This is a genomic window from Micromonospora pallida (assembly GCF_900090325.1).
Taxonomy (GTDB): Bacteria; Actinomycetota; Actinomycetes; order Mycobacteriales; family Micromonosporaceae; genus Micromonospora; species Micromonospora pallida.
The window spans coordinates 2,590,558-2,648,228 of the sequence record NZ_FMHW01000002.1 but is presented as its reverse complement, the minus strand read 5'-3'; the positions used below and the strand labels follow the sequence as shown (position 1 = coordinate 2,648,228).

15 protein-coding genes and 1 pseudogene (2 of these 16 only partly in view) are annotated in these 57,671 nt (G+C 74.2%); 10 read left to right on the top strand and 6 right to left on the bottom strand.

Features of this window, described 5'->3' with window-relative positions; all coding sequences use genetic code 11:
• The 3 genes from GA0074692_RS10690 to GA0074692_RS10680 all read right to left on the bottom strand — a co-directional run.
• Positions 1 to 429: the beginning of an ROK family protein gene (locus GA0074692_RS10690; RefSeq protein ID WP_091653216.1), read on the bottom strand. 510 nt of this gene lie to the left of the window's left edge; 429 of the gene's 939 nt are visible here — the first part of the coding sequence; it begins with the start codon at positions 427 to 429; its stop codon lies off the left edge, out of view.
• A 35-nt stretch (positions 430 to 464) separates the two neighbouring features.
• On the bottom strand, positions 465 to 818 hold the full coding sequence (locus GA0074692_RS10685) for a DoxX family protein (RefSeq protein WP_091642648.1): 354 nt from the start codon (positions 816 to 818) through the stop codon (positions 465 to 467).
• Positions 819 to 884: 66 nt separating this feature from the next.
• A complete protein-coding gene (locus tag GA0074692_RS10680; protein WP_091642645.1) occupies positions 885 to 1,316 on the bottom strand; it encodes a type II 3-dehydroquinate dehydratase in 432 nt (143 codons plus the stop codon).
• A gap of 335 nt (positions 1,317 to 1,651) precedes the next feature.
• Between GA0074692_RS10680 and GA0074692_RS10675 the strand changes: the two genes are divergently transcribed.
• From GA0074692_RS10675 to GA0074692_RS10665, 3 genes are read left to right on the top strand one after another with little or no spacing between them, the layout of a single operon-like run.
• Positions 1,652 to 2,815, top strand: coding sequence for a DegT/DnrJ/EryC1/StrS family aminotransferase (locus GA0074692_RS10675; RefSeq protein ID WP_091642641.1), 1,164 nt, complete (start codon positions 1,652 to 1,654; stop codon positions 2,813 to 2,815).
• A complete protein-coding gene (locus GA0074692_RS10670; RefSeq protein WP_091642638.1) occupies positions 2,812 to 3,936 on the top strand; it encodes a Gfo/Idh/MocA family protein in 1,125 nt (374 codons plus the stop codon). The genes GA0074692_RS10675 and GA0074692_RS10670 overlap by 4 nt, the downstream gene beginning before the upstream one ends.
• 31 nt (positions 3,937 to 3,967) lie before the next feature.
• Positions 3,968 to 4,663 (top strand): HAD-IA family hydrolase, encoded by a 696-nt coding sequence (locus GA0074692_RS10665; protein WP_091642634.1) that lies wholly within the window; start codon positions 3,968 to 3,970, stop codon positions 4,661 to 4,663.
• A 140-nt stretch (positions 4,664 to 4,803) separates the two neighbouring features.
• Here the strand turns inward: GA0074692_RS10665 and GA0074692_RS10660 are convergent, their stop codons facing one another.
• Both GA0074692_RS10660 and GA0074692_RS10655 read right to left on the bottom strand, forming a co-directional pair.
• Positions 4,804 to 5,865 (bottom strand): 3-dehydroquinate synthase family protein, encoded by a 1,062-nt coding sequence (locus GA0074692_RS10660; protein ID WP_091642631.1) that lies wholly within the window; start codon positions 5,863 to 5,865, stop codon positions 4,804 to 4,806.
• Positions 5,862 to 6,719: a hypothetical protein gene (locus GA0074692_RS10655; RefSeq protein WP_091642628.1), complete on the bottom strand. Its 858-nt coding sequence runs from the start codon at positions 6,717 to 6,719 to the stop codon at positions 5,862 to 5,864. The genes GA0074692_RS10660 and GA0074692_RS10655 overlap by 4 nt, the downstream gene beginning before the upstream one ends.
• Positions 6,720 to 6,908: 189 nt before the next feature.
• Here GA0074692_RS10655 and GA0074692_RS10650 point away from each other — a divergent pair, with 189 nt between their 5' ends.
• From GA0074692_RS10650 to GA0074692_RS10640, 3 genes are all read left to right on the top strand, one after another.
• Positions 6,909 to 21,791: a type I polyketide synthase gene (locus tag GA0074692_RS10650; protein WP_091642623.1), complete on the top strand. Its 14,883-nt coding sequence runs from the start codon at positions 6,909 to 6,911 to the stop codon at positions 21,789 to 21,791.
• Between the two features lie 85 nt (positions 21,792 to 21,876).
• Positions 21,877 to 23,445, top strand: coding sequence for a bifunctional 3-(3-hydroxy-phenyl)propionate/3-hydroxycinnamic acid hydroxylase MhpA (gene mhpA / locus GA0074692_RS10645; RefSeq protein WP_245730262.1), 1,569 nt, complete (start codon positions 21,877 to 21,879; stop codon positions 23,443 to 23,445).
• Positions 23,446 to 23,476: 31 nt separating this feature from the next.
• A complete protein-coding gene (locus GA0074692_RS10640; protein WP_091642614.1) occupies positions 23,477 to 24,364 on the top strand; it encodes a class I SAM-dependent methyltransferase in 888 nt (295 codons plus the stop codon).
• A 69-nt stretch (positions 24,365 to 24,433) separates the two neighbouring features.
• Here the strand turns inward: GA0074692_RS10640 and GA0074692_RS10635 are convergent, their stop codons facing one another.
• The gene (locus tag GA0074692_RS10635) at positions 24,434 to 25,195 is read right to left on the bottom strand and encodes a thioesterase II family protein (RefSeq protein ID WP_091642610.1); all 762 of its coding nucleotides are present in this window, start codon (positions 25,193 to 25,195) and stop codon (positions 24,434 to 24,436) included.
• A 283-nt stretch (positions 25,196 to 25,478) separates the two neighbouring features.
• Between GA0074692_RS10635 and GA0074692_RS10630 the strand changes: the two genes are divergently transcribed.
• From GA0074692_RS10630 to GA0074692_RS10615, 4 genes and pseudogenes are all read left to right on the top strand, one after another.
• Entirely contained in the window at positions 25,479 to 31,055 is a 5,577-nt protein-coding gene (locus GA0074692_RS10630; protein ID WP_091642607.1) for an SDR family NAD(P)-dependent oxidoreductase, read from the top strand.
• A gap of 44 nt (positions 31,056 to 31,099) precedes the next feature.
• Entirely contained in the window at positions 31,100 to 50,497 is a 19,398-nt protein-coding gene (locus GA0074692_RS10625; RefSeq protein ID WP_091653209.1) for a type I polyketide synthase, read from the top strand.
• A gap of 221 nt (positions 50,498 to 50,718) precedes the next feature.
• Positions 50,719 to 51,579 carry a metallophosphoesterase family protein gene (locus GA0074692_RS10620; protein ID WP_091642604.1) on the top strand — a complete coding sequence of 287 codons (861 nt, stop codon included), beginning with the start codon at positions 50,719 to 50,721 and terminating at the stop codon, positions 51,577 to 51,579.
• Between the two features lie 325 nt (positions 51,580 to 51,904).
• Positions 51,905 to 57,671 (top strand): annotated as a pseudogene (locus GA0074692_RS10615) (type I polyketide synthase) (it continues 16,831 nt past the right edge of the window).

The following is a 57,671-nucleotide window of genomic DNA, read 5'->3' as shown; positions in this document are numbered from 1 at the left end:
CCCGCCGCCGACTCCGGTGCCCACCCCGAGATACACCAGGTCGTCGTGGCCGGCGTGCCGGGCCTCGGCCAGCGCGGCGAGGTCGCCGTCGTCGGCGTACGCGGTGGGGCTGTCAGGGAAGAGCCGCCGCAGCGCGCCGGCGAGGTCGAGTCCGGTCCAGCTCGGCCGACCCGGCCAGGTCAGGACCCTGCCGTCGGGGTCGGTGATGGCCGGCATCGCCACCCCGACCGCGCCGACCGGCCCCCAGGCTGCCCGCAGCGCGACCACCTCCGCGTCGAGCGCGGCCAGATCGTCGGCCGGGTCGCCGCCGGCCGGCCACGCGAAGGTCCGTTCGTACGCGGGACGGCCGGTCGCCTCGGCGCGCAGCGCCACCTTGGTGCCCCCGACGTCGACGCCCAGCACGTCGACGTCCGGCCCACCGACGCCCAGCGCGAAGAGGTCCGGCCCGCCCGTCACGTCGGTGGTCAGTTGGCGAGGACGTGAAGGACGGCGAGCGCGGCCGCCGACACGGCGAACACCACCGGCACCACCGCCATCGGTACGGGATCCTTGGCGCGGAGGTGGTAGCCGGCCGCGCCGATCAGCAGCAGGGTCAGCCCGACGGCCGCCGCGACGCCCAGCGGCCACCAGAACAGGCCGACCAGCAGCCCGGCGATCCCGGCGAGCTCCAGGGCGCCGATCACCCGGGTGAGGCCGGCCGAGACGCCGAGATGGGTCATCCGGTCCCGCATCTGTCCCTGGCCGAGGAGCTTCGGCAGGGCCACGGAGATCAGGATGGAGGAGATGATGACGGTCAGGGCGACGATGGGGATACGCACGGGGCTGTCCTCGGGTCGGGCGGAAGGGACGGACGATTACGCTGTGCCGGCCGTCGATGTGGACGGTCAGGAAACGGTGGCGACGAGGGCGCGGGCGGCCAGCCGGTAGCCCAGCGACCCGAGCCCGACGATCACTCCACTGGCGAGCGGGGCGAGCACCGAGTCGTGCCGGAAGGTCTCCCGGGCCCACACGTTGGACAGGTGGACCTCCAGCCACGGGCGTGGGTAGTTGGCCAGGGCGTCCCGCAGGCTCCAGCCGGCGATCATCAGCGCGCCGGGATTGACGATCGCGCCGACCGTGTCGTAGCTGTCCTGGATGGCGCGGATCAGGGCGCCCTCACAGTCGTGCTGCTGCGCCGTCACCTGCCAGCCGCGTGGCGCGATCTCCTCGGCGACCGCCCGCTCGATGTCGGCCAGGGTGTCCGTGCCGTAGATCTCCGGTTCCCGCCGACCGAGAATGCCCAGGTTGGGGCCGTTGAGCAGGAGCACGTTGGACACGGTTCACCTCGCGGAGCGGTCGGCGTCCCGACGGGTTCGACGACGGGTCCCCGGCAGTATCGCCTCGCCCGACGGTGGTGGCCGGCACCGCCCGCGCGAACTAAGGGGTGGGTAGGGGCGGTTAGGGGCCGTTAGGGGAGTTGAGCCGCCGGTCAGGTCGGTTAGCGTCCACCGCGAGCCAAGGTGCGTCGCCGCGATCGCCGGTGGCGTCCGCCCCGAGAACCGACCGGGCGGTACGGGTCGTGCCCGGTGTCCTGGTCGCGGGGTGGTCCGCCGCCCGTCGGGCGAACGGCCAGCGAACCGCCGTTCCATCTGGATTGGGAAGTGGGACATCAATGAGTGGTCTGTCGGCGAGCGTGCCGGAGTTCCCCGAGTGGCCGCAGTTCGGTGACGAGGAGCGGGCCGGCCTGGTCCGCGCCCTGGAGCAGGGCCAGTGGTGGCGGGTCGGTGGAAGCGAGGTCGACACCTTCGAGGCGGAGTTCGGGGCGTACCACGGCACGCCCCACGCGCTCGCCGTCACCAACGGCACCCACGCCCTCGAGGTGGCCCTGGAGGTGCTCGGCGTCGGGCCGGGCACCGAGGTGATCGTGCCGGCGTTCACGTTCATCTCGTCGTCGCTGGCCGCGCAGCGGCTCGGCGCGGTGGCCGTACCGGTCGACGTCGACCTCGACACGTACTGCATCCAGCCGGAGGCCGTCGCCGCCGCGATCACCGACCGGACCCGGGTGATCATGCCGGTCCACATGGCCGGGCAGATGGCCGACATGGACGCCCTCGACAAGATCGCCGCCGACGCCGGGGTCGCGATCCTCCAGGACGCCGCGCACGCCCACGGCGCGCAGTGGCAGGGCCGGCGCGTCGGCGAGCTGGGGTCGGTGGCCGCGTTCAGCTTCCAGAACGGCAAGCTGATGACCGCTGGTGAGGGCGGCGCGGTGCTCTTCCCCGACCAGGAGCTGTACGAGCGGGCGTTCCTCGTGCACAGCTGCGGCCGTCCGCGCACCGACCGCGACTACCTCCACCGCACCACCGGCTCGAACTACCGGATGAACGAGTTCAGCGCCGCCGTCCTGCGGGCCCAGCTGTCCCGGCTCGACAGCCAGATCGAACTGCGTGAGCAGCGTTGGCCGCTGCTGGCGAACCTGCTCGCCCAGATCCCCGGCGTGGTGCCGCAGGGCCGCGACGACCGGGGCGACCGCAACCCGCACTACATGGCCATGTTCCGGGTGCCCGGCATCGGGGAGCAGCGCCGCCGGGTCGTGGTGGACGAGCTGATCGCCCGGGGCATCCCCGCCTTCGTCGCCTTCCGCGCGATCTACCGGTGCGAGGGCTTCTGGCTGGCCGGCGCCCCGGACGAGACGGTCGACCAGATCGCCGCCCGCTGCCCGAACGTCGAGCAGATCCACGCCGACTGCATCTGGCTGCACCACCGCACGCTGCTCGGCACCGAGGAGCAGATGCACCAGATCGCCGCCGTGCTCGCCGACGTCCTCGGCGAATGACCGCGTCGCCGTCGCCCGCCACACCGGGGCGGGTCCGGGTCGCCGTGGCCGGCCTGGGCTGGGCGGGACGGGAGATCTGGCTGCCCCGGCTCGCCGGGCACCCGCGGTTCTCGGTGGCCGCCGTGATCGACCCCGACCCGGCCGCGCGGGAGCGGGCCCGCGCCGCCCACCAGGTCCCGACCGGGTACGCCGACGTCGACGACATCCCCGCCGGGGCGGTCGACCTGGTGGTCGTCGCCGTGCCCAACCACCTGCACGCAGACGTGGCGGCCCGGCTGCTGCGCCGGGGCGTACCGGTGTTCCTGGAGAAGCCGGTCTGCCTGACCTCCGCCGAGGCCGAGCAGTTGGCCGAGGCCGAACGGACCGGCGGGGCGGTGCTGCTCGCCGGCAGCGCCGCCCGCTACCGGGCGGATGTCCGCGCGCTGGTCGGGGCGACCGACGACCTCGGTGCCGTCCGGCACGTCGACGTGGCCTGGGTACGGGCGCGTGGGGTGCCCGACGCCGGCGGGTGGTTCACCCGCCGTGAGCTCTCCGGCGGCGGCGCGCTGGTCGACCTCGGCTGGCACCTGCTCGACACCGTGTTGCCGCTGCTCGGCCCGTCCCCGGTGGTCCACGCCGTGGGCAGCGTCTCCGACGACTTCGTCAACGACGACGCCGCCGCGGCGGCGTGGCGCGGCACGGCCACCGACGCCGACCGGGCCCGTGGCGACGTCGAGGACACCGCCCGCGCGTTCCTGCTCACCGCCGACGGCGCCTCCGCCGGCCTGCATGCCTGCTGGGCGTCGCACGAGGCACTCGACCGGACCACCATCACCGTGCACGGCACCGCCGGCCAGGCGACCCTGAACTGCACGTTCGGGTTCAGCCCCAACCGGGCGCCGACACCGGTGCTGACCCGGACGCGCGACGGACAGACCGTCCACCTGCCGCTGCCCGTCGAACCCGTCGGCACCGAGTACGACCGTCAGCTCGACGCCCTGCCCGAGCTGCTCGCCGCGCCGACCAGCCGGGGCGTGGCGGCGGCCGAGGCCCGCCGGACCATCGACGTCATCGAACGAATCTACCGCTGCGCCCGGCCCACCGCGCCGACGTACGCGCTGGCGGGAACCCTCGACCGGTGAGAACCACCGGCGAACCCACTCGGGAGCAGCCATGAGCCATCCGCCGTCCACCCTCGAGGTCGACACAGTCCCCGCGCGGCCGGGCCCGATCCGGGCGGTCGTCTTCGACCTCGACGGGGTCGTGGTCGACAGTTCGGCCGTGATGCGTGCGGCGTTCAGCGTCGCCTACGCCGAGGCGGTCGGGCCGGGGCCGGCGCCGTTCGAGGAGTACAACAAGCACATGGGCCGGTACTTCCCGGACATCATGCGGCTGATGGGCCTGCCCCTGGAGATGGAGGAGCCCTTCGTCCGGGAGAGCTACCGACTCGCCCACCAGGTGCCCCTGTTCCCGGGGGTCCGCGAGACGCTGGAGGAGTTGCGCGAACGGGGCATCCGGATGGCGATCGCCACCGGCAAGAGCGGCCCCCGGGCCCGCTCGCTGCTCGACCTGCTCGGCGTGCTCCACCTGTTCGACCACGTCATCGGCTCCGACGAGGTGCCCCGTCCGAAGCCGGCGCCGGACATCGTGCTGCGGGCGCTGGACCTGCTCGGCGTGCCCCCGTACCAGGCGATGATGGTCGGTGACGCGATCACCGACCTGACCAGCGGACGGGACGCCGGGGTGACTACGGTCGCCACCACCTGGCACGGCGGGGACGTCGAGGCTCTGCTCGCCGCCGCTCCTGACCTGGTCGCGCACAAGCCGGAGGAACTGCTCGCCCACTGCCCGGCCGGGTCCGTCGCCTGACTGATCCCGCCGCCCGCTGCTGCCGTGGGCGGCTGAACGGCTGAACGGCTGGGTGGTTGCGGTGGTAGCAGGGGTCCCCTGCTCATCGAAAAGCGGTAACAGGGGACCCCTGCTACCAAGCAACCCCAGGGCGTGGGCGGTCACATGTCGGCGAGGGCGGCCCGGACGGCGGCCTCGTCGACGTCGGCGACCAGTTCCGGGCCGGTCGGTCCGTCGAGGACGAAGGACAGCCCCGAGGTGGACTTCTTGTCCCGGCGCATGAACGCCAGCAGGTCGTCGTGGTCCACCCCGTCGGGCAGGAGCGTGTCGAGGCCGTAGCCGGCGACCACGTCGTGGTGCTCGTCGACCCGGTCGGCGGGGATCCGACCCAGCAGTCCGGCCAACCGACCGGCGAACACCGTCCCGACGCCGACCGCCTCGCCATGGCGCAGCCGGAAGTCGGTGGCTCGTTCCAGCGCGTGCCCCAGGGTGTGGCCGTAGTTCAGGATGTGCCGTAAGCCGGCGTCGCGCTCGTCGGCGGCGACCACCCTCGCCTTGAGCGCCACGCACTTGGTGATCTGCTCGGTCAGCGGTCGACCCCGCAGCTCCTCGGCCCCGATGAAGTGCGCCCGGGCGATCTCCCCGTAGCCGTTGCGCCACTCCACGGCGGGCAGGGTGTCGAGCTGCTCGGTGTCGCAGAGCACCGCCCGGGGCTGCCAGTACACGCCGACGAGGTTCTTGCCCTCCGGAAGGTTCACCGCGGTCTTGCCGCCGACACTGGCGTCCACCTGGGCCAGCAGCGAGGTCGGCAGGTGGATCACCGCGATCCCCCGGTGGTAGAGGCCGGCGGCCAGGCCGACCACGTCCGTCGTGGTGCCGCCGCCGCAGGAGACGACCGCGTCGGCGCGGGTCAGCCCGAAGTCGGCGAACGCCCGGCAGAGCTGCTCCACCGTGGCCAGTGTCTTGTCGTGCTCGCCGTCGCGGGCTGGCACGACCCGGTGCGGCACCCCCGGGTCCGGGGTCCACTCCGGAGGCCGGGTCGAGACCACCACGACCCGGCGTGCGCCGATCCGCGCCACCTCCTCCGGCAGCCGGTGCCGGACCCCGGGCCCGACGAGCACCGGGTACGCCCGGTCGCCGAGGGGGACGTCGACGCGGGCCGGCTCGGCCGGACCCGGGGAAGCGCTGGCCGTGTCAGGCCCGGCGGCACGGGTGCTGGTCATGCGGGTTCGGGTCTCCTCGTCGGCGCGGCGGGTGGGGTGGTCGGTGCCGGCGGTGGGGGCTTTTTCCCCGAGCGCGGCACGGATGGGGGCGCGTCCGGCCGCGGGGACAGGCGCAGCACCAGCGCGGCCAGCGAGTCGACGGCGGCGTCGATGCCCCACCGGGCGTGGGTGAGCTGGGCGTGCTCGGCCAGCAGGAAACCGCGCGGCGTGGCCGCGTGGTCCTCGCCCATCACCTCGGTCACCCGGTCCAGATAGTGCCGCCAGGCCGCCGCCACAGTCCCGGTCGACGGCAGGTCCCCGGCGGCCAGGACGATCTTCTCGGCCTCCGTGCCCGCCTGGGCGGCGAGTTCGCGACGGTGTGCGGCGGTCAGTGACCGGCTGCGGTCCTGCCAGTGCAGGAAGAGGAAGGCCGGCCGGTCGGTGACCGGCATGAGGTCGCACAGGTGCCGCAGGTGGGCCACGGCCAGGGGCAGCTCCAGGCCGGCCAGCCAGGGCACCTCGCCACCCAGCAGGGGCAGGGCCAGCTCGCTGCCGGCCTGCGCCAACGGCCCGCCGCGCGCGGCGTCGCGGACGGCGTACGGGTCGGGGGCGAGCGGTGTCGCCGAGTCGCCGGCCAGTCGGCACCGTGCCGTGTCGAGGGCGGCCGGAGTCGCGTATAGGCCGAGGCGTAGTCGCGGCCCGGTGCGGGAGTCGCGCCGGTCGTAGAACCAGCGCGACCGCGGGTCCACGGCGCGTACGGCCGCGACGGTCCCCGCCACGACGGTGCCGACCAACTCGGCCGCGCGGGCGTCGGGACACCCCCCGCCGGGCACGGCGAGGTGGGTGGACATCCAGGAGCGTTCCAACGACGGCACCTCGACTGGTGGGCGGGGCGGGCACGGGTGCGACGGTCCTCGGGCCACCCCATCATCAGCCGCCGGCGCGCCTGGTCACCGGCTCGGCGGGTGGATCTGGGGAGCACTTAGGGGGTGACAGGGGTAGGTCACCGGGAGGTCGCTGGGAAGACTTGGGCCGTTACGGCGAGGGACGGATGTGGTGACGACATGCTTCGGAGCGACCTGGTCCAGCCGTTGCCCGATCTGCTGAGGGCCCACGCCGCCCGACTGGGGGACAGGGTCGCGTTCCGTGACGAGCACCGCTCGGTCGGGTACGCCGCGCTCGCCGAGCGGACCCGCCGGCTGGCCGGGCACCTCGTCGCGACCGGGGTGGCCCGGGGCGACCGGGTCGCCTTCTGCCTGGGCAACCGGGTGGAGACCGTGGAGACGTGGCTGGCCGTCACCCGGGCGGCGGCGGTCGGCGTGCCGGTGAATCCGCGCAGCACGGACGCCGAGCTGGCGCACCTGCTGGACGACTCCGGTGCGGTACTGGTGGTCACCGACCCGCAGCACCTCGACCAACTGCTCCGGCTCCGCCAGGACCGCCCCGACCTGCGGGTGTGGGTCACCGGCACCGGCCCGCTCCCGGCGGGCGTCACCGCCTGGTCCGAGCTGGTCGACGCCGAACCGGCCGTGGCCGCCCGCGACGACCTCGGCCTCGACGAGGTCGCCTGGATGCTCTACACCTCCGGGACCACCGGCCGGCCCAAGGGCGTGCTCTCCACCCAGCGCACCTGCCTGTGGTCGGTCGCCTCCTGCTACGTGCCGATCCCCGACCTCACCTCCGACGACCGGGTCGTCTGGCCGCTGCCGCTGTTCCACAGCCTCTCCCACATCGGCTGCGTGCTCAGTGTGACCGCGGTCGGCGCGACCGCCCGACTCGTTGACGGCTTCTCCGCCGAGGACGTCCTGCGCGCGGTCGAGCAGGACGACGCCACGGTGCTGGCCGGGGTGCCGGCCATGTACCACCACCTGGTCACCGCCGCGCGGGAGACCGGCTTCCGGGCCCCCGCCCTGCGGGTCTGCCTGGTCGGCGGCGCGATCACCACCGGCCCGCTGCGCCGGGCCTTCGAGGAGGTCTTCGACGCGCCGCTGCTCGACGCGTACGGCAGCACGGAGACCTGCGGCTCGATCGCCGTCACCCGCCCCGACGAGCCCCGGGTCGAGGGATCCTGCGGACGTCCGGTGCCCGGCGTCGACGTCCGCCTGGTCGACCCGGAGACCGGCCGGGACGTGCCCGTCGGGGCGGAGGGCGAGGTGTGGGTACGCGGACCGAGCCTCATGCTCGGCTACCACGGTCGGCGCGCCGACACCGACGCGGTGCTGCGCGACGGCTGGTACCGCACCGGTGACCTGGCCCGTCGGGACGCCGACGGGAACCTCTTCGTCACCGGACGGCACCGGGAGTTGATCATTCGGGGTGGCGAGAAGATCCACCCGGCCGAGGTCGAGGAGGTGCTGCGCGCCGTTCCCGGCGTCGCCGACGTGGCGGTGACCGGCCGGCCGCACGAGGTGCTCGGCGAGGTGCCGGTGGCGTACGTGGTGGCCGCGCCGGAGGGCTTCGCGCCCCGGGCCGCCCTGGCCGCCTGCCGGGAACGACTGGCGTACCACAAGGTTCCGCAGGAGCTGTACGAGATCACCGCCGTACCGCGCACCGCCTCCGGGAAGGTCACCCGTCGGCTGCTGCCCGACCAGCCGGCCCGGCTGCGCGCGGTCAACGGCAGCCACCACGACGAAATGGCCCGGATCACCTGGTCGCCCCTGGACCTGGCCGGCGTACCGGTGCCGTGGCGGCGGTGGACGGTCGACGGCGACGACGCGCTGCACGCGGCGCTGGACACCGGCGACCCCACCGCCCCGGGCGGTGACCGGTCGGCCCCCGACGCGCTGGTGCTGCCGGTCGGGTCGGACGCCGACCCGGTGGCGCTCGCCGATCGGCTGCGTGCCCGGCTCACCGCCGATGCCGCCGGCGACGGCCGGCTGGTGCTGCTGACCACCGGCGCGGTGGACGCCTCCGGTCCGGATCGGGCCGACGACCCGGACCTGGATCCGGCGGCGGTGGCGGTGTGGGCGGTGACCCGCGCCCTCCAGGCCGCGCATCCGGACCGGATCGTGTTGGTCGACCGGGACACCGACGCGGATCCGGCCGCCCTGCTCCCGGCCGTCGTGGCCAGCGGTGCCGCGCAGGTCGCCCTCCGGGGCGGCGAGGCCCGGTACGCCCACCTCGGGCCGGTTCCCGTCCCGGCGGCGGAGCGCGCCGCGACGGTCGCCGAACCGGTGGTGCTGGCCGGCGCGGACACCCCGCTCGGGGCGGCGCTGGCCCGACACCTGGCCACCGCGTACGGCGTCCGGCGACTGCGGCTGCTCCACGACGGACCGGCCGACGCCCCCGCCCTGGCCGACCTGGTCACCGAACTGACCGGCGCCGGTGCCGAGGCCACCCTGCTGCCCCTCGCGCCCGGCCCGGACCTCGTCGCGTCCCTCGGGGACGAGGAGCCCGGCGCGGCCGTGCTCTGTCTCGCCACCGCCGACCTCGCCCCGGCGTGCCGTACCGGCCGGCACCGGGCCGACGACGCCCACGCCGACCGGGCCGACGACGCCGACGACCGGGCCGCCCATGCCCACGCCGACCGGGCCAACGTCGATGACCACGCCGGCCGGCACCGCACTCCTGACGGCGACGACCCCGTCGCACGGCTGCTCGCTCTCGTCGACGCGTTGGACCGGCGGACCCGGCACGCCGACGTCACCGCCTTCACCGTGCTCGTCCCGGCCGAACCGCTGCTCGGGGCGGCCGACGAACCCGGTACGGCGCTGGCCGTCGGTGCCCTGCACGCGCTGCTCGCCCGACGGCGCGCGGCCGGGCTCCCGGCCCAACTGGTCGGTACCCTGACCGGCGGGCCGCACCGGGCGGCCGACGCCGTCCGCCGGGATCTCGCCGCGTTCGACGTCGCCCACGACGGCGACGACCTCGTACTGTTCGCCCGCCCCGGCGACGGATCCACCATCGACCACCCGGCCTGGCGGGGACCCGTCCGTCCGTCGGACGACAGTGCCGAGGCCGCCGCGCGGTTGCGTCGCCGGCTCGCCGTAATGACCGCCGCGGTGGCCGACCGGGTCCTGCTGGACCTGGTCCGGGCGGCCACCGCGGAGGTCGCCGGCCTGCCCGACCCGGCCACGGTCCGCCCCGGGCGGGCCTTCAAGGAACTCGGGTTCACCTCGGTCGGCGCGGTCGCGCTGCGCGATCGGCTCAGCCGGGCCACCGGTGCCCGACTCTCCGCCACGGCCACCTTCGACCACCCGACGCCGGAGGCACTCGCCCGGCACCTCGCCGCCCGGCTGCGCGGCACCACCCCGGCGGCGACGGCCGACGCGACCGGCACCCCGGCGGCGACGGCCGACGCGACCGGCACCCCGGCCGACGCGACCGGCGCCCTTGCCACCGACGAGCCGGTGGCGATCGTCGCGATGGCCTGCCGGCTCCCCGGCGGCGTCACCGCGCCCGAGGAGCTGTGGGAGCTGCTGGCCCAGGGCCGGGAGGGGCTGACCGGGTTCCCCACCGACCGCGGCTGGGACCTCGCCCACCTGTTCTCCGACGACCCCGACCAGCCGGGCACCTCGTACGCGCGGGTCGGTGGCTTCCTCGCCGACGCGGCCGACTTCGACGCCACCCTCTTCGCGATCAGCCCCCGCGAGGCGCTGGCCATGGACCCCCAGCAGCGGCTGCTGCTGGAGACCTCCTGGGAACTGTTCGAACGCGCCGGCATCGACCCCACCACGCTGCGGGGCAGCGCCACCGGCGTCTTCGCCGGCGTCATGCACCACGACTACGCCGCGAACCTGCGCCAGGTGCCGCCCGGCGTCGAGGGCTACCTCGGCGTCGGCACCGCCGGCAGCGTCGTCTCCGGCCGGGTCGCGTACACCCTCGGGCTGGAGGGGCCGGCGGTCACCGTGGACACCGCCTGCTCGTCGTCACTGGTGGCGTTGCACCTCGCCGCGCAGGCGCTGCGCGCCGGGGACTGCTCCCTCGCGGTCGCCGGCGGGGTGGCGGTAATGGGCACCCCGCAGGCGTTCGTCGAGTTCAGCCGGCAACGCGGGCTCGCCCCGGACGGCCGGTGCAAGGCGTTCGCCGAGGCCGCCGACGGCACCGGCTGGTCCGAGGGCGTCGCCGTGCTGCTGTTGGAACGGCTCTCCGACGCCCATCGCAACGGCCACCCGGTCCTCGCCGTGCTGCGCGCCACCGCCGTCAACCAGGACGGCGCGTCAAACGGGCTCACCGCCCCCAACGGGCCCGCCCAGGAACGGGTGATCCGCCGGGCGTTGGCCGCCGCCGGCCTGCGACCCGCCGACGTGGACGCCGTCGAGGCGCACGGCACCGGTACCCGGCTCGGTGACCCGATCGAGGCGCAGGCCCTGCTCGCCACGTACGGGCAGGACCGCCCGGCGGACCGGCCGCTGCTGCTCGGCTCCCTGAAGTCGAACCTCGGGCACACCCAGGCCGCCGCCGGCGCCGCCGGGGTGATGAAGATGGTCCTGGCGATGCGGCACGGCACGCTGCCCCGCACCCTGCACGTCGACGCCCCGACGTCCGAGGTGGACTGGTCGGCCGGGGCAGTGAAACTGCTCACCGAGGCCCGCGAGTGGCCGGTGGTCGACCGGACCCGGCGGGCCGGTGTCTCGTCGTTCGGCATCAGCGGCACCAACGCCCACGTCATCGTCGAGGCCCCCGACAGCACGGACTCCGGCACCGCGACTCCCCGCACGACGGCCCCTGGCACCACGACTCCCGGCACCGCCACCGACCCGCAGCCGGCCGGGGACCTCGCCCCGCAGCCCGCTGAGGTTGGGGTCCGTTCGACCCCGGTCGTACCGTGGCTGCTCTCCGCCGCCAGCCGGGAGGGCCTGCGGGACCAGGCCGCCCGCCTGCTCGGCTGGCTCGACGGGTCGGACGCCGACCCGGGCGACGTCGCGCACGCCCTGGCGACCACCCGCGCCGCGCTGGACCACCGGGCCGTCCTGCTGGTCGCCGACCCGGCCGGCGCCCGGGCCGGGCTGACCGCCCTCACCCGGGGCGACGCCGACCTGCCCACCGTCGTCACCGGACGGGTCGGCGACGGGCAACTCGGCGTGCTCTTCGGTGGCCAGGGCGGCCAGCGTCCCGGCATGGGGGCAGGGCTGAGGGCCGCGTACCCCGTCTTCGCCGAGGCGTTCGACGCCGCCTGCGCCGAACTCGACCGCCACCTCACCGGACACGCCCCGCACCCGGTCGCCGACGTCGTCGGCGCCCCCGAAGGCGACGAACGCGCCGCCCTGCTCGACCAGACCCTCTACACCCAGCCGGCCCTGTTCGCCGTCGAGGTGGCGCTGTACCGGCTGGTCGAGTCCTGGGGCGTCCGCCCCGACCTGCTGCTGGGCCACTCCGTCGGCGAACTGGCCGCCGCCCACGTGGCCGGGGTGTTCCCGCTCGCCGACGCGGCGGCCCTGGTGGCCGCCCGGGCCCGGCTGATGCAGCAGCTCCCGGCCGGGGGCGCGATGGTCGCCGTCGAGGCGGCCGAGGCCGAGGTGGCCGCCCACCTCACCGACCGGGTCGGGCTCGCCGCCGTCAACGGCCCCACCAGCGTGGTCCTCTCCGGGGATGCCGAGGCGGTGCTGGCCGTCGCGGCGGCCCTGCGCGCCGCGGGCCGGCGCACAAGCCGGCTGCGGGTGTCGCACGCCTTCCACTCGGCGCGCATGGAGCCGATGCTCGACGCGTTCGGCCAGGTCGCCGCCGGGCTGACCTACCGCACTCCCCGGCTGCCGGTGGTGTCCAACCTGACCGGCGAACTGGTCGACCCGGCCCGGCTCTGCTCGCCCGACTACTGGGTCGCCCATGTCCGGGGCACCGTCCGCTTCCTCGACGGGGTACGTGCCCTGCACCGGCACGGCGTCCGCACCTTCCTCGAGATCGGGCCGGCCGGGGTGCTCACCGCCACGGCCCAGGACTGCCTCGCCGACGTCGCCGACGGGCTGGCGTTCGTGCCCACCCTGCGCACCGGCGAACCGGAGCCGGACGCGCTGCTCACCGCCCTCGCCCGGCTGCACGTACGCGGCGTCGGAATGGACCGGGCCGCCGTCGCCGGCCCCGGCCCGCACCGCCGGGTGAACCTGCCCACCTACGCCTTCCAGCGCCGGCACTACTGGCTGCCCGCAGGTAACGCCGGCTCCGGCGGGCTCGCCGACACCGGACACCCCCTGCTCGACAGCGTGCTGCCGGTCGCCGGCACCGGCCAGGTGATCGCCACCGGACGGATCACCGCCGGGGCGAGCATCGACGACGTCGCCCCGCTGCTGCCCGCCACCACCCTGCTGGACGTCCTCGGCCACCTCGGCGAACGACTCGGCGCGCCCACCGTGGCCCGGTTGCGGGTGCCCGAGCCGGTGCCGTTCCCGGCCGACCTGACCGTCGACGTGCAGGTCGACGTCACCGGCCCCGACTCCGCCGGACACCGCACCGCCCGCTGCCACGTCCGCACCGGGCCGGAACAGCCCTGGCGGGAGGTGGCCCAGGCGCTGCTCGTGCCGGCCGACCCGGCCGTCGCCCTGCCCGCGGCCGTTGCGCCGTGGCCACCCGCCGGGGCCCGACCGGTGGACCTGAGCGTCCCCGCGCACCGGGCCCTCGCCGGTGACCTGGCCCGGGCCGCCTGGGTCGCCGGGGACCGGCTCTTCGTCGACGTCCGGCTGCCCGACGACACCGACGACCCCGACGCCGAGCGGTACGGCGTACACCCGCAGGTGCTCGACGCCGCTCTGCGTCTGCTCCCGCTCGCCGGGTTCGCCCCGCACCCCGGCGACGGCCGGCGGTCGGTGCCCGGCGAGTGGACCGGGGTCCGCCGGCACGCCACCGGCGCGTACGCGCTGCGGGTCAGCCTCGCCCCGGCCGGAGCCGACGCGGTGACGCTCGGTGCCGTCGACGACGCCGGTGCCCCGGTGCTCGACGTGGACCGCGTGCTGCTGTGTGACGTGGCGGTGCCGTCCGCCGACGCGGTGGCCCCGGCCGCCCAGGCCGGCCCCGCCGGCCTGTACGCGGTCGACTGGCTGCCGGCCGCCACCCCGGCCGCGCCGGTGCCCGCGTGGACCGTCGCCGACGGTGTGCCGCCGGCCGGTCCGCTGCCCCCGCTGCTCGTGCTCCGTGTCGGGGACGGCGACCCCGGTACGCCGGTGCCCGACCGGGCCCACGCGGTCGGCCTCGACCTGCTCACCGTGCTCCAGCGCTGGCTCGACGACCCCCGCGCCGGGGGCACCCGGCTCGCCGTGGCCGTCCGCGCCGACGATCCGGTGCACGCGCCGGTCGTCGGGCTGCTCCGGGTCGCCCGCGCCGAGCACCCCGACCGGTTCCTGCTGCTCCACCTCGACGCCACCGACGACGCCTCCGTCCGGGCGGCGCTGACCGCCGCCACCGCCGACGAACCGGAGGTGGCCGTCCGCGACGGCCGGGCCCTGGTGCCCCGGCTGCGTCCCGCCGACCCCGGCGCCGGCGTCCCGGCGCTCACCGGCGGGACCGTGCTGGTCACCGGCGGCACCGGCGGCGTCGGCCGACACGTCGCGGCCCACCTCGCCACCGTGCACGGCGTCGCCGAGCTGGTGCTGCTCAGCCGGACCGGCCGGCTGGCCCCCTGGACGGCCGCGCTCGCCGAGGCCGGGGTCGACGTGCGGGTGGTCGCCGTCGACGTCGCCGACCGGGCGGCCCTCGCTGCGGTCGTCGCCCCCATCGCCGACCGGCTCGTCGCCGTGGTGCACGCCGCCGGCGTCACCGACGACGCGCTGCTGACCGACCTCGACCCGGTCCGGTGGGAGAACACCCTGCGGGCCAAGGTGCACGGCGCCTGGCACCTGCACGAGCTGACCGCCGGCCTCGACCTGGCCGCCTTCGTGCTCTTCTCCTCCGGCTCGGCGGTGTTCGGCAGCCCAGGCCAGGGCAACTACGCCGCCGGCAACGCCTTCCTCGACGCGCTCGCTACCCACCGCCGTGCCCACGGCCTGCCGGCCACCGCGCTGGCCTGGGGACTCTGGGCCGAACAGGACGGCATGGCCGGCCGCCTCACCGCCGCCAACCTGGCCCGCCTCGCCCGGGGCGGCACCCGTCCGCTCGACACCGCCGCCGGACTGGCCCTGTTCGACGCCGCCCTGACCGCCGACCAGGCCACCCTGGTGCCGATCGGTCTGGACCTGGCCGCCGTGCGGGCCGCCGGGGAGGTGCCCGCCCTGCTGCGGGCAATGCTGCCCCCACCACCCCGCCGGGCGGTCAACGGCGACCCCACGCCGCCCACCGCCGCCGGGTTCGCCGACCGCCTCGCCGGTCTCGCCGAACCCGAGCGGGCCACCCTGCTGCTGGACCTGGTCCGCAGCCGGTGCGCGACCGTGGTCGGACACCCCGACCCCGCCGCCGTCGAGCCGAACCGCCCGTTCAAGGAACTCGGCTTCGACTCGCTCATGGCGGTGGAGCTGAGCAACCGGCTCTCCACCGTCACCGGCGTCCGGCTGGCCCCGCACGCGGTGTTCAACCACCCCACCCCGGAACTGCTCGCGGCGCACCTGCACGCCCGGCTGCTCGGCACCGCTGCCACCGAGGTCGCCGATGCGGCCACCGTCGCCCTGGACGAGCCGGTGGCGATCGTCGCCATGGCCTGCCGCTTCCCCGGGGACATCGGCTCTCCCGACGAGCTGTGGCGGCTGCTCGACGCCGGCGGCGACGTCATCGGCGACCTGCCCACCGACCGGGGCTGGCCCCTCGCGGACCTGTACGACCCCGCCCCCGGCACACCGGGCCGGACGTACGTGCGCGCCGGCGGGTTCCTCACCGGGATCGCCGACTTCGACGCCGCGTTCTTCGGCATCAGCCCCCGTGAGGCCCTCGCCATGGACCCGCAGCACCGGCTGCTGCTGGAGACCTCCTGGGAGGCGCTGGAACGCGCCGGCATCGATCCGCAGACGCTGCGCGGCAGCCGTACCGGCGTCTTCGCCGGCACCCACGGCCAGGACTACGCCGACCACATCGCCCCCGGGGCGTCCTCCGACGACGGGGAGACCACCGCCGACGAGGGACACCTGCTCACCGGCACCGCCGGCAGCGTCCTCTCCGGACGGGTGGCGTACACGCTCGGGTTGGAGGGCCCGGCGGTCACCGTGGACACCGCCTGCTCGGCCTCCCTCGTCGCCCTGCACCTGGCGGTGCAGGCCCTGCGCCAGGGCGATTGCGACCTGGCGCTGGCCGGTGGGGTGTCGGTGATGTCCACCCCGGCCGGCCTCACCGGGTTCAGCCGGCAGCGTGGCCTCGCCGCCGACGGCCGGTGCAAGGCGTTTGCCGAGGAGGCCGACGGGTTCGGCATGTCCGAGGGCGTCGGGTTGCTCGTCGTGGAGCGGCTCTCCGACGCTCGGCGGCGTGGCCACCCCGTCCTCGCCCTGGTCCGTGGCACGGCGGTCAACCAGGACGGCGCGTCCAACGGGCTCACCGCCCCGAACGGGCCCTCCCAGGAACGCGTCATCCGGGCCGCTCTGGGCGCCGCCGGACTCACCCCGGCCGACGTGGACGTCGTCGAGGCGCACGGCACCGGCACCCCGCTCGGCGACCCGATCGAGGCCGAGGCGATCCTCGCCACCTACGGGCAGCGCCCCGCCGACACCCCGCCGCTGCTGCTCGGCTCGGTCAAGTCCAACCTCGGGCACACCCAGGCCGCCGCCGGTGTCGCCGGGGTGCTGAAGGTCGTCCTCGCCATGCGGCACGGCCGGCTGCCCCGCACCCTGCACGCCGAGCAGCCCACCTCCCGCGTCGACTGGGCCGCCGGGTCGGTGGACCTGCTCACCGAGGCCCGCCCCTGGCCGCGTACGGACCGACCGGCCCGGGCCGGCGTCTCCTCGTTCGGCATCAGCGGCACCAACGCGCACGTCGTCGTCGAGGCGGTGCCCGAGACCGAGCCGGCTGACGCCAGCCTGGCCCCCGACCCGGCGGGTGGCGCGCTGCCGTGGCTGCTGTCGGCACGTACCCCCGAGACTCTGGCCGGGCAGGCCCGCCGGCTCCGCGCCCATCTCACCGAACGACCCGACCAGCGGTCCCTCGACGTGGCCTGGTCGCTCGCCACCAGCCGGGCCACCTTCGACACCCGGGCGGTGCTCGTCGGCGCCGACCCGGACCGGATCGCCGCCGCGCTCGACGCGCTCGCCGACGGCCGGTCCGCCCCCGAGCTGGTACGCGGCGACGCCGGCCCGGCCCGCCGCTGCGTGTTCGTCTTCCCCGGGCAGGGTTCCCAGTGGGACGGCATGGCGCTGGACCTGCTCGACCAGGCCCCCGTCTTCGCCGAGCGGATGGCCGCCTGCGACGCCGCGCTCCGGCCGTACCTGGACTGGTCCCTGCTGGACGTGCTGCGCCGGACTCCCGGCGCGCCCACCCTGGACCGGGTCGACGTGGTGCAGCCCGTCCTGTTCGCGGTGATGGTCTCCCTGGCCGAACTGTGGCGCTCGTACGGCGTCCAGCCAGCCGCCGTGGTCGGCCACTCGCAGGGCGAGATCGCCGCCGCCTGCGTCGCCGGGGTGCTCTCCCTGCCCGACGCCGCCCGGGTGGTGGCGCTGCGCAGCCGCGCGATCCGCGCGCTGGCCGGGCAGGGGGCGATGGCCTCCGTGGCGCTCCCCGCCGACGTGGTCCGGGACCGGATCAGCCGGTTCGGCGACCGGGTCGCCGTGGCCGCCGTCAACGGTCCGGCCGCCGTGGTGGTCTCCGGGGAGGAGGCCGCCGTTGAGGAACTCCTCGCCGAACTGGCCGCCGAGCAGGCCCGGGTACGCCGGATCGCGGTCGACTACGCCTCCCACTCCGCCCAGGTGGAGCGGATCCGCGACGAGCTGGCCGAGGCGCTGGCCGGCATCACGCCAGGCCCGGCCGCCGTGCCGCTGTTCTCCACCACCGACCTGTGCTGGCTCGACGGCATCGAGATGGGCCCCGAATACTGGTACCGCAACCTGCGCCAGCCGGTCGAGCTGGAGGGGGCGGTCCGCGCGCTGGCCGCCGAGGGCCACCACACGTACGTCGAGTGCAGCCCCCACCCGGTGCTCACCGTCGGGATCGAACAGACCCTCTCCGACCACGACACCGAGGCGGTGACCGTCGGGTCGGTCCAGCGCGACCAGGGCGGCCTGGACCGATTCCTGCTCTCCCTCGCCCAACTGCACGTGCGCGGCGTCCCGGTCGACTGGCGCCCCGCCCTGGCCGGCGGGCGGCGGGTGGACCTGCCCACGTACGCCTTCGCCCACCGCCGCTACTGGCCCCGGCAGCTCACCGGCCGCGGCGACGTCGGCGCGGTCGGCCTGGCCGCCGCCGGGCATCCGATGCTGGGCGCGTCCGTGCCGTTGGCCGAGGCGCGTGGGCACCTGTTCACCGGCCGGCTCTGCGTCGGTGACCAGCCGTGGCTGGCCGACCACCAGGTCGCCGGGACCGTGCTGGTGCCCGGCACCGGCCTGGTGGAGCTGTGCCTGCGCGCCGGTGACGAGGTCGGCTGCCCGGTCCTCGACGAGCTGGTCATCGAGGCCCCGCTGGCTCTCGCGCCCGACGGGGCGACCCAGGTGCAGGTGGCCGTCGGCCCGGCCGGTGAGGACTGCCGCCGCCTGGTGACCCTGCACTCCCGTCCCGCCGACGGCCCGCCCGGGGCACCGTGGACCCGGCACGCGACCGCCACCCTCTCCATCGGGGAACCCACCCCGCCGCCGGGGCCCACCGCCTGGCCACCGCGCGACGCCCGGCCGGTCGACCTGACCGACTTCTACGCCCGACTGGCCGACGACGGGTACGCCTACGGGCCGACGTTCCAGGGACTGCGGGCGGTGTGGACCACCGGTGACGAGGTCTACGCGGAGGTGGAGCTGCCCGCCGGGCTGCGCGCCGACGCCGACCGGTACGGCCTGCACCCGGCCCTGTTCGACGCCGCCCTGCACGCCGCACACTTCGGTGGTCTCGCCGACGCGGGAGCCGACCGGCTGCTGCTGCCGTTCGCCTGGAACGGCGTCACCCTGCACGCCACCGGTGCGACTGCCCTGCGGGTGCGACTCACCCAGGTCGGGCCGTACGCCATCGCGTTGACCGCCGCCGATCCGACCGGCGCCCCGGTCGCCGAGGTGACCGCCCTGACGATGCGGCCGATCTCCGCTGCGGAGCTGACCGTCACCGACGACCGCGCCACCCGGGACGCCCTGTTCCGCATCGACTGGACGCCGCTGCCGCCGGTCGACGCGGCCACCCCGGTCGACGCCGTGGCCGTCGCCCCCGGCCTGGACGGGTTCCCGCTTCACCCCGGGCTGGACGGGCTCGCCGACGCCGTCGACGCGGGACTGGCCCTGCCCGGGGCGGTGGTCGCGCCGCTCGACGCGGAAACCGCACAGCCCACCCCCGGCGCGGCGCGTCACGCCGCCGTCCGCGCCCTCCGCCTCGTCCGGCGCTGGCTCACCGAGCCCCGCTGGGCGGCGTCGCGGCTGCTGCTGGTGACCCGGGGCGCGGTGGCCGTGCACCACGCCGGCGAGGTGACCGACCCGGCCGCCGCGGCGGCGTGGGGGCTGGTCCGCTCCGCCCAGTCGGAGAACCCGGGCCAGGTGGTCATCGTCGACGTCGACGGCGACGGGATCGGCCCCGACCAGGTCGCCGCGCTGCTGGCGGCGGCCGAACCCCAGGCGGCGGTCCGGGGCGGCGCGGCGTACGTGCCGCGGCTGGCGCGGGCCGGGTCGGCGGGCGAACTCAGCGCCCCGCCCGCCGCCGGGTGGCGGCTGCACGCGCCGGTGCGGGGCAGCCTGGAGAACCTGACCCTGAGCCCGACCGACGCCGCCGACGTCGCTCTCAGCCCCCGCGAGGTCCGGGTACGCGTCCGCGCCGCCGGCCTGAACTTCCGCGACGTGCTCAACGCGCTCGGCCTCTATCCCGGCGACGCGGGGCCGCTCGGCGGCGAGGGTGCCGGCGAGGTCGTCGAGGTGGGCGCCGAGGTGACCGACCTGCGACCCGGCGACCGGGTGTTCGGGGTGTTCGTGGGCTGTTTCGGGCCCGTCGCGGTCACCGACCGCCGGTTGCTCGCCCCGATGCCGGCCGGCTGGTCGTTCGTCGAGGCCGCCTCCGTGCCGGTGGTCTTCCTGACCGCGTACCACGGTCTGGTCAACCTGGCCGGGCTCACCCGGGGCGAGTCGGTGCTGGTGCACGCGGCCGCCGGCGGCGTCGGAATGGCCGCCGTGCAGCTCGCCCGGCACCTCGGCGCCGAGGTGTACGCCACCGCCAGCCGCGCCAAGTGGGACGCACTGCGGTCGATGGGCCTCGACGAGGAGCGCCTGGCCTCGTCGCGGACGCTCGACTTCGAGAGCCGGTTCGCCGAGGTCACCGGCGGCCGGGGCGTTGACGTGGTGCTGGACTCGCTGGCCCGCGAGTTCGTCGACGCCTCGCTGCGGCTGCTGCCGCGCGGCGGACGGTTCATCGAGATGGGCAAGACGGACATCCGCGACGCCGCCCGGGTCGCGGCCGACCACCCGGGGGTGGCCTACACCGCCTTCGACCTGACCCTGGAGGATCCCGACGAGGTGCAGCGCATGCTCGTCGTGCTGCTGGGTCTCTTCGAACGCGGCGAGCTGACTCCGCTGCCCACCCAGGTGTGGGACGTCCGCCAGGCGCCGGAGGCGTTCCGGCACGTCAGTCAGGCCCGGCACGTCGGCAAGGTGGTGCTCACCATGCCCCGGGCGTGGGACCCCGACGGCACGGTGCTGCTGACCGGCGGCACCGGGACCCTGGGCAGGCTGGTCGCCCGGCGACTGGCCGAGACGCACGGCGTACGGCGGCTGCTGCTGGTCAGCCGCCGCGGCGAGCGGGCCCCCGGCGCGGCCGAGGCCGTCGCCGAACTGCGCTCCCTGGGGGCCGAGGCCACGGTGGTGGCGGCCGACGTGGCCGACCGGGACAGCCTGGCCCGGGTCCTGGACGAGGTACCGGCGCGGCACCCGCTGACCGCGGTCGTGCACCTCGCCGGGGTGCTCGACGACGGCGTGGTCACCGCCCTGACCCCGCAGCGCATCGACACGGTGTTCGCGCCGAAGCTCGACGCCGCGTGGCACCTGCACGAGCTGACCCGGCACCTCGACCTGGCCGGGTTCGTGCTGTTCTCCTCCGGCGCGGGCGTCTTCGGCGTGCCCGGTCAGGCGAACTACGCGGCGGCCAACGCGTTCCTCGACGCGCTCGCGCTGGCGCGCCGGGCCGAGGGCCTGCCGGGCCGGTCGTTCGCCTGGGGGCTGTGGGAGCAGGCCAGCGAGATGACCGCGAAGCTGGACCGGTCCGATCCCCGGATCACCGCCCGGGACGGGCAGCTCGCGATTCCGTCCGACCTGGGCATGGCCCTGTTCGACGCGGGCCTGCGGCTGGCCGAGCCGGTGCTGGTGCCGACCAGGATCGACGTCGCCGCGCTCGGCGAGGTCGACCGGCCCCCGGCCCTGCTGCGCGGCCTGACCCGGCGGGAACGGCCCAGCGCCCGGTCGGCGGCCCCGACCGCCGGCGGGCGTACCCTCGCCGACGAGCTGGCGGCGCTGGCCGGTCCGGACCGGCACACCCTGCTGGTCGACCTGGTACGCGAACAGGCGGCGGCCGTGCTCGGCCACGGCAGCCGTGCGGCGGTCGCCCCCGGCCGGGCGTTCAGCCAGATCGGCTTCGACTCGTTGACCGCCGTCGAGCTGCGCAACCGGCTTACCACGGCGACCGGTCTGCGCCTGCCGGCCACGCTGATCTTCGACTACCCGGATCCGAACGAGCTGGGCACCTTCCTGGTGTCCCAGCTGGCGCCGGACACCGGCCCGGTGGTTCCGCCGGTCCTCGCGGACCTGGAGAACCTGGAACGGTCGCTGACCGAGGCCAGCGTCGAACCGGAGCTGCACGAACAGATCGGGTCCCGGTTGGAGGTGCTGATCGCCAAGTGGCGGACGATGGGTGCCGGATCGGGCGGCGATCCCGACCTCGACCTGGAACAGGCCAGCGACGACGACCTCTTCGACCTCATCGACTCCGAACTCGGTCTCTGATGGCCGTCCGGGCGCCCCGCACGGCGCGAGCCGTCCCTCCGACACCGTGTCCGACCGACCCAGCGAGGAAACGATACCGATGCTGATGACCGACGTCCTGATCGTGGGCTACGGCCCCGTCGGTGAGATGCTCACGATCCTGCTGGCGCAGCGAGGGCTCACCGTCACGGCGGTCGAGCGCTGGGCCACCCCGTACAACTTCCCGCGTGCCGTGTCGTACGACGGGGAGGCGAGCCGCATCCTGGCCGCCGCCGGCGTCGCCGACCGGCTCGGCCCGGTGGTGGAGTCGTCGGGCGAGTACACCTTCAAGAACGGCTTCGGCCGGACCCTGCTGCACGTCAAGGTGACCGGCGACGGCCCCATGGGCTGGCCCGACTCGGTCTCCTTCTACCAGCCCGGCCTGGAGGCGCTGCTCGCCGAGCGGGGAGCGGAACTGCCGGGCGTCACGGTGCTGCGCCCGTACCAGGTGACCGGCCTGGTCGAGCACGACGACCGGGTCGAGGTCACCATCGCCGGGCCGGAGGGCGAGGAGGTCCGCGCGGCCCGCTGGGTCGTCGGCTGCGACGGGGCCAACAGCTTCGTCCGGGAGCATCTGGGCAGCGGCGTCACCGACCTCGGCTTCACGTACGACTGGCTGGTCTGCGACGTGGTACCGCACGAAGCCCGCGAGTTCAAGCCGAACAACCTCCAGGTCTGCGACCCGGCGCGCCCGCGCACGGCCGTGTCGGCCGGCCCGGGGCACCGGCGGTGGGAGTTCATGCGGGTGCCGGGGGAGAGCTGGGAGGAGTTCGAGAGCGTCGAGAGCGTGTGGCGGCTGCTCGGCCTCTTCGACATCACACCCGGGAACGCGACCCTGGAGCGGTACGGCGTCTACACCACCCAGGCGTGCTCGGCCGACCGCTGGCGGTCCGGCCGGATCCTGATCGCCGGTGACGCGGCGCACGTGATGCCGCCGTTCATGGGGCAGGGCATGAGCTCGGGTTTTCGGGACGCCCTCAACCTCGCCTGGAAGCTCGACCTGGTGCACCGCGGCCTGGCCGACGAGGCCCTGCTGGACACCTACCAGGAGGAGCGCTGCGCGCACGTGCAGCACGCCATCCGGATGTCCATGGACTCGGGCACGGTCATCTGCGAGACCGACCGCACCGCCGCGGCCGGCCGGGACGCCGTCATGCTCGCCGAACTGCGCCGGCGCACCTCCCGGCCGCGCACCCGTTCCCTGTTGGAGCCCCTGGCCGGAGGGGTCCTGCACGGTACGGCCGTAGCCCCCGCTGCCGGCGCGGGCGTGCCGATGCCGCAGGGGCGCGTCGAGGTCGACGGTCGCGCCGGGCTCTTCGACGAGGTCGTCGGCACCGGCTTCGCCCTGGTCTGCGCCGAGGAGCCCGACGGCCTGCTCGACGCGGACGCCCGGGCCTTCCTGGATTCGCTCGATGCCCGGGTCGTCCGGGTCGTTCCCGCCGGCGCGCCCGCCCCCGGACCCGGCGCCGCGCCGACCGCCTTCGACCTCGACGACGTGTACCTGTCCCACCTCAAGCGGTATGACGCCGTGGCGGTGCTCATCCGGCCCGACTTCTACGTCTTCGGCACGGCCGCCGACCCGGCCGGTGTGCCCGCGCTCGTCGAGGACCTGCGCGAGCAGGTCCGGCGCGGTTGACCAGCATCCCACCCACCGGAAGGAACTCCACATGTTCGAGAACCTGAAGATCGCCGGCCGGGCGATCCGCACGGTCTTCACGGCCGACCCCATCACCCGGGTCCGGCGCTTCTACGAGATCCAGTCACCCGACGTGGAGTTCGCGGCGCGCCGTACCCACTACATGAACGTCGGCTACTGGGAGGACGGGGTCACCGACCTCGATACGGCGGCCGAGGCGCTGGCCGACAAGCTGGCCGACGCCGCCGGGATCAAGCCCGACGAGACCGTCCTCGACGTCGGCTTCGGCTACGCCGACCAGGACTTCAAGTGGCTGCGCGAGCGCCAGGTCGGCAAGATCTACGGACTCAACATCACCCCGCACCACGTCGAGTCGGCACAGCGCCGGGCGCAGGAGGAGGGCTTCGCGGACCGGACGGACTTCCGGCTGGGCAGTGCCACCGAACTGCCCTTCGATGACAACACCTTCGACCGGGTCGTCGCCCTGGAGTCCGCCTTCCACTTCTACCCGCGCAGCGCGTTCTTCGCCGAGGCGCTGCGGGTGCTCCGTCCGGGTGGCGTGCTGGCCACGGCCGACATCATCCCGGTCAGCGCCAACGTCGTGCGGGCGGCCATCCAGTCGGGACCGCTGAGCTTCGTCAAGTTCAGCATCCCGAAGGAGAACTGGCACGACCGGGACACGTACCGGCAGGAGCTCGTCGAGGCCGGCTTCGCCAACCCGGAGGTGCACTCGATCAAGGACCGCACCTGGGAGGGCTGGCGGGCGTACATGGCCGGCCGGACCGACGACCCCGAGTTCCGCGCTGTCGTCAAGCCCGCCGTGCGCAAGAGCATGGCCGCGCACTGGAAGAACCAGGACCTCATGAAGCGCGAGCTGGCGCAGCTCGACTACGTGATCGCGGTCGGCCACAAGCGATGACGCCCCGCACGGACGAGGGGCCCGCCGACCGGTCGTGACACCGGTGGACGGGCCCCTCGGCCGGTGGGATCAGATGGCCGGCGCCGCGCTCAGGGCGGTCGAGATGGCCCGCAGGACCGCCAGCTGGTGCTCGGCCAGGAAAAAGTGCCCGCCCGGGTAGACCTTGAGGTCGAACGGTCCGGTGGTGTGGGTCGACCAGGCCCGGGCCTCCTCGACCGTCGTCTTCGGGTCGTCGTCGCCGGTGAAGACGGTGATCGGGCAGCTCAGCGGTGGACCCGGCCGATAGGTGTAGGTCTCCGCGGCCCGGTAGTCACTGCGGATCGCCGGCAGCGCGGCCCGCAGCATCTCCGGGTCCCCGAGGACGGCGGAGTTGGTGCCGCTCAGCTTCCTCACGTCGGCCAGCAGGCCCTCGTCGTCGAGTAGGTGCACCGTCTCGTGCCGGGGCTGCGACGGTGCACGGCGTCCGGACGCGAACAGGTGCGCCGCCGTACCGCCGTCCTGCTCGATCAGCCGGGCGAGCTCGAAACCGACGCTGGCCCCCATGCTGTGGCCGAAGATGGCTACCGGCTCGTCCAGCCAGGGCCGCAGCACGGTGAAGACCTCCCGCGCGAGTCGGTGGACGTCACCGACGCACTTCTCGTGGCGCCGGTCCTGCCGGCCCGGGTACTGGATCGACAGCACCTCCACGGCGGGGGAGAGGCTGCGGGAGACAGGAAAGTAGAAGCTGGCCGACCCGCCGGCGTGAGGCAGGCACACCAACCGCCTGGCGCCACCCGGAGCCGGGTGGAAGCGTCGCACCCACAAGCCGTTGTCGGTATCTGGCGTGGTCATCCCTGGCGGTCCCTCCGGCGACTGCGATTACCGACCGGATCGTGTCAGACCCGGTCGAGGCGACGCTAGTGCGGCGGGTCGGGGGCGGACACCCCTAGCTGGCCCGTTGCCTGGTTAGGGGTTGTCCGCGCTCGCGCACACCCAATAACTTCTCCCCGCAGATAGGGATTCTCGTGGCTTTCGGCCGAGCGAGCCGAACGACAGATACAGGTGTCGCCTGAGACTTCTGCCATTCGTACCGTCGCTTACGTCGAGTCTCCGCCGTGCATCGCGATGGGCTGGGTTGATGGACACCGAAGACAAGCTCCGGGAGTACCTGAAGAAAGTCACCGCCGACCTGCGGCGGACCCGGCAACGGCTCCGTGACGTCGAGGCCGACGCGCAGCAGCCGGTCGCGATCGTCGGCACCGGCTGCCGGTTCCCCGGCGGGGTGCGGACGGCCGAGGAGCTGTGGGACCTCGTCGCAGCCGGCGGCGACGCCATCGCCTCCTTCCCCGCCGACCGTGGCTGGGACCTGGACACCCTCTACGACCCCGAGCGGTCCCGGCCCGGCACCTCCTCCGTCCGCGAGGGCGGCTTCGTGTCCGACGCCGCCGAGTTCGACCCCCGGCTCTTCGGGGTCTCGCCGCGCGAGGCGCTCGCGATGGACCCGCAGCAGCGGCTGCTGCTGGAGACGTCGTGGGAGGCGGTCGAGTCGGCGGGCATCGACCCCACCAGCCTGAAGGGCGCCCGGGTCGGGGTCTTCGCCGGTATGACCCACAGCGGGTACGCCCATCCGCCGGAGACCCCGCCGGCGGGTGTGGAGGACTACCTGGGTCTCGGGAACGCGGGCAGCATCGCCTCGGGTCGGGTGGCGTACTCGTTCGGTTTCGAGGGGCCGGCGGTGACGGTGGACACGGCGTGTTCGTCGTCGTTGGTGGCGTTGCACCTGGCGGTGCAGGCGTTGCGGTCCGGCGAGTGCGACCTCGCCCTGGCCGGTGGTGTGACGGTGATGCCCACCCCGGCGGTGTTCGTCGACTTCACCCGGCAGGGCAACCTGTCCCCGGTGGCCCGGTGCCGGGCGTTCGCCGATTCGGCGGACGGCACGGCGCTCGCCGAGGGCGTCGGGGTGTTGGTGGTGCAGCGGTTGTCGGACGCGCGGCGTGATGGGCGTCGGGTGTTGGCGGTGGTGCGTGGCACGGCGGTGAACCAGGACGGTGCGTCGAATGGGTTGACGGCGCCGAATGGTCCGTCGCAGCAGCGGGTGATTCGGCAGGCGTTGGCGTCTGCGGGTTTGTCGGCGGCTGATGTGGATGTGGTGGAGGCGCACGGTACGGGCACGACGTTGGGTGATCCGATCGAGGCGCAGGCGTTGTTGGCGACGTATGGGCAGGGTCGGGATGTGCCGTTGTTGTTGGGGTCGGTGAAGTCGAATATCGGTCACACGCAGGCTGCTGCGGGGGTGGCGGGGATCATCAAGATGATCTTGGCGATGCGGCATGGTGTGGTGCCGGCGTCGTTGCACGTCGATGCGCCGTCGTCGCATGTGGACTGGTCGTCGGGTGCGGTGGAGTTGGTGACGGAGTCGCGGGCGTGGCCGGGTGTGGGGCGTGCGCGTCGGGCGGGTGTGTCGTCGTTCGGTATCTCCGGGACGAACGCGCACGTGATCCTGGAGCAGCCGGAGCCCGAGGTCGATCCCGAGGCCCCAGCGGAGCCGGAGTCCGTTCCGGCGCCCGTCGCGCCGGCGGTGGTGCCGGTGCCGTGGGTGGTGTCGGGGCGTTCGGAGCGGGGTTTGGTGGGTCAGGCGGCGCGGTTGGCGTCGTTCGCGCGGGGTCGTTCGGACGTGTCGCCGTTGGATGTGTCGTGGTCGTTGGTGACGACTCGGGCTGCGTTGGAGCATCGGGCGGTGGTGTGGGGCTCGGGCGTTGACGAGCTGGTGGTGGGTTTGTCGGCGGTGGCCGAGGGCCGGTTGTCGGGTGTGGTGTCGGCGGGTCGTCGGGCGGTGTTGTTCACGGGTCAGGGTTCGCAGCGTGCGGGTATGGGTCGTGAGCTGTACGACGTGTTCCCGGTCTTCGCGGCGTCTTTCGACGCGGTGTGCGCGGAGATCGATCCGCATCTGCCGCGTTCGTTGCGTGAGGTGGCGTTCGCCGAGCGGGGTTCGACCGACGCCGCTTTGTTGGACCAGACCGCCTTCGCGCAGGCGGGGTTGTTCGCGGTGGAGGTGGCGTTGTGGGAGTTGCTCGCGTCGTGGGGTGTGCGGGCGGATTTCCTGGCTGGTCATTCGATTGGTGAGGTGACCGCTGCGTATGTGGCGGGGATGTTGTCGCTTGCTGATGCGTGTGTGTTGGTGGCGGCGCGGGGTCGGTTGATGCAGGGGTTGCCGGCTGGTGGGGTGATGGCGGCGGTCGGTGCGCCCGAGGCTGCGGTGCGGGAGGTCATTGACGCTGCGGGTGCGGCGGCTGACGTCGCGGCGGTGAATGGTCCGGCGTCGGTGGTGGTGTCGGGTGCTGCGGGTGAGGTGGCCGTGGTGGTGGCGGCTGCTTGTGGGCGGGGTTGGCGGGTCAAGGAGTTGTCGGTCAGTCACGCGTTCCATTCGCGGTTGATGGATCCGATGTTGGTTGAGTTCCGGTCGGTGGTGGCGGGGCTTGATTGGCGGGTGCCGAGGGTTCCGATCGTGTCGAACGTGACCGGTGGGGTGGTGGACGCGGGGGAGATCACCGATCCGGGCTACTGGGTGCGGCACGTGCGGCAGCCGGTGCGGTTCGCCGACGCGGTACGTACCCTGCACCAGCAGGACGTGACGCACTTCCTGGAGGTCGGCCCCGACGCCGTACTGACCGCGATGGCGCAGGACTGCGTCGAGGCGACCGGCGACGTCCGGTTCACCGCCACCCTGCGTGCCGGCCACTCCGAGGCCGCCACGCTGCGCACCGCCCTGGCCGAGCGGTACGTCACCGGCGGCCACGTCGACTGGGCCGGATACCTCACCGGCGGCGGGGCCCGGCCCCGCACGGTCGCCCTGCCCACCTACGCCTTCGACCACCAGCGCTACTGGCTCAACACCGCCACCGGCGGCGCGGGGGCGCCCGGGCTCGACGTCCGCCCCGTCGACCATGCGCTGCTCGGCGCCGCCGTGCGCGTGGCCGACGACGACGTACGGGTCTTCGGCACCGAGCTATCCGCGAAGACCCATCCGTGGCTCGCCGAACACGTCGTCTGGGACTCGGTGGTGGTGCCCGGCGCCGCCCTGGTCGAGATGGTTCTGCACGCGGGCGCGCAGGTCGGCTGCGAGACGCTGGACGAGCTGACCCTGGATGCCCCACTGGCGCTCACCGAGCAGGGCGTCCGGGCGGTGCAGGTGAAGCTGGGCACGGCGGACGAGGAGGGACGCCGGACGGTCACCATCCACTCCCAGGCTGCGGCCGACCCGAACGGGGAGTGGAGCCGCCACGCGGCGGGCGTTCTCTCACCCGCCGCACCGCAGCCCGACGGGTCCGAACCGTCGCCCTGGCCGCCCACGGCCGCCTCCGTCGTCGCGGTCGACGAGGTCTACACCGAGCTGTCCCGCCTGGGCGTCGAGTACGGCCCGCTCTTCCGGGGCCTGCGCGCCGTCTGGCGTACCGATGATGAGGTGTGCGCCGAGGTGGCGGTGCCCGACGGCACCGAGGTCAACGGCTTCGGCATCCACCCCGCACTGCTGGATGCGGCGCTGCACGTCGTCGGCCTGCTCGACGACGACGGGGAGGCGTCCGGCGTACGCCTGCCCTTCGCCTGGACCGGCGTCACCCTCTCTGCGGTCGGCGCGACCGCGCTGCGGGTACGCGCCTGGCGCAGCGGCGGCGGCGTCACCCTCACCCTGGCCGACCCGGCCGGCGCCCCCGTCGCCCGGATCGCCTCACTGGTCTCCCGCCCGGTGACCGCCGACCAGGTACGCGGCCCCGGCGCGGGCGTCGACTCGCTGTTCGACGTCGCCTGGCAGGCCGTGCCGCTGGGCGTCCCGGCGACCGCCCGCGCGGTGCTCCTCGGCGACGGCCCGTCCGGCCTGTCCGGACTCGCCAGGTACGGGCTCACCGAGCTGGCCGAGGCGGTCGACGCCGGCCTGCTCGACCCGGAGCTGGTGCTGCTCGCGGCGTACGCCGACGACGAGCGCGCCCCGGTCCCCGCCGCGACCCGGACCCGGCTCGCTGCCGTGCTGGCCGCCGTCCAGGGCTGGCTCGCCGACGACCGGCTGGCGGAGCGGCGGCTGGTCGTACTGACCCGGGGGGCCGTCCCCGCCGGCGATACCGACCGGGCGACCGACCTGCCCGGCGCCGCGGTCTGGGGCCTGCTGCGCTCGGCCCAGGCGGAGCACCCCGACCGCTTCGTGCTGGTGGACCTCGACGAGGCGCGGCGGCCGGAACCCGACGGGGCTGCCGGCACGGTGGACCTGGTGGCCCGCGCGGTCGCCACCGGCGAACCCCAACTGGCGGTCCGGGACGACCGGGTGCTGGCACCCCGGCTCACGCCCGCCGCGCTCGATCCCGCGCTGGGCGCCGAACTCGACCCCGACGGGACGGTCCTGGTCACCGGTGCCACCGGCGCCCTCGGCGGCCTGCTGGCCCGGCACCTGGTCAGCGCGCACAAGGTGCGACGTCTGCTGCTCGTCAGCCGGCGGGGGGCGGACGCCCCCGGGGCGGCGGAGCTGCTGACCGGGCTGACCGCGCTGGGCGCGCAGGTCCGGTTGGTGGCCGGGGACGTGGCCGACCGGGACTCCCTCGCCGCGCTGCTGGCCGGCGTCCCCGCCGAGCACCCGCTCACCGGCGTGGTCCACGCCGCCGGTGTCCTCGACGACGCGGTGATCTCGGCGCTGACTCCCGAGCGGGTGTCCGCCGTGCTGTCCGCCAAGGCCGATGCCGCCTGGCACCTGCACGAGCTCACCCGAGGGCAGGACCTGCCGATGTTCGTCCTCTTCTCGTCGGTCGCCGGCGTTCTCGGCGGCCCCGGGCAGGGTAACTACGCCGCAGCGAACGCGTTCCTGGACGGCCTCGCCCACCACCGGCGTGCCTCGGGCCTCGCCGCGACCTCCCTGGCCTGGGGTCTCTGGGCCGCGGACAGCGGGATGACCGGTGCCCTCGACGCCACCCAGCGGCAGCGGATGAGCCGCAACGGCCTTAGCCCGCTCGGCGCCGACCAGGCGCTGCACCTCTTCGACGCCAGCCTGCGCGGCGGCCGTCCCCACCTGGTGCCGGCGCTGCTCGACCCCGCCGCGTTGCGCCGCCAGTCCGACGCCGGCCAGCTCCCGGCGCCGCTGCGCGGCCTGGTCCGGGCCCGGCGGCGCGTCGTCGACGGCGGCGGCGACGGCGGCGGGCCGTCCTTCGCGCAACGCCTGGCCGGCACGCCCGAGGCCGAGCGTGGCCGGCTGGTGGAGGACCTGGTCAAGGCGCAGGTCATCGAGGTGCTCGGCTACCCACCGGCCACCGTCGTGCCCTCCGGGCAGACGTTCACGGGCCTCGGCTTCGACTCGCTGACCGCGGTGGAGCTGCGCAACCGGCTGGCCGCCCTCACCGGGATCCGGCTGCCGGCGAGCCTGATCTTCGACTGCCCCACGCCCGCCGCCCTTGCCGATTTCCTGCTGGTCGACGCCGCCCCGCCGGCGTCCGAAGCGGGCCTGCTGGCCGAGCTGGACCGGCTGGAGGCCGCGTTCGCCGCGACCGGGCCGGAAGAGCTGGAACGACTGGTCGGCGACGACGAGACGCGGACCGCCGTGGCGGTCCGCCTCCGGGCGCTGGTCACCAGGTGGAGCGACGCCACCGACCGGCCGGCCGACGTCAGCCAGGCCCTCGACGATGCCTCGGACGACGAGCTGTTCGACTTCATCGACCAGAAGTTCGGCCGATCCTGACCACGAGTCCGCCGCTTGCCCCTTAGCGACAGGTGATCAACCCGATGGCGAACGAAGCCAAGCTCCGCGAGTACCTCAAGCGCGTCACCGCTGACCTGCACGAGACCAGCGAACGCCTGAGGGCCGTCGACGAGCAGAATCACGAGCCGATCGCGATCGTGGGGATGGGCTGCCGCTACCCGGGCGGGGTGCGGACCCCCGAGGCGCTGTGGCGGCTGGTCGAGTCCGGCGTCGACGCCGTCACGCCGTTCCCGGCGGACCGGGGCTGGGACGTGGAGAACCTCTACGACCCCGACCCGGACGCGCACGGCAAGTCGTACACCCGGGAGGGTGGCTTCCTGCACGACGCCGGCGAGTTCGATGGCGGGTTCTTCGGCATCTCCCCCCGCGAGGCGCTGGCGATGGACCCGCAGCAGCGGCTGCTGCTGGAGGTCGCCTGGGAGGCGGTCGAACGGGCCGGCATTGCCGCCGACTCCCTCAAGGGCAGCCGGACGGGCGTCTTCACCGGCGTCATGTACCACGACTACGTCTCCCGGCTCAACGGCGTGCCGGAGGAGGTCGAGGCGTTCGTCGGCACCGGCAACCACGGCAGTGTCGTCTCCGGCCGGATCGCGTACACCTTCGGGTTCGAGGGCCCGGCGGTGACCGTCGACACGGCCTGCTCGTCCTCGCTGGTGGCGCTGCACCTCGCCGCGCAGGCCCTGCGCTCCGGCGAGTGCACGCTCGCGCTGGCCGGCGGCGTCACCGTCATGTCCAGCCCCGACACGTTCATCGGCTTCAGCCGCCAGCGCGGCCTGTCCCCGGACGGACGGTGCAAGTCCTTCGCCGCCGCCGCCGACGGCACCGGCTGGAGCGAGGGCGCCGGGCTGCTGCTGCTGGAACGGCTCTCCGACGCCCAGCGCAACGGCCACCCGGTGCTCGCCGTGGTGCGCGGCACCGCCGTCAACCAGGACGGCGCCTCGAACGGCCTCACCGCGCCGCACGGCCCGTCGCAGCAGCGGGTGATCCGCCAGGCCCTCGCGAACGCCCGGCTCTCCCCGGCCGACGTGGACGCGGTGGAGGCCCACGGCACCGGCACCCGCCTCGGTGACCCCATCGAGGCGCAGGCGTTGCTCGCCACCTACGGCCGGGGCCGGACCGACGACCGGCCCCTCTGGCTCGGCTCGATCAAGTCCAACCTCGGGCACACCCAGGCCGCGGCCGGCGTCGCCGGCGTGATCAAGATGGTCATGGCGATGCGCCACGGCGTTCTGCCGCGGACCCTGCACGTCGACGAGCCGTCCCCGCACGTCGACTGGTCGGCTGGCGCGGTGAGCCTGCTCCGCCAGCCGCGCCCGTGGCCGCGCGGGTCCCGACCCATGCGGGCCGGCATCTCCTCCTTCGGCGTCAGCGGCACCAACGCCCACGTCGTCGTCGAGGCCGCTCCGCCCGCGCCGCAGCCGGCCGCCGACACCGACGCCGTCGCCGGACCCGATCCGCTGCCGTGGGTCGTCTCCGCGCGCAGCGCCGTCGCGCTCGGCGCCCAGGCCGACCGGCTGCGCTCCTGGTTGGCCGACCACCCCGACGTCGCGCCGGCCGCGGTGGGTCGGGCCCTCGCCGCCGGACGATCGGTCCTGGAATACCGGGCGGTGGTGCTCGGGGCCGACCGGGACGAGTTGGCCGCCGGGCTCGGCGCGATCGCCGACGGCGTCCCGGCGGCGTCCGTGCGGCGCGGGGTCGCCAGCCCCACCCGGGTCGCCGTGCTCTGCACCGGGCAGGGCGCCCAGCGCATCGGGATGGGCCGGCAACTGTACGTTGCGTTCCCGGTCTTCGCCGCGGCCTTCGACGCCGTCTGCGTGGAACTGGACCGGCACCTCGACCGGCCCGTGCGCGGCGTGCTCGACGGTCCCGCCGAGGTGCTCGACCGCACCGGGTACGCCCAGGCGGCGCTGTTCGCGGTCGAGGTGGCGACCTACCGGCTCGTCGAGTCCTGGGGCGTCGTGCCGGACTTCGTGACCGGACACTCGGTCGGCGAGGTGGCCGCCGCGCACGTCGCCGGTGTGCTGTCGCTGCCGGACGCCGCCCGTCTGGTCGCCGCCCGGGGCACCCTCATGCAGGCGCTGCCCACCGGCGGCGCGATGGTGTCCATCCGCGCCACCGAGGCGGAGGTCCGCCACCACCTGACCACCGCCGGCGAGGCGGCCGGTGCCGGGCTGGCCGCCGTCAACGGCCCGGAGTCCGTCGTCGTCTCCGGTGACGAGGACGCGGTGCTGGCGGTCGCCGGGCACTTCGCGGCCCTCGGCCGGAACACCAGGCGGCTGCGGGTCAGCCACGCGTTCCACTCCGCCCGGATGGACCCGATGCTCGACGCGTTCGGCGACGTGCTCGGGCAGTTGACCTTCGCGGCGCCCCGGATCCCCGTGGTCTCCACCGTGACCGGTGCGGTGCTCGACCCCGACGAGGTGCGCTCCCCGGCGTACTGGCTGCGCAACGTCCGCGACACGGTCCGCTTCGACGCGGCCGTGGCCACCCTGCGTGAGCTCGGGGTGGGCGCGTACGTCGAGGTGGGTCCGGGTGGGGTGCTCTCCGCGCTGACCCAGGAGATCGTCGGCTCGGACCAGGCGGTGTGCGCCCCGATGCTGCGTGCCGACCAGGACGAGGCGGCGAGCGCGCTGGCCGCCGCGGCCACCGTCTGGGCCCGGGGCGTGCCGGTGAAATGGACGGCCCTGTTCGAGGGCCCGCCCGTGCCGGTCGACCTGCCGACGTACGCGTTCCAGCGTCAGCGCTACTGGCTGCTGCCCCTGCCGCACGCCGCCGACGTGACCGCCGCCGGGCTGACCCCGACCGGCCACCCGCTGCTCGGCGCGGTGTTCCGCTCGGCCGACGGCGACGAGGTGACGCTGACCGGCCGGCTGTCGGTGGAGAGCCAGCCCTGGCTGGCCGAGCACGCGGTACGCGACGTGGTGCTCTTCCCCGGAACCGGGTTCGTGGAACTGGCGTTGCGGGCCGGCGCGGAGGTCGGCGCCGACCGGCTCGCCGAGCTGACCCTGGAGGCGCCGCTGGTGCTGCCGGAGTCCGGCGGCGTCGACGTGCAGGTCGCCGCCGAACGCACCGGCGGCGGGGCGTGGCAGCTGACGGTCCACGCCCGCCGGTCCGGCACCGACGACCTGTGGGTCCGGCACGCCACCGGCCTGCTCGCCCCGGAGCCGGGAGACAGCGGGGCCACGCTGGCGGACTGGCCGCCGACCGGCGCCACCGCCGCGGACGTGTCGGAACTGACCGGGCGGGCGGCGCAGGCCGGGTTCGCCTACGGCCCGGCCTTCCAGGGGCTGCGGGCCGCGTGGCGGGTCGGCACCGACGTGTACGCCGAGGTGGCGCTGCCCGAGCCGGCGGCCGACGAGGCCGGCGGGTACTGGTTGCACCCGGCGTTGCTCGACGCCGCCGTGCAGGCGGTCGGGCTGGGCATCGTCGACCCCGGCCAGGCCCGGCTACCGTTCTCCTGGTCGGACGTGACGCTGTCCGCCCACGGCGCCGACACGCTGCGGGTACGGCTGACCCCCACCGGCCCGGACACGGTGACCATGCTGGTCGCGGACGCCGCCGGCGAGCCGGTCGCCCGGGTCGGGACCCTGGTGCTGCGGCCCCTGCCGGCCGGGGAACTCACCTCCGGTGGGTCCCCGTGGCGTCGCTCGCTGTTCCGCCTCGACTGGACCCGGCACGTCGGCGGCGCCGGCACCGCCGATGGCACGACCTGCGCGGTGCTCGGCGACCGTCCCGCGCCGCTGCCGTCCGGCCTGGCCGCCGTCCGGCACGCCGGCCTCGACGCGCTGTTCGACGCCGGGGTGCCCGACGTCGTGCTGTTCCCGGTGGCCGGTGCCGCGGCGACCGATCCCGGCCCGGTGCACGACCTGCTCGCCGAGGTCCTCGCCGTACTCCAGGGCTGGCTCGCCGCCGAGCGGCACACCGGCGGGTCCCGGCTGGTGGTCCTCACCAGCGGCGCCGTCGCCGTGGACGACGACGCGGACGTCGCCGACCTGGCCGGCGCCGCCGTGTGGGGTCTGCTCCGATCGGCGCAGGCCGAACACCCCGGCCGGTTCCTGGTCGTCGACGTCGACGACCAGGAGAGTTCCGCGTCCGCCCTCGCCGGCTTGCTCTCCACCGACGAGCCGCAGGCGGCGGTGCGCGACGGCGTGGTCCGGGTGCCCCGGCTCGTCGCCGCCCCGGAACGCGACGCACCGGCGCCGTCGCTGGAGCCGGACGGCACGGTGCTGGTCACCGGCGGCACCGGCGCCCTGGGCGCGTTCCTCGCCCGCCACCTGGTCACCCGGCACGGGGTCCGCCACCTGGTGCTGACCAACAGGCGCGGGGCCGACGCGCACGGCGCCGCCGACCTGCTCGCCGACCTCGCCGACCTGGGCGCCACCGCGACGGTCGAGGCGTGCGACGCCGCCGACTCCGACGCACTCGCCGCGCTGCTGGACCGGATCGACCCGGCGCACCCGCTGACCGGCGTGGTGCACACCGCCGGCGTGCTGGCCGACCGCACCCTGACCTCGCTCACCGCCGAGTCCCTCGGCGAGGTGCTCCGGCCGAAGGTGGACGCCGTCGCGCACCTGCACGAGCTGACCGCCGGCAGGGGCCTCGCGCTGTTCGTCACCTACTCCTCGGCGGCGGGCGTGACGGGCAGCCCCGGCCAGGCCAACTACGCGGCGGCGAACGCCTTCCTGGACGCTTTCGCCCATCGGCGGCGGGCCGCGGGCCTTCCGGCGCTCTCCCTGGCCTGGGGGCCGTGGGTCGAGTCGGGCGGCGGCATGACCGCCGGCCTCGACCGGGCCGACACCGACCGGCTGGCCCGTGCGGGCGTCCGGTCGATCCCCCAGGCGGACGGCCTCGCGCTCTTCGACGCCGCCCTGCTCACCGGCCTGCCCGCGCTGGTGCCGATGGCGCTGGACGGCCCGGCGCTGCGCGCCCAGGCCGAGGCGGGCACCTTGCCGTCGGTCCTGCGTGGTCTGGTCCGCGCGCCCCGGCGCCGCGCCGCGCGGTCCGGCCCGGCGGAGACCGTCGCCCTGACCGAACGGCTGGCCGGGCTCGCCCGCGAGGAGCGCGCCGCGGCCCTGCTGCGGCTCGTCCTCGAGCAGGTCGCGGCGGTGCTCGGGTACGCCGACGCCGCCGCCGTCGAGGCCGGACGCCCGTTCACCGAGCTGGGCTTCGATTCGCTGACCGCCGTCGAGCTGCGCAACCGGCTGGGCGCGGTGACCGGCCTGCGACTGCCGGCGACCCTGGTCTTCGACCACCCGACCCCGCTCAGCCTGGCCGACCACCTGGACGCCGAGACCGGGACCGACGCCGGTCCGCTGCCGGCCCCGGTCGCTGCCGTCGCGGCGCTCGACGAGCCGATCGCGATCGTCGGCATGAGCTGCCGCTACCCCGGCGGCGTACGCTCCCCGGAACAGTTGTGGGACCTGCTCGTGTCCGGTGGGGACGGCATCACCGGCTTCCCCGCCGACCGGGGGTGGGACGTCGACGACCTGTACGACCCGTCCGGTGGGCGCAGGGGCAGCAGCTACGCCCGTGAGGGCGGCTTCCTGGCCGATGCCGGCGACTTCGATGCCACCCTGTTCAAGATCTCGCCGCACGAGGCGCTCGCGATGGACCCGCAGCAGCGGCTGCTGCTGGAGACCTCGTGGGAGGCGATCGAGGACGCCCGGATCGACCCGCTCGCACTCCGGGGCCGCCCGGTCGGCGTGTTCGCCGGCATGATGTACCACAACCACGCCGCCGGGCTGGCCGACGTTCCGGAGGCTCTCGACGGCTACCTGGGCGTCGGCACGGCCAGCAGCGTGTTGTCGGGTCGGGTGGCGTACTCGTTCGGTTTCGAGGGGCCGGCGGTGACGGTGGACACGGCGTGTTCGTCGTCGTTGGTGGCGTTGCACCTGGCGGTGCAGGCGTTGCGGTCCGGTGAGTGCGACCTGGCGCTGGCCGGTGGCGTCACCGTGATGGCGACGCCCGAGACGTTCATCGACTTCTCCCGCCAGCGGGGCATGGCCCCCGACGGCCGGTGCAAGTCGTTCTCGGACGCGGCGGACGGCACCGGCTGGTCCGAGGGCGTCGGGGTGCTGGTGGTGCAGCGGTTGTCGGACGCGCGGCGTGATGGGCGTCGGGTGTTGGCGGTGGTGCGGGGCACGGCGGTGAACCAGGACGGTGCGTCGAATGGGTTGACGGCGCCGAATGGTCCGTCGCAGCAGCGGGTGATCCGTCAGGCCCTCGCGAACGCCCGGCTGGGCGTCGGGGACGTCGATGTCGTGGAGGCGCACGGTACGGGCACGACGTTGGGTGACCCGATCGAGGCGCAGGCGCTGCTGGCCACGTACGGGCAGGACCGCGACGACCGTGACGCGCTGTTGTTGGGGTCGGTGAAGTCGAATATCGGTCACACGCAGGCTGCTGCGGGGGTGGCGGGGATCATCAAGATGATCTTGGCGATGCGGCATGGTGTGGTGCCGGCGTCGTTGCACGTCGACGCGCCGTCGTCGCATGTGGACTGGTCGTCGGGTGCGGTGGAGTTGGTGACGGAGTCGCGGGCGTGGCCGGCTGTGGAACGTCCCCGGCGCGCGGGCGTGTCGTCGTTCGGCATCTCGGGGACGAACGCGCACGTCATCATCGAGCAGGGGGAGCCGGAGCCGGCGTCCGCCGGGGGCGCGCTCGTGGGGTTGCCGGTGCCGTGGGTGGTGTCGGGGCGTTCGGGGCGGGGTTTGGTGGGTCAGGCGGCGCGGTTGGCGTCGTTCGCGCGGGGTCGTTCGGACGTGTCGCCGTTGGATGTGTCGTGGTCGTTGGTGACGACCCGGGCCGCGCTTGAGCATCGGGCGGTGGTGTGGGGTGGCTCGGTCGAGGAGTTGACGGCGGGTCTGTCGGCGGTGGCCGAGGGCCGGTTGTCGGGTGTGGTGTCGGCGGGTCGTCGGGCGGTGTTGTTCACGGGTCAGGGTTCGCAGCGCGCCGGTATGGGCCGTGAGTTGTACGACACGTTCCCGGTGTTCGCGGCTTCCTTCGACGAGGTGTGCGCCCAGTTCGATGGCTTGTTGCCGCGTGCGCTGCGTGAGGTGGCGTTCGCCGAGCAGGGTTCGGCCGACGCCGCTTTGTTGGACCAGACCGTCTTCGCGCAGGCCGGTTTGTTCGCGGTGGAGGTGGCGTTGTGGGAGTTGCTCGCGTCGTGGGGTGTGCGGGCGGACTTCCTGGCGGGTCACTCGATTGGTGAGGTGACCGCTGCGTATGTGGCGGGGATGTTGTCGCTGGCGGATGCGTGTGTGTTGGTGGCGGCGCGGGGTCGGTTGATGCAGGCGTTGCCGGCTGGTGGGGTGATGGCGGCGGTGGGTGCGTCGGAGGAGCTTGTCGCTGAGCTGATCGATCTCACGGGTGCGGCGGTGGATGTGGCGGCGGTGAATGGTCCGGCGTCGGTGGTGGTGTCGGGCGCTGCGGGTGAGGTCGCCGCGGTGGTGGCGGTCTGCCGTGAGCGGGGTTGGCGGGTCAAGGAGTTGTCGGTCAGTCACGCGTTCCATTCGCGGTTGATGGATCCGATGTTGGTTGAGTTCCGGTCGGTGGTGGCGGGGCTTGATTGGCGGGTGCCGCGGGTTCCGATCGTGTCGAATGTGAGCGGTGCGGTGGCGGATCCGTTGGAGTTGGTGGATCCGGAGTACTGGGTGCGGCATGTGCGGCAGCCGGTGCGGTTCGCCGACGGGGTGGTGGCGCTGCGGGAGCAGGGTGTGGACACGTTCCTGGAGGTCGGCCCGGACGCGACGTTGACGGCGATGGTGGCGGAGATCGTCGCGGATGGTGCGGTGCGGCGGATCCCGGTGTCGCGGCGGGACCAGACGGAAATCGTCGCGCTGACCTCGGCTGTGGGGCAGTTGTGGGTCGTGGGTGTGCCGGTCGACTGGGCGGCGTACCTCGGTCAGGCCGGCGCCCGGCCGCGCGTGGTCGACCTGCCCACCTACGCCTTCGATCATCGACGTTACTGGATCAATGCCGCGACGCGCTCCTACCGTCCGCCGGCCGCCCGGCGTACCGTCGCCGACGAGGACTTCTGGCGGGCGATCGAAGCGGAGGACCTGACGACCCTCGCCGAGAGCCTGGCCGTCGACGCCGACGCCCCGTTCGCGGACGTGCTGCCGGCGCTGTCCACCTGGCGACGCCGCCGGGATGCCGAGGCGGCCCTCGACTCCTGGCGCTACCGGGTGGCCTGGCAGCCGCTCACGGACGACCCCGCCCGCGCCGAGGCGACCGATTTCCTGCTCGTCGTGCCGGCGGACGCCGACGCGGCCGTGACGGACTGGGCAACTGCCCTCGGCGCCGTAGGCGGGCGGATCGTCGAGGTCGACGCCGCGTGCGACCGCAAGCGGCTCGCCCACGACCTCGCCGAGGCGTCGGCCGGCCGCGACGGGGACGTGCTGCCCGTGCTCTCCCTGCTCGCGCTCGACACCCGGCCGTACGCCGGGGCCCCCTCCGTGCCGACGGGCCTCGCCGGCACGGTCGCGCTCGCGCAGGCGCTCGGGGACGCCGGAATCACCGCCCGGCTCTGGATCGCCACCCGTGGCGCCGTCTCCGTCGGGTCCCGGGACCGGCACGTCGACCCCGTGCAGGCGATGGCGTGGGGCTTCGGGAGCGTGCTGCGCGCCGAGCACCCGCACCGTTGGGGCGGGCTCGTCGACGTCCCCGAGCAGCCCGACCAGAGCGCCGTGCGCATGCTCCGGACGCTGCTCGCCGGCAACGGTCCGGAGGACGAGGTCGTCCTGCGTCAGAACGGCGGCCACGCCCGCAGGCTCGTTCGTGCGACGTACGGGGACACCGGTCCGCGCCGTTCCTGGACGCCTCGCGGCACGGTGCTGATCACCGGCGGCACAGGGGCCCTCGGTGGGCACGTCGCCCGTGCGTTGGCCGCCGAAGGCGCCGAACACCTCCTGCTGGTCAGCCGGCGGGGTGGCGAGGCGCCGGGAGCGACCGCCCTCGCCGAGGAACTCGCCGGGTTCGGCAGCCGGGTCACCCTCGCGTCCTGCGACGTGGCCGACCGGGCCGCGCTCGCGGCGCTGCTCGATTCGATCCCCGACGAGCTTCCGCTGAGCGCGGTCGTGCACACCGCTGCCGCCCTCGACGACAACGTCGTCGACGCGGTAAGCGTCGACCAGTTGGCCACCGCCCTGCGCGCGAAGGTCGACGCCGCGCGCAACCTGGACGAGTTGACCCGGGGGGCGGACCTGTCGGCCTTCGTGCTCTTCTCCTCCCTCGCCGGCCTCATGGGCGCCGCCGGGCAGGCCACCTACGCGCCGGGCAACGCCTTCCTCGACGCCCTGGCGCAGCGGCGTCGCGCGGAGGGGTTGCCCGGGACCTCGCTCGCCTGGGGCCTGTGGGCCGACGGCGGGGTGAGCGCCGGTGAGTTCGAGCAGCGGCTGAGCCGCACCGGCTTCGGCGCGATGGCGCCGGAAACGGCCGTGCGCGCCCTCACCCGGGCGCTGGACCGCGACGAGACGTACCTCGTGGTGGCCGACATCGACTGGGCCCGGGTGGCCGCCGCCGGCGGTCGGCGCCCTCACCCGCTGGTCCGGGACCTGCTGGCCGAGGCCGGCGCGACGGCGACCACCGACGGCCCCGTGCCGGCGACCGAACTGCGCCTCCGTCTGTCGGGAATGTCTGGTACGGAGCAGCTGCGCGTCCTCGGCGAGCTCGTGCGTGCCGAGGTCGCCGCCGTGCTGGGCCACGAGTCCGCCGAGCGGGTGGCACCGGACCGGGCGTTCCAGGACCTCGGTTTCACGTCGCTGGCGGCGGTCGAGCTGCGCAACCGGCTCGACGCGGCGACCGGCCTCGCGTTGCCGAGCACGCTTGCCTTCGACTACCCGAACTCGGCGGCCCTGGCGGGCCACATCCACGCCGAGCTGCTCGGCGGGCAGGCCCTTCCCGTCCCCGCCGCCGTCACCGGCCCCGTCGTGGGCGACGACCCGATCGTCATCGTCGGCATGGGCTGCCGTTTCCCCTCCGGAGCCGAGTCTCCGGAGGGTCTCTGGGAGCTGCTGACGGCCGGTGTCGACGCGATGTCGGACTTCCCGACCAACCGGCACTGGGACCTGGACTCGTTGGCCGGCACCGACTCCTACGTCTCGCGAGGGGCGTTCCTGGCCGACGCGGGTGGATTCGACGCGGAGTTCTTCGGCATCTCGCCGCGCGAGGCCCTCGCGATGGACCCGCAGCAGCGGTTGCTGCTGGAGGTCGCCTGGGAGGCGTTCGAGGACGCCCGGATCGAGCCCTTCGCGCTGCGCGGCAGCCGGGTCGGGGTGTTCGCCGGCACGAACGGGCAGGACTACGAAACCGTCGTGCGTCAGGCCGGGGAGTCGCTCGCCGGGTTCGGCGCGACCGGCGCCTCGGCGAGCGTGTTGTCGGGTCGGGTGGCGTACTCGTTCGGCTTCGAGGGGCCGGCGGTGACGGTGGACACGGCGTGTTCGTCGTCGTTGGTGGCGTTGCACCTGGCGGTGCAGGCGTTGCGGTCCGGGGAGTGCGACCTCGCCCTGGCCGGTGGTGTCACCGTGATGGCCACCCCGGGTGCCTTCATCGAGTTCTCCCGCCAGGGCGGGCTGTCGGCGGACGGCCGTTGCAAGGCCTTCGCCGATTCGGCGGACGGCACCGCGTGGGGCGAGGGCGTCGGGGTGTTGGTGGTGCAGCGGTTGTCGGACGCGCGGCGTGATGGGCGTCGGGTGTTGGCGGTGGTGCGGGGTTCGGCGGTGAACCAGGACGGTGCGTCGAATGGGTTGACGGCGCCGAATGGTCCGTCGCAGCAGCGGGTGATCCGTCAGGCCCTCGCGAACGCCCGGCTGGGCGTCGGGGACGTCGATGTCGTGGAGGCGCACGGTACGGGCACGACGTTGGGTGATCCGATCGAGGCGCAGGCGCTGCTGGCCACGTACGGGCAGGACCGCGACGACCGTGACGCGCTGTTGTTGGGGTCGGTGAAGTCGAATATCGGTCACACGCAGGCTGCTGCGGGGGTGGCGGGGATCATCAAGATGATCTTGGCGATGCGGCATGGTGTGGTGCCGGCGTCGTTGCACGTCGATGCGCCGTCGTCGCATGTGGATTGGGCGTCGGGTGCGGTGGAGTTGGTGACGGAGTCGCGGGCGTGGCCGGCTGTGGAACGTCCCCGGCGTGCGGGTGTGTCGTCGTTCGGCATCTCGGGGACGAACGCGCATGTGATCATCGAGCAGCCGGAACCGGCGCAGGCGCTTGCGGCGACATCGGCGGGCGAGCCGATGGTGGCGGCGGTGGGGTCCGGGGCTGCGGTGGTGGAGTCCGTGGTCGCGTCGGTTGCGGAGTCGCAGGGCGAGGCCGACCGGATCGGGTCGGCGGACGCTGCGGTGGTGCCGGTGCCGTGGGTGGTGTCGGGGCGTTCGGAGCGGGGTCTGGTGGGTCAGGCGGCGCGGTTGGCGTCGTTCGCGCGTGGTCGTTCGGACGTGTCGCCGTTGGATGTGTCGTGGTCGTTGGTGACGACCCGGGCCGCGCTTGAGCATCGGGCGGTGGTGTGGGGTGGCTCGGTCGAGGAGTTGACGGCGGGTTTGTCGGTGGTGGCCGAGGGCCGGTTGTCGGGTGTGGTGTCGGCGGGTCGTCGGGCGGTGTTGTTCACGGGTCAGGGTTCGCAGCGCGCCGGCATGGGCCGTGAGTTGTATGGCGTGTTCCCGGTGTTCGCGGCGTCTTTCGACGCGGTGTGTGCGGAGATCGATCCGCATCTGCCGCGTTCGTTGCGTGAGGTGGTGTTTGCGGAGGCGGATTCCGTCGACGCCGGCCTGTTGGATCAGACCGTTTTCGCGCAGGCGGGGTTGTTCGCGGTGGAGGTGGCGTTGTGGGAGTTGCTCGCGTCGTGGGGTGTGCGGGCGGACTTCCTGGCGGGTCACTCGATTGGTGAGGTGACGGCTGCGTATGTGGCGGGGATGTTGTCCCTGGCGGATGCGTGTGTGTTGGTGGCGGCGCGGGGCAGGTTGATGCAGGCGTTGCCGGCCGGCGGTGTGATGGCGGCGATCGGTGCCGGTGAGGTCGACGTGCGGGAGGTCGTCGAGGCGTCGGGTGCGGCGGTGGATGTGGCGGCGGTGAATGGTCCGGCGTCGGTGGTGGTGTCGGGTGCTGCGGGTGAGGTGGCCGTGGTGGTGGCGGCTGCTTGTGGGCGGGGTTGGCGGGTTAAGGAGTTGTCGGTCAGTCACGCGTTCCATTCGCGGTTGATGGATCCGATGTTGGTTGAGTTCCGGTCGGTGGTGGCGGGGCTTGATTGGCGGGTGCCGCGGGTTCCGATCGTGTCGAATGTGAGCGGTGCGGTGGCGGATCCGTTGGAGTTGGTGGATCCGGAGTACTGGGTGCGGCATGTGCGGCAGCCGGTGCGGTTCGCCGACGGGGTGGTGGCGCTGCGGGAGCAGGGTGTGGACACGTTCCTGGAGGTCGGCCCGGACGCGACGTTGACGGCGATGGTGGCGGAGATCGTCGCGGATGGTGCGGTGCGGCGGATCCCGGTGTCGCGGCGGGACCAGACGGAAATCGTCGCGCTGACCTCGGCTGTGGGGCAGTTGTGGGTCGTGGGTGTGCCGGTCGACTGGGCGGCGTACCTCGGTCAGGCCGGCGCCCGGCCGCGCGTTCTCGACCTGCCCACCTACGCCTTCGACCACACCTGGTACTGGCCCGAGGCGCTGCCCTCGGCCCGCCGTGACGCGCACGGCGAGGCTCTCGACGGGCGGTTCTGGGCGGCCGTGGAGTCCGGCGACCCGGACCTCGTCGGCGGCGAGCTGGGCGTCGGCGCGGACGAACCGTTCAGCGCGGTCCTGCCGAAGCTCGCGCAGTGGCGGCGGGCCGCCCAGCAGCGGTCGACTGTGGATTCCTGGCGGTACCGGGTCGTGTGGCGACGCCAGGCCGTGACCGGGAGTGAGAGCCTGACCGGCTCCTGGTTGGTGCTGATGCTCCCCGGCCAGGAGGACCACCCGTTGCTGGCCGGGCTGGCGGAGCGGGGCGCCGATGTGGTCCCGGTGGTGCTGGACGTTCTGGACCGCGACGAGGTCGCGCGCCGGCTGGCCGGCGCGTTGGAGACCGGGGGACCGGTTGCCGGGCTGATCTCGCTGATGTCGTTGGCCGGCGCGGGCGTGGTCGAGGCGCTGACGGTGGCGCAGGCGCTGGCGGTCACGGAGATCCAGGGGCGGCTGTGGTGGTTAACCCGTGGCGCGGTCTCCGTGGACGACTCGGAAGCCCTGACCGACCTGACCTCGGGTGCTGCGGTGTGGGGTTTGGGTCGGGTGGTGGGTTTGGAGTTGCCGTTGCGGTGGGGTGGTTTGGTGGATTTGCCGGGTTTGTTGGAGGGGGGTGTGTGGGGTCGGTTGTGTGGGGTGTTGTCGGGTGGTGGTGAGGATCAGGTGGCGGTGCGGTCGTCGGGGGTTTTTGTGCGGCGATTGGTGCGTGCGGGTGGTGGTGTGGTCCGGGGTTTCCGGTTGTCGGGGACGGTGTTGGTGACGGGCGGCACGGGGGCGTTGGGTGCGCGGGTGGCGCAGTGGGCGGTGGGTGTGGGTGCGGAGCATGTGGTGTTGGTGAGTCGGCGGGGTGAGAGTGCGCCGGGTGTGGGTGAGTTGGTGGGGCGGTTGCGGGGGCGGGGTGTGCGGGTGTCGGTGGTGGCGTGTGATGTGGCGGATCGTGGTGCGGTGGCGGGGTTGTTGGCGGATTTGGCGGGTCGTGGTGAGCGGTTGCGGGCGGTGGTGCATGCGGCGGGTGCGGCGCAGTTGACGCCGTTGGGTGAGGTGGGTGTGGGTGAGGTGGAGGAGGTGTTGCGGGCGAAGGTTGGTGGTGCGGTGGTGTTGGATGAGTTGTTGGCTGATGTGGATCTTGATGCGTTTGTGGTGTTTTCGTCGATTGCGGGGGTGTGGGGTTCGGCGGGTCAGGTGGGGTATGCGGCGGCGAATGCGTTTTTGGATGGGTTGGTGGTGTCGCGGCGGGGTCGTGGGTTGGTGGGGACGTCGGTGGCGTGGGGGCCGTGGGCTGAGGCGGGTATGGCGGTGGGGGTGGCGGGGGAGCAGTTGAGTCGGCGTGGTTTGCCGGGGATGGCGCCGGAGTTGGCGGTGGCGGCGTTGCAGCGGGCGTTGGATGGTGATGAGGCGCAGGTGGTGGTGGCGGATGTGCGGTGGGATCGGTTCGTGTCGTCGTTCACGGCGTTGCGTCCGTCTCGGTTGTTCACCGACATCCCCGAAGCGCAGGCGGCGATCGAGGCAGTGGCCCGCACCGAAGCCGGTCCCACCGACCGGGCGTCCGCGTTGCGCGAGCGGCTGGCGGCCCTGACGCCGCCGGAGGTCGAGGCGTCCCTCCTGGACCTCGTACGCTCTCAGGTCGCCGCGGTGCTCGGCCACGCCACCGTGGAAGCGGTGCCGCCGGACCGGGCGTTCCAGCGTCTCGGCTTCGACTCGCTCACCGCCGTCGAGCTGCGCAACCGGCTGACCGCCGAAACGGGTCTCGCGCTGCCCTCCACGCTCGTCTTCGACCACCCGACCCCGGCCGCCCTGGTCGCCTTCATCCGGGAGACCGTGCTCGGAGCCTCGGGTGACGCGCCGGCCGACAGCAGGGTCGCCATCGTGGACGACGACCCGATCGTGATCGTCGGAATGGGCTGCCGCCTCCCGGGTGGCGTCGGATCGCCGGACGAGCTGTGGCAACTGCTCTCTGCGGCACGCGACGGCATCTCCGAGTTCCCCCTCGACCGGGGCTGGGACAGCTTCCTCAGCAGCGGGCTGTCCGACACGTCCTTCGTCCGCAGGGGCGGCTTCGTCTACGACGCCGGTGAGTTCGACGCCGAGTTCTTCGGCATCTCGCCGCGCGAGGCCCTCGCGATGGACCCGCAGCAGCGGCTGCTGCTGGAGACGTCGTGGGAGGCGGTCGAGTCGGCGGGCATCGACCCCACCAGCCTGAAGGGCGGCGCGGTCGGCGTCTTCGCCGGCGCCAGCTTCCAGGGGTACGCGAGTGGCTCCGTGGGGCGTGCCCAGGAGGTCGGCGGACACCTGCTCACCGGCAACGCGACCAGCGTGTTGTCGGGTCGGGTGGCGTACTCGTTCGGCTTCGAGGGGCCGGCGGTGACGGTGGACACGGCGTGTTCGTCGTCGTTGGTGGCGTTGCACCTGGCGGCGCAGGCGTTGCGGTCCGGTGAGTGCGACCTGGCCCTCGCGGGCGGCGTCTGTGTCATGGCGTCCCCGGCCACGTTCGCCGAGTTCTCGATCCAGGGCGGCCTGTCCGCCGACGGCCGGTGCAAGTCGTTCTCGGACGCGGCGGATGGCACCGGCTGGTCCGAGGGCGTCGGGGTGCTGGTGGTGCAGCGGTTGTCGGACGCGCGGCGTGATGGGCGTCGGGTGTTGGCGGTGGTGCGTGGCACGGCGGTGAACCAGGACGGTGCGTCGAATGGGTTGACGGCGCCGAATGGTCCGTCGCAGCAGCGGGTGATTCGGCAGGCGTTGGCGTCCGGGGGGCTGTCGGCCGCCGACGTGGACGTGGTGGAGGCGCACGGCACCGGCACCAGGCTCGGCGACCCGATCGAGGCACAGGCGCTGCTGGCGACGTACGGGCAGGGCCGTGGCGAGGCTGCGCCGCTGCTGCTGGGGTCGGTGAAGTCGAATATCGGCCACACGCAGGCTGCTGCGGGGGTGGCGGGGATCATCAAGATGATCCTGGCGATGCGGGCCGGGGTGGTGCCGGCCTCGTTGCACGTGGGCGAGCCGTCGTCGCACGTGGACTGGTCGTCGGGTGCCCTGGAACTGGTGACCGAGGCACGTGAGTGGCCTGCGGTCGGGCGTCCGCGCCGGGCGGGGGTGTCGTCGTTCGGTATCTCCGGCACCAACGCCCACGTGATCATCGAGCAGCCGGAGTCCGCGTCGGAGCTTGAGCCGGCGTCGGCGGTGGAGCCCCTGGCCGCGGCGGTGGAGTCTGTGCCGGGGATGGTCGCGGCTTCGGTGCCGGTCGCGTCCGCCGCGCCGGTGGGGTTGCCGGTGCCGTGGGTGGTGTCGGGGCGTTCGGGGCGGGGTCTGGTGGGTCAGGCGGCGCGGTTGGCGTCGTTTGTGCGGGACCGGTCGGTGTCGCTGGTGGATGTGTCGTGGTCGTTGGTGACGTCGCGGGCGGCGTTGGAGCATCGGGCGGTGGTGTGGGGTGGCTCGGTCGAGGAGTTGACGGCGGGTTTGTCGGTGGTGGCCGAGGGCCGGTTGTCGGGTGTGGTGTCGGCGGGTCGTCGGGCGGTGTTGTTCACGGGTCAGGGTTCGCAGCGTGTGGGGATGGGTCGGGAGTTGTATGGCGTGTTCCCGGTGTTCGCGGCGTCTTTCGACGCGGTGTGTGCGGAGATCGATCCGCATCTGCCGCGTTCGTTGCGTGAGGTGGTGTTTGCGGAGGCGGATTCCGTCGACGCCGGCCTGTTGGATCAGACCGTTTTCGCGCAGGCGGGGTTGTTCGCGGTGGAGGTGGCGTTGTGGGAGTTGCTCGCGTCGTGGGGTGTGCGGGCGGACTTCCTGGCGGGTCACTCGATTGGTGAGGTGACGGCTGCGTATGTGGCGGGGATGTTGTCCCTGGCGGATGCGTGTGTGTTGGTGGCGGCGCGGGGCAGGTTGATGCAGGCGTTGCCGGCCGGCGGTGTGATGGCGGCGATCGGTGCCGGTGAGGTCGACGTGCGGGAGGTCGTCGAGGCGTCGGGTGCGGCGGTGGATGTGGCGGCGGTGAATGGTCCGGCGTCGGTGGTGGTGTCGGGTGCTGCGGGTGAGGTGGCCGTGGTGGTGGCGGCTGCTTGTGGGCGGGGTTGGCGGGTTAAGGAGTTGTCGGTCAGTCACGCGTTCCATTCGCGGTTGATGGATCCGATGTTGGTTGAGTTCCGGTCGGTGGTGGCGGGGCTTGATTGGCGGGTGCCGAGGGTTCCGATCGTGTCGAACGTGACCGGTGCGGTGGCGGATCCGTTGGAGTTGGTGGATCCGGAGTACTGGGTGCGGCATGTGCGGCAGCCGGTGCGGTTCGCCGACGGGGTGGTGGCGCTGCGGGAGCAGGGTGTGGACACGTTCCTGGAGGTCGGCCCGGACGCGGTCCTCACCGCCATGGCAGCCGAGGCGGAAGCGGCCGACGACGTGCGGTACGTCGCCACCCTGCGCCGCAACCAGCCCGACGTCACCGTCCTCACCGCCGCCGTCGGGCAGCTCTGGGCTGCCGGCGTGCCCGTTGACTGGGCGGCGTACCACGGTCAGAGCGGCGCTCGGCCGCGCGTGGTCGAGCTGCCCACCTACGCCTTCGACCGGCAGCGCTACTGGCTGGAGGATCCCCAGCCCAGCTCGGCTCCGGAGGGCACCCACGTCCCGTCCGACGAACAGTTCTGGGCGGCGGTCGAGTCTGGGGACCTCGGCGCCCTTAGCGACGAGTTGGCGGTGGGCGCGGACGAGCCGTCCACGGCGCTGCTGCCCAAGCTCGCCCGGTGGCGGCGGGCGACGCAGCAGCGGGCGGCCGTCGACTCCTGGCGGTACCGGGCGACGTGGCGTACGGCCGCCGTGCCGGATTCCGCGACGTTGGCGGGAACCTGGCTGCTGCTGATCGCGCCGGGGCAGGAGGAGCATCCGGTGGCCGCGGCGCTGGCGGCCCGGGCCGACCGGGCGGTCCCGGTGCTGGTCCCGGCCGGCGCGGACCGGGACCGGGTGGCGCAGCTGCTACGGGAGGCGATGGGGCCCGACGACCGGGGCGCCGACGTGGTGTCCCTGCTGTCTCTGGCTGATCCGCGGGAGCCGTCCACGGTTCCGGCCGCCGCCGAGGTGTCAACGGCGTTGGCGGTGGTACAGGCGCTGACCGAGGTCGGTGGGACGGGCCGGTTGTGGTGGCTGACGCGTGGGGCGGTGTCGGTCGGCAGCTCGGACGTGTTGGCCGATGTCGCGGGTGCTGCGGTGTGGGGTTTGGGTCGGGTGGTGGGTTTGGAGTTGCCGTTGCGGTGGGGTGGTTTGGTGGATTTGCCGGGTTTGTTGGAGGGGGGTGTGTGGGGTCGGTTGTGTGGGGTGTTGTCGGGTGGTGGTGAGGATCAGGTGGCGGTGCGGTCGTCGGGGGTTTTTGTGCGGCGATTGGTGCGTGCGGGTGGTGGTGTGGTCCGGGGTTTCCGGTTGTCGGGGACGGTGTTGGTGACGGGCGGCACGGGGGCGTTGGGTGCGCGGGTGGCGCAGTGGGCGGTGGGTGTGGGTGCGGAGCATGTGGTGTTGGTGAGTCGGCGGGGTGAGAGTGCGCCGGGTGTGGGTGAGTTGGTGGGGCGGTTGCGGGGGCGGGGTGTGCGGGTGTCGGTGGTGGCGTGTGATGTGGCGGATCGTGGTGCGGTGGCGGGGTTGTTGGCGGATTTGGCGGGTCGTGGTGAGCGGTTGCGGGCGGTGGTGCATGCGGCGGGTGCGGCGCAGTTGACGCCGTTGGGTGAGGTGGGTGTGGGTGAGGTGGAGGAGGTGTTGCGGGCGAAGGTTGGTGGTGCGGTGGTGTTGGATGAGTTGTTGGCTGATGTGGATCTTGATGCGTTTGTGGTGTTTTCGTCGATTGCGGGGGTGTGGGGTTCGGCGGGTCAGGTGGGGTATGCGGCGGCGAATGCGTTTTTGGATGGGTTGGTGGTGTCGCGGCGGGGTCGTGGGTTGGTGGGGACGTCGGTGGCGTGGGGGCCGTGGGCTGAGGCGGGTATGGCGGTGGGGGTGGCGGGGGAGCAGTTGAGTCGGCGTGGTTTGCCGGGGATGGCGCCGGAGTTGGCGGTGGCGGCGTTGCAGCGGGCGTTGGATGGTGATGAGGCGCAGGTGGTGGTGGCGGATGTGCGGTGGGATCGGTTCGTGCCGTCGTTCACGGCGTTGCGTCCGTCTCGGTTGTTCACCGACATCCGCGAAGCACAGCCCGGGCAGGGCGAGGAGACGTCGAACGGCGCGGACCGCGGCGCGGCGTCGGCGCTGCGCGAGCGGCTGGCTGCCGCCTCCGGGTCGGAGCGCGACCGCATCCTGCTCGACCTGGTGCGCGGCACCGCCGCGGCGGTGCTGGGGCACGCCACGCCGAGCGGGATCAGACCCGGCCGCGGCTTCCTCGAACTGGGCTTCGACTCGCTCACCGCCGTCGAGCTGCGCAACCGGCTGACCGCCGAAACGGGTCTCGCGCTGCCCGCCACCCTCGTCTTCGACCATCCCACCCCGAACGCGCTCGCCGGTCACCTGCGGGCCGAGTTGGCGCCCGACCAGCCGGCGTTGCCGATCGTGGCGGAGATCGAGCGTCTCGACAAACTCCTCGGCGGGCTGCCAGGCGACCAGGTCGACGACGCGGTCATCGGTCGGCTGGAGGATCTGGTGGCCACGTGGCGGGGACGACCCGCCACCACGCCGGCGCCGACCGCCGGGGACGAGTTGGAGTCGGCGAGCCGAGAGGAGCTCTTCGACATCATCCAGCGGGAGTTCGGCAAGTCCTGACCGGACGGTGCGGCGCCCTGACGGCGCGAAGAGGCCCCTGACCAGGCGGGCGCGGCCAGGTCACGGCCGCCTAGGGGTCCGTGGGAGCCAGTCTAGGGGTGTGCCTGTGCGGGCCTGGCTCCGTAGGCTCGGAGCCGGTCAGGCCGTCTCGCCCTGCCCACCGGCAGCCGAGCGGTACGGATGTGGGTGCGTGCGGTACCCCGGATGGACGGGAGGTCCGCATGGCCGGATCCGGCCTGCCTCAGTTGCTCGCCATCAGTGACCTGCACGTGGTCCACGCGGAGAACAAGACCATCGTCGAACGGCTGCGGCCGGAGCGGGACGGCGACTGGCTCATCGTCGCCGGCGACGTCGGGGAATTCGTCGGCGACATCGAGTGGGCGCTGGGACTGCTCAGCCGTCGGTTCGCCAAGGTGATCTGGGCCCCCGGCAACCACGAGCTCTGGACCCCCCGCGAGGACCCGATCCAGCTGCGGGGAGACGCGCGCTACCAGCACCTGGTGGAACTGTGCCGCAAGCTCGGGGTGGTGACTCCGGAGGACCCGTACCCCGTCTGGGACCCGCAGGGCGACGATCCGGTCCGGATCGCCCCGCTGTTCGTGCTCTACGACTACACGTTTCGGCCGGCGGGGACGTACACCCGGGAGCAGGCCCTGGCGCGGGCGCACGAGGTCGGCGTGGTCTGCACCGACGAGATCCTGCTGCATCCGGACCCGTACCCGACGCGGGACGCCTGGTGCCGGGCGCGGCTGGCCCTGACCGAGCGCCGGCTCACTGCGGAACGCGGTGGGCTCCCCACCGTTCTGGTCAACCACTTCCCGCTCGTCCGGGAGCCCACCCGGATCCTGCGGTACCCGGAGTTCGCGCAGTGGTGCGGTACCGAGGCCACCGCGGACTGGCACGTCCGTTTCGACGCCCGCGTCGCCGTCTACGGCCACCTGCACATCCCACGCACCACCTGGTACGACGGGGTCCGGTTCGAAGAGGTCTCGGTGGGCTACCCACGGGAGTGGCGTCGCCGCTCGACGCCTCCGGGGCGGCTGCGCCGCATCCTGCCGGCGGTCGCCGGACAGCCCGCCTGAGCGACCGTCGCGATGCTGGTCACAGCCCCCTCGGGGGCCCGCCGCGACGGCCCTTGCGGGCCGGCCGATCAGGGGTTCTCTAGGGGTTGGGCGCGCGATGGGCGCTCAGTACCGTCCAGTCACGGTGGCGGGCATGTGTCGGCGGGACGGTCCGGCGTGGCGGGCGCCTGAGCAGGCACGACAACCGGAATTCGGAGCAGGTGTCGGGTTCATGAGCCGAACGGCCATGTCTCCACCCACCTGTGCGCGAAGCCGGTCTGTCGGCGGTGGTGTGGTCAACGAATCGGCAGATTCCGATCGATAGCAAGCTCTGGGCGGGTGGGTCATGGCGGACGAAGACAAGCTCCTCGAGCACCTGAAGTGGGTGACCTCCGAGCTCCGCCTGGCGCGCCGGCGCCTGACCGAGCTGGAGAACGAGGATGCCGAGCCGATCGCGATCGTCGGCATGGCCTGCCGCTTCCCCGGCGGGGTCGCCTCACCGGAGGACCTCTGGGACCTGGTCGCGGGCGGCGTGGACGCCACCGGCACGTTCCCCGACGACCGGGGCTGGGACCTCGACGGGCTCTACGACCCCGACCCCGACCACCCCGGCACGACCTACAGCAACCGGGGCGGCTTCCTGCGGGACGCCGGCCTGTTCGACCCGACCCTGTTCGGGATCTCGCCGCGCGAGGCGCTGGCCATGGACCCGCAGCAGCGGCTCCTGCTCGAGGTGACCTGGGAGGTCTTCGAGCGGGCCGGTATCGACGCCACGTCGGTGCGGGGCAGCCGTACCGGGGTGTTCGTCGGCACCGCGGGGCAGGACTACACGTCGGTGCTGCGGCAACTGCCCGAGGGCACGGAGGGCTACGTCCTCACCGGCACGGCCGCGAGCGTCATGTCCGGCCGGCTGGCGTACTCCTTCGGGCTGGAGGGGCCGGCCGTCACCATCGACACCGCCTGCTCCTCGTCGCTGGTCGCCCTGCACCTCGCCGGTCAGGCCCTGCGCGACGGCGAGTGCTCCCTCGCCCTGGCCGGCGGCGTCACCATCCTGGCCACGCCCGGCGCCTTCGTCGAGTTCTCCCGCCAGCGGGGGCTCGCCTCCGACGGCCGGTGCAAGGCATTCTCCGCCGACGCCGACGGGACCGGCTGGTCCGAGGGCGTCGCCATGCTGCTCGTCGAGAAGCTGTCCGACGCCCAGCGCAACGGTCACCCCGTCCTGGCGGTGATCCGGGGCAGCGCCGTGAACCAGGACGGCGCCAGCAGCGGCCTGACCGCCCCCAACGGTCCCTCCCAACAGCGGGTTATCCGGCAGGCGCTGGAGAACGCCCGGCTCAGCCCGTCCGACGTGGACGTGGTCGAGGGGCACGGCACGGGCACCCGGCTCGGCGACCCGATCGAGGCGCAGGCGTTGCTGGCCACGTACGGGCAGGGACGGCCCGCCGACCGGCCGCTGTGGCTGGGGTCGCTGAAGTCGAACATCGGTCACCCGCAGGCCGCGGCCGGTGCCGGCGGCGTCATCAAGATGGTGATGGCGATGCGGCACGGTGTGCTGCCGCCCACCCTGCACGTGGCCCAGCCGTCCCCGCACATCGACTGGTCGACGGGGGCCGTGTCCCTGCTGGACGAGGCGCGCCCGTGGACGGGCGGCGACCACGTCCGCAGGGCCGCCGTGTCGTCCTTCGGCATGAGTGGCACGAACGCCCACCTGATCCTGGAGCAGGCCCCGGCTCTCGACCCGGCCGACGACGAGGCCACCCCGTCCCGCCGCCCCGCCGTCGCGCCGGTGCTGCTCTCCGCCGCGCAGCCGGCTGCGTTGTCGGCGCAGGCCGACCGACTGGCCCGTTGGCTGGGCGACGACGAGGAGCCGCGCCCGCTCGACGTGGCCTGGTCGTCGGTGGTGTCCCGGTCGACGCTCGACCGACGTGCGGTGGTGCTCGCCGAGGACCGCGCGAGTCTGCTGGCGGGCCTGGGGGCCCTGGCGGCGGGAGAGCCGTCGGGCACGGTGGCCACGGGCCAGGCCGGGAACCGGGGTCCGCTGGCGGTGCTCTTCTCGGGCCAGGGCGCGCAGCGCGCCGGCATGGGCCGGGAGCTGTACGGGACGTTCCCCGTCTTCGCCGCCGCCCTGGACGAGGCGTGCGGGCATCTGGACCGGGTGCTGCCGCGCCCGTTGCGTGAGGTGCTGTTCGCGGATGAGGGCTCCGCCGAGGCGGAACTGCTGGACCAGACGGCGTTCACCCAGGCCGGGCTGTTCGCCGTCGAGGTGGCGCTGTTCCGCCTCGTCGAGTCGTTCGGCGTCGTGCCTGACTTCGTGGGCGGGCACTCGATCGGCGAGATCGCTGCGGCGCACGTGGCCGGGGTGCTGTCCCTCCAGGACGCCTGTCTGCTGGTGGCGGCGCGGGGCCGGTTGATGCAGGCACTGCCGGCCGGCGGCGGGATGCTCGCCGTCGGGGCGGACGAGGCGGCGGTGGCGGAGTCCATCGCCGGCCTGACCGACCGGGTCGGCATCGCCGCGGTGAACGGGCCGACCTCCGTGGTCGTGTCCGGCGCCGTCGAGGCGCTGGACGAGGTGGAGCGGGTCTGGCGGGACCGGGGTGTGCGTACCCGCCGGTTGACGGTGAGTCACGCGTTCCACAGCCCGCTGATGCAGCCGGTCCTGGAGCGCTTCCGTGGCCTCGTCGAGCGGTTGGCCTTCGCCGCACCCGCGCTGCCGATCGTGTCGAACCTGACCGGGGCGCTCGCCGACGCCGAGGAGATCCGCACCCCGGAGTACTGGGTGCGGCACGTCCGGGAGGCGGTGCGCTACGCCGACGGGATCGGGGCCCTGCGGGACGCCGGGGTGGACACGTTCCTGGAGATCGGCCCGCAGAGCGTGCTGACCGCGATGGCGGCGGACATCCTGCCCGACGACGACGTGCTGGCCGTCGCCGCCCAGCGCCGGGACCGGCCGGAGGCGCAGGCGCTCCTGGCGGCGCTGGCCGAGCTGCACGTGCACGGACTTCCGGTGACCTGGCAGCAGTGGTTCGCCGACACCGGCGCGCGGCGGGTCGAGCTGCCCACGTACGCCTTCCAGCGGGAGCGGTTCTGGCCCACGGTGGTGCCGTGGCGGGTCGGCGACGTGTCGGGCGCCGGCCTGGGCGTGGCGGGGCATCCGCTGCTCGGTGCGGCGGTGCGGCTCGCCGGTGACGACGAGGTGGTGCTGACCGGCCGGCTGTCGGCGTCGACGCACCCGTGGCTGACGGACCACGTCGTGTCCGGCGACGTGGTGGTGCCGGGCACGGCGCTGGTGGAGTTGGCCGTACGTGCCGGCGACGAGGTGGGCGCGTCCCGGGTCGGCGAGCTGACCGTCGCCGCGCCGCTGGTGCTGCCGGCGTCCGGCGCGGTCCGCGTGCAGGTGCGCGTCGGCGCGGCCGACGACTCCGGCGCCCGGTCGGTCGCCGTCCACTCCCAGCCCGAGGAGGACGGCGACACCGAGTGGGTGCGGCACGCCGACGGTGTGCTGGAGCCGACGTCGGCCGACGAGCCGACCGTCGGGGCGTGGCCGCCGGCGGACGCGACCGAGGTGGACCTGGCCGGGTGGTACCCGAGGCTGGCGGAGCACGGCCTGTCGTACGGGCCCGTGTTCCAGGGCGTGCGGCGGGTCTGGTCGACCGACGGCGAGGTGTACGCCGAGGTGGCGTTGCCCGACGAGACGGCCGACGAGAGCAGCGCGTTCGGGGTGCACCCGGCACTGCTGGACGCCGCGCTGCACCCGGTGGCGCTGCTGTTCGCCGGGGAGTCGTCGGGCGGGCCGCGGGTGCCGTTCGCGTTCGAGGGCGTGCAGGTGCACGCCTCGGGCGCCCGGGCACTGCGGGTGCGGCTGACCCGCGACGGTTCCGGGGTGCGGCTGGTCGCCTGCGACGGCGCGGGCACGCCGGTGGTGTCGATCGACTCCCTGGTGCTGCGGGAGATGACCGCGGTGACGTCGCACGGCGCCGCCGCCCGGTCGCTGTTCGACGTGGCGTGGCAGGCCGACCGCGTCGTCGGAGTCGACGACCTCCCGGGGTGGGCGGTGCTGGGCCGGTCGGCCCCGGCCGCGCTGCCGGAGCTGCCGGTCCACGCCGATGTGGCGGCGCTGGCGGCGAGCGACCACCCGGCCCGGCAGGTGCTGCTGGCGGTGCCGGCCGGCGACCCCGGCATCGCCGTGCCGGACGCCGTGCGGGCGGTCACCACCGGCGTCCTGGGGGTGCTGCGGTCCTGGCTCGCCGCCGACGAGGTGGCGGACGCGAAGCTGGTTGTGGTGACCCGGGGCGCGGTGGCCGCCGGGGACGACGACCAGGTCACCGACCTGGCCGGCGCGGCGGTCTGGGGCCTGCTGCGCTCCGCGCAGTCCGAGCACCCGGGACGGATCGTCCTCGCCGACGTCGACGGCGAGCTGGACCGGACCGTCCTCGCCGTGCTGGCCGGGGCGGCGGTCGACCCGTCGGTCTCCGGCGGGCAGCTCGCCCTGCGCGGCGACCGGACCCTCGTGCCGAGGCTGGTGCGGCCGGCGGGCGATGAGCTGACGCCGCCGGCGACCGGGCCGTGGCACCTGGCCGCCGTCGCCCCGGGCACCCTGGACGGCATCGGCATGGTGCCCGCCTCGGCCGTGGCTCTGGACGCGGGTCAGGTGCGCATCGCCGTGCGCGCGGCGGGGGTCAACTTCCGGGACGTGCTGATCGGCCTGGGGATGTATCCGGATCCGGCGGCGGTGATGGGCAGCGAGGGCGCGGGCGTGGTGGTCGAGGTCGGCCCCGGCGTGACCGACCTGGCGCCCGGCGACCGGGTGCTCGGCATGTTCGAGTACGGGTTCGGCCCGCAGGCGGTCGCCGCGCGGGAGCGCATTGCGAAGATGCCCGCCGGTTGGTCCTTCGCGCAGGCCGCGTCCGTGCCGGTGGTCTTCCTGACGGCGTACTACGCGCTGCGTGACCTGGCCGGTCTGCGGGCCGGCGAGTCGGTGTTGATCCACAATGGTGCGGGTGGCGTCGGTATGGCCGCGATCCAGCTCGCCCGGCATTGGGGCGCGACGGTGTACGCCACGGCCAGCCCCGGTAAGTGGGGCGTGTTGCGTGGGCTGGGGGTGGCTGAGGAGCGGATCGCGTCGTCGCGTACGACCGAGTTCGAGCGGTCCTTCTCCTTGGTGACTGGTGGTGCCGGGGTGGACGTGGTGTTGGACGCGTTGGCGGGGGAGTTCGTTGACGCGTCGTTGCGGCTGCTGCCGCGTGGTGGCCGGTTTGTGGAGATGGGCAAGGCCGACCTGCGCGACCCGGGCATGGTCGCCGCCGACCACCCGGGCGTGACGTACCGCGCGTTCGACCTGAACGAGGCGGGCAGCACCCGGATCGGCGAGATGCTGGCCGAGATCCTGGCGCTGTTCGCGCAGGGTGCGCTGCGGCCGCTGCCCGTGCGGGCGTGGGACGTGCGGCAGGCCCGGCAGGCGCTGCGGTACGTCAGCCAGGCCCGGCACGTCGGCAAGGTGGTGCTCCGCATCCCCGCCCCGGTGGACCCCGAGGGCACCGTGCTGGTCACCGGCGCAGCCGGGACCCTGGCCGGCGTGGTCGCCCGGCACCTCGTCACCACCGGCCAGGCGCGGCACCTGCTGCTGGCCTCCCGCCGCCACCCCGACCGGGCCGGTGGTGACGACTACGCCACCCTGGTCCGGGACCTGACCGACGCAGGCGCCGACGTCACCGCCGTGGCGGTCGATGTCAGCGACCCCGCGCAGGTCGCCGAGCTGATCGCCGGGGTCGACCCGGCGCACCCGCTGACCGCGGTGATCCACACCGCCGGGATCCTCGCCGACGCGACCATCGGCTCGCTCGACGAGCCGGCCCTCCGTACGGTGCTGGCGCCGAAGGTGGACGCCGGCTGGGCGCTGCACGAGGCCACCCGGCACCTGGACCTGTCCGCGTTCGTGCTGTTCTCCTCGGTGGCGGCCACCCTCGGCTCTCCGGGGCAGGGCAACTACGCGGCGGCCAACGCGTTCCTCGACGCCCTCGCCCGGCACCGCCACCAGCAGGGCCTGCCCGCCACCAGCCTCGCCTGGGGCATGTGGGCCACCGCCAGCGCGATGACCGCGCACCTCGACGGGGACG

Excerpts from the sequence above, each read along its gene's own strand:
- GA0074692_RS10675 (WP_091642641.1), top strand. The coding sequence starts at position 1,652 with ATGAGTGGTCTGTCGGCGAGCGTGCCGGAGTTCCCCGAGTGGCCGCAG.
- GA0074692_RS10670 (WP_091642638.1), top strand. The coding sequence starts at position 2,812 with ATGACCGCGTCGCCGTCGCCCGCCACACCGGGGCGGGTCCGGGTCGCC.
- GA0074692_RS10665 (WP_091642634.1), top strand. The coding sequence starts at position 3,968 with ATGAGCCATCCGCCGTCCACCCTCGAGGTCGACACAGTCCCCGCGCGG.
- GA0074692_RS10660 (WP_091642631.1), bottom strand. The coding sequence starts at position 5,865 with ATGACCAGCACCCGTGCCGCCGGGCCTGACACGGCCAGCGCTTCCCCG.
- GA0074692_RS10650 (WP_091642623.1), top strand. The coding sequence starts at position 6,909 with ATGCTTCGGAGCGACCTGGTCCAGCCGTTGCCCGATCTGCTGAGGGCC.
- mhpA (WP_245730262.1), top strand. The coding sequence starts at position 21,877 with ATGACCGACGTCCTGATCGTGGGCTACGGCCCCGTCGGTGAGATGCTC.
- GA0074692_RS10640 (WP_091642614.1), top strand. The coding sequence starts at position 23,477 with ATGTTCGAGAACCTGAAGATCGCCGGCCGGGCGATCCGCACGGTCTTC.
- GA0074692_RS10635 (WP_091642610.1), bottom strand. The coding sequence starts at position 25,195 with ATGACCACGCCAGATACCGACAACGGCTTGTGGGTGCGACGCTTCCAC.
- GA0074692_RS10625 (WP_091653209.1), top strand. The coding sequence starts at position 31,100 with ATGGCGAACGAAGCCAAGCTCCGCGAGTACCTCAAGCGCGTCACCGCT.
- GA0074692_RS10620 (WP_091642604.1), top strand. The coding sequence starts at position 50,719 with ATGGCCGGATCCGGCCTGCCTCAGTTGCTCGCCATCAGTGACCTGCAC.